Source organism: Paenibacillus sp. FSL W8-0439 (assembly GCF_038008995.1).
GTDB classification, from domain to species: domain Bacteria; phylum Bacillota; class Bacilli; order Paenibacillales; family Paenibacillaceae; genus Paenibacillus; species Paenibacillus polymyxa.
Map to the genome: position 1 here is coordinate 2,321,783 of NZ_JBBPAK010000001.1, position 57,671 is coordinate 2,379,453.

The 57,671-nt window shown below is 46.9% G+C and carries 50 protein-coding genes and 1 pseudogene (2 of these 51 running past the window's edge); 45 read left to right on the top strand and 6 right to left on the bottom strand.

All coding sequences use genetic code 11. The annotated features are described in order from the left end of the window. From MKX36_RS10325 to MKX36_RS10450, 26 genes are all read left to right on the top strand, one after another. Positions 1 to 1,301, top strand: the 3' portion of a protein-coding gene (locus MKX36_RS10325) for an LLM class flavin-dependent oxidoreductase (RefSeq protein ID WP_164965529.1). 40 nt of this gene lie to the left of the window's left edge; the window shows 1,301 of its 1,341 coding nt (coding positions 41-1,341); its start codon lies beyond the left edge, outside the window; its stop codon occupies positions 1,299 to 1,301. Between the two features lie 17 nt (positions 1,302 to 1,318). Continuing rightward, the gene (gene ssuE, locus MKX36_RS10330) at positions 1,319 to 1,849 is read left to right on the top strand and encodes an NADPH-dependent FMN reductase (protein ID WP_016821107.1); all 531 of its coding nucleotides are present in this window, start codon (positions 1,319 to 1,321) and stop codon (positions 1,847 to 1,849) included. 107 nt (positions 1,850 to 1,956) lie between these two features. Next, entirely contained in the window at positions 1,957 to 2,847 is an 891-nt protein-coding gene (locus tag MKX36_RS10335) for a LysR family transcriptional regulator (RefSeq protein WP_025364723.1), read from the top strand. Between the two features lie 160 nt (positions 2,848 to 3,007). Continuing rightward, entirely contained in the window at positions 3,008 to 3,859 is an 852-nt protein-coding gene (locus MKX36_RS10340; protein ID WP_016821109.1) for a transporter substrate-binding domain-containing protein, read from the top strand. A gap of 76 nt (positions 3,860 to 3,935) precedes the next feature. Continuing rightward, complete coding sequence (locus tag MKX36_RS10345) at positions 3,936 to 4,715, top strand: amino acid ABC transporter permease (protein ID WP_016821110.1); 780 nt, start codon at positions 3,936 to 3,938, stop codon at positions 4,713 to 4,715. Then, entirely contained in the window at positions 4,712 to 5,422 is a 711-nt protein-coding gene (locus MKX36_RS10350; RefSeq protein WP_013370901.1) for an amino acid ABC transporter permease, read from the top strand. Before MKX36_RS10345 ends, MKX36_RS10350 begins: the two co-directional genes overlap by 4 nt. Continuing rightward, on the top strand, positions 5,419 to 6,171 hold the full coding sequence (locus MKX36_RS10355) for an amino acid ABC transporter ATP-binding protein (RefSeq protein ID WP_222821745.1): 753 nt from the start codon (positions 5,419 to 5,421) through the stop codon (positions 6,169 to 6,171). Before MKX36_RS10350 ends, MKX36_RS10355 begins: the two co-directional genes overlap by 4 nt. Positions 6,172 to 6,186: 15 nt before the next feature. Next, positions 6,187 to 7,203, top strand: a complete 1,017-nt coding sequence (locus MKX36_RS10360; RefSeq protein WP_340864607.1) for an LLM class flavin-dependent oxidoreductase — start codon at positions 6,187 to 6,189, stop codon at positions 7,201 to 7,203. 54 nt (positions 7,204 to 7,257) lie between these two features. After that, entirely contained in the window at positions 7,258 to 8,415 is a 1,158-nt protein-coding gene (locus tag MKX36_RS10365; protein ID WP_340864608.1) for an amidohydrolase, read from the top strand. Positions 8,416 to 8,606: 191 nt separating this feature from the next. Then, complete coding sequence (locus MKX36_RS10370; RefSeq protein ID WP_039277202.1) at positions 8,607 to 9,542, top strand: hypothetical protein; 936 nt, start codon at positions 8,607 to 8,609, stop codon at positions 9,540 to 9,542. A gap of 218 nt (positions 9,543 to 9,760) precedes the next feature. Then, complete coding sequence (locus tag MKX36_RS10375; protein ID WP_039277204.1) at positions 9,761 to 10,699, top strand: ArsR family transcriptional regulator; 939 nt, start codon at positions 9,761 to 9,763, stop codon at positions 10,697 to 10,699. Positions 10,700 to 10,826: 127 nt separating this feature from the next. Next, positions 10,827 to 11,741, top strand: a complete 915-nt coding sequence (locus MKX36_RS10380) for a class I SAM-dependent methyltransferase (protein ID WP_017428376.1) — start codon at positions 10,827 to 10,829, stop codon at positions 11,739 to 11,741. A gap of 219 nt (positions 11,742 to 11,960) precedes the next feature. Further along, a complete protein-coding gene (locus MKX36_RS10385) occupies positions 11,961 to 13,685 on the top strand; it encodes an ABC transporter substrate-binding protein (protein WP_039277208.1) in 1,725 nt (574 codons plus the stop codon). Between the two features lie 107 nt (positions 13,686 to 13,792). Then, positions 13,793 to 14,746, top strand: a complete 954-nt coding sequence (locus MKX36_RS10390) for an ABC transporter permease (RefSeq protein ID WP_016821119.1) — start codon at positions 13,793 to 13,795, stop codon at positions 14,744 to 14,746. 15 nt (positions 14,747 to 14,761) lie between these two features. Beyond that, positions 14,762 to 15,688 (top strand): oligopeptide ABC transporter permease, encoded by a 927-nt coding sequence (opp4C, locus tag MKX36_RS10395; RefSeq protein ID WP_025364732.1) that lies wholly within the window; start codon positions 14,762 to 14,764, stop codon positions 15,686 to 15,688. A 13-nt stretch (positions 15,689 to 15,701) separates the two neighbouring features. Then, on the top strand, positions 15,702 to 16,685 hold the full coding sequence (locus MKX36_RS10400) for an ABC transporter ATP-binding protein (protein ID WP_340864609.1): 984 nt from the start codon (positions 15,702 to 15,704) through the stop codon (positions 16,683 to 16,685). Then, positions 16,678 to 17,646 (top strand): ABC transporter ATP-binding protein, encoded by a 969-nt coding sequence (locus MKX36_RS10405; RefSeq protein WP_039277212.1) that lies wholly within the window; start codon positions 16,678 to 16,680, stop codon positions 17,644 to 17,646. Before MKX36_RS10400 ends, MKX36_RS10405 begins: the two co-directional genes overlap by 8 nt. Positions 17,647 to 17,910: 264 nt before the next feature. Next, the gene (rpsN, locus tag MKX36_RS10410) at positions 17,911 to 18,180 is read left to right on the top strand and encodes a 30S ribosomal protein S14 (protein WP_017428381.1); all 270 of its coding nucleotides are present in this window, start codon (positions 17,911 to 17,913) and stop codon (positions 18,178 to 18,180) included. 230 nt (positions 18,181 to 18,410) lie between these two features. Continuing rightward, positions 18,411 to 19,403 carry a cation diffusion facilitator family transporter gene (locus MKX36_RS10415; RefSeq protein ID WP_016821124.1) on the top strand — a complete coding sequence of 331 codons (993 nt, stop codon included), beginning with the start codon at positions 18,411 to 18,413 and terminating at the stop codon, positions 19,401 to 19,403. A 201-nt stretch (positions 19,404 to 19,604) separates the two neighbouring features. After that, a complete protein-coding gene (locus MKX36_RS10420; RefSeq protein ID WP_257126998.1) occupies positions 19,605 to 21,521 on the top strand; it encodes a heparinase II/III-family protein in 1,917 nt (638 codons plus the stop codon). A 16-nt stretch (positions 21,522 to 21,537) separates the two neighbouring features. Beyond that, complete coding sequence (locus MKX36_RS10425) at positions 21,538 to 23,448, top strand: glycosyl hydrolase (RefSeq protein ID WP_340864610.1); 1,911 nt, start codon at positions 21,538 to 21,540, stop codon at positions 23,446 to 23,448. 56 nt (positions 23,449 to 23,504) lie between these two features. Then, positions 23,505 to 24,647 (top strand): glycosyl hydrolase, encoded by a 1,143-nt coding sequence (locus MKX36_RS10430; RefSeq protein WP_340864611.1) that lies wholly within the window; start codon positions 23,505 to 23,507, stop codon positions 24,645 to 24,647. A 388-nt stretch (positions 24,648 to 25,035) separates the two neighbouring features. After that, the gene (locus tag MKX36_RS10435; protein WP_340864612.1) at positions 25,036 to 25,542 is read left to right on the top strand and encodes an RDD family protein; all 507 of its coding nucleotides are present in this window, start codon (positions 25,036 to 25,038) and stop codon (positions 25,540 to 25,542) included. Positions 25,543 to 25,655: 113 nt separating this feature from the next. Then, complete coding sequence (locus MKX36_RS10440) at positions 25,656 to 26,660, top strand: ABC transporter substrate-binding protein (RefSeq protein WP_340864613.1); 1,005 nt, start codon at positions 25,656 to 25,658, stop codon at positions 26,658 to 26,660. Between the two features lie 223 nt (positions 26,661 to 26,883). Beyond that, positions 26,884 to 28,851, top strand: a complete 1,968-nt coding sequence (locus MKX36_RS10445; protein WP_025364739.1) for an ATP-dependent DNA helicase — start codon at positions 26,884 to 26,886, stop codon at positions 28,849 to 28,851. Continuing rightward, positions 28,845 to 29,144: a DUF6509 family protein gene (locus tag MKX36_RS10450; RefSeq protein WP_019687094.1), complete on the top strand. Its 300-nt coding sequence runs from the start codon at positions 28,845 to 28,847 to the stop codon at positions 29,142 to 29,144. The genes MKX36_RS10445 and MKX36_RS10450 overlap by 7 nt, the downstream gene beginning before the upstream one ends. Positions 29,145 to 29,261: 117 nt before the next feature. On the opposite strand, the gene MKX36_RS10455 is transcribed toward MKX36_RS10450, so the two are convergent. Beyond that, the gene (locus tag MKX36_RS10455; RefSeq protein ID WP_340864614.1) at positions 29,262 to 29,624 is read right to left on the bottom strand and encodes a hypothetical protein; all 363 of its coding nucleotides are present in this window, start codon (positions 29,622 to 29,624) and stop codon (positions 29,262 to 29,264) included. A gap of 253 nt (positions 29,625 to 29,877) precedes the next feature. Between MKX36_RS10455 and MKX36_RS10460 the strand changes: the two genes are divergently transcribed. The 3 genes from MKX36_RS10460 to MKX36_RS10470 all read left to right on the top strand — a co-directional run bounded on the left by MKX36_RS10460 (position 29,878) and on the right by MKX36_RS10470 (position 34,884). Then, complete coding sequence (locus MKX36_RS10460; RefSeq protein ID WP_340864615.1) at positions 29,878 to 30,801, top strand: PLP-dependent cysteine synthase family protein; 924 nt, start codon at positions 29,878 to 29,880, stop codon at positions 30,799 to 30,801. A 1-nt stretch (position 30,802) separates the two neighbouring features. Then, a complete protein-coding gene (locus MKX36_RS10465) occupies positions 30,803 to 31,933 on the top strand; it encodes a bifunctional cystathionine gamma-lyase/homocysteine desulfhydrase (RefSeq protein WP_016821133.1) in 1,131 nt (376 codons plus the stop codon). Positions 31,934 to 32,127: 194 nt separating this feature from the next. Next, complete coding sequence (locus MKX36_RS10470; protein WP_340864616.1) at positions 32,128 to 34,884, top strand: PHB depolymerase family esterase; 2,757 nt, start codon at positions 32,128 to 32,130, stop codon at positions 34,882 to 34,884. Between the two features lie 205 nt (positions 34,885 to 35,089). Here MKX36_RS10470 and MKX36_RS10475 read toward each other — a convergent pair whose 3' ends face one another. Then, a complete protein-coding gene (locus tag MKX36_RS10475; RefSeq protein ID WP_340864617.1) occupies positions 35,090 to 35,377 on the bottom strand; it encodes a hypothetical protein in 288 nt (95 codons plus the stop codon). Beyond that, the gene (locus MKX36_RS10480; RefSeq protein WP_340864618.1) at positions 35,340 to 35,603 is read right to left on the bottom strand and encodes a hypothetical protein; all 264 of its coding nucleotides are present in this window, start codon (positions 35,601 to 35,603) and stop codon (positions 35,340 to 35,342) included. Before MKX36_RS10480 ends, MKX36_RS10475 begins: the two co-directional genes overlap by 38 nt. A 483-nt stretch (positions 35,604 to 36,086) precedes the next feature. Between MKX36_RS10480 and MKX36_RS10485 the strand changes: the two genes are divergently transcribed. Continuing rightward, on the top strand, positions 36,087 to 37,313 hold the full coding sequence (locus tag MKX36_RS10485) for a serine hydrolase domain-containing protein (RefSeq protein WP_340864619.1): 1,227 nt from the start codon (positions 36,087 to 36,089) through the stop codon (positions 37,311 to 37,313). Positions 37,314 to 37,496: 183 nt separating this feature from the next. On the opposite strand, the pseudogene MKX36_RS10490 reads toward MKX36_RS10485, so the two are convergent. Continuing rightward, positions 37,497 to 38,529, bottom strand: a pseudogene (locus MKX36_RS10490) (response regulator transcription factor). A 300-nt stretch (positions 38,530 to 38,829) separates the two neighbouring features. On the opposite strand from MKX36_RS10490, the gene MKX36_RS10495 reads away from it, so the two are divergent. From MKX36_RS10495 to MKX36_RS10535, 9 genes are all read left to right on the top strand, one after another. Continuing rightward, positions 38,830 to 39,030 (top strand): hypothetical protein, encoded by a 201-nt coding sequence (locus MKX36_RS10495; RefSeq protein ID WP_031463412.1) that lies wholly within the window; start codon positions 38,830 to 38,832, stop codon positions 39,028 to 39,030. A gap of 21 nt (positions 39,031 to 39,051) precedes the next feature. Then, entirely contained in the window at positions 39,052 to 39,681 is a 630-nt protein-coding gene (locus MKX36_RS10500) for a YkoP family protein (RefSeq protein ID WP_017428391.1), read from the top strand. A 153-nt stretch (positions 39,682 to 39,834) separates the two neighbouring features. Beyond that, positions 39,835 to 40,461 carry a YqaA family protein gene (locus MKX36_RS10505; RefSeq protein ID WP_045244222.1) on the top strand — a complete coding sequence of 209 codons (627 nt, stop codon included), beginning with the start codon at positions 39,835 to 39,837 and terminating at the stop codon, positions 40,459 to 40,461. Further along, on the top strand, positions 40,439 to 40,960 hold the full coding sequence (locus MKX36_RS10510; RefSeq protein ID WP_016821141.1) for a phosphatase PAP2 family protein: 522 nt from the start codon (positions 40,439 to 40,441) through the stop codon (positions 40,958 to 40,960). Before MKX36_RS10505 ends, MKX36_RS10510 begins: the two co-directional genes overlap by 23 nt. A gap of 24 nt (positions 40,961 to 40,984) precedes the next feature. Then, a complete protein-coding gene (locus tag MKX36_RS10515; RefSeq protein ID WP_031463414.1) occupies positions 40,985 to 42,151 on the top strand; it encodes an MGDG synthase family glycosyltransferase in 1,167 nt (388 codons plus the stop codon). A 30-nt stretch (positions 42,152 to 42,181) separates the two neighbouring features. Next, positions 42,182 to 42,883: a polysaccharide deacetylase family protein gene (locus MKX36_RS10520; RefSeq protein ID WP_290409204.1), complete on the top strand. Its 702-nt coding sequence runs from the start codon at positions 42,182 to 42,184 to the stop codon at positions 42,881 to 42,883. A gap of 22 nt (positions 42,884 to 42,905) precedes the next feature. After that, positions 42,906 to 44,039 carry an MGDG synthase family glycosyltransferase gene (locus tag MKX36_RS10525; protein ID WP_340864620.1) on the top strand — a complete coding sequence of 378 codons (1,134 nt, stop codon included), beginning with the start codon at positions 42,906 to 42,908 and terminating at the stop codon, positions 44,037 to 44,039. After that, complete coding sequence (locus tag MKX36_RS10530) at positions 44,039 to 45,262, top strand: MFS transporter (protein ID WP_340864621.1); 1,224 nt, start codon at positions 44,039 to 44,041, stop codon at positions 45,260 to 45,262. Before MKX36_RS10525 ends, MKX36_RS10530 begins: the two co-directional genes overlap by 1 nt. A gap of 191 nt (positions 45,263 to 45,453) precedes the next feature. Next, complete coding sequence (locus MKX36_RS10535; RefSeq protein ID WP_340864622.1) at positions 45,454 to 45,819, top strand: DedA family protein; 366 nt, start codon at positions 45,454 to 45,456, stop codon at positions 45,817 to 45,819. 501 nt (positions 45,820 to 46,320) lie between these two features. Here MKX36_RS10535 and MKX36_RS10540 read toward each other — a convergent pair. Further along, entirely contained in the window at positions 46,321 to 47,238 is a 918-nt protein-coding gene (locus tag MKX36_RS10540) for a hypothetical protein (protein ID WP_340864623.1), read from the bottom strand. Continuing rightward, positions 47,231 to 47,383: a hypothetical protein gene (locus MKX36_RS10545; RefSeq protein WP_017428401.1), complete on the bottom strand. Its 153-nt coding sequence runs from the start codon at positions 47,381 to 47,383 to the stop codon at positions 47,231 to 47,233. Before MKX36_RS10545 ends, MKX36_RS10540 begins: the two co-directional genes overlap by 8 nt. Before the next feature lie 301 nt (positions 47,384 to 47,684). Here MKX36_RS10545 and MKX36_RS10550 point away from each other — a divergent pair, with 301 nt between their 5' ends. The 6 genes in view from MKX36_RS10550 to MKX36_RS10575 are tightly spaced (at most 44 nt apart) and all read left to right on the top strand, a layout consistent with a single transcriptional unit that may run on beyond the window. Then, positions 47,685 to 49,487, top strand: coding sequence for a vWA domain-containing protein (locus MKX36_RS10550; protein WP_340864624.1), 1,803 nt, complete (start codon positions 47,685 to 47,687; stop codon positions 49,485 to 49,487). A 24-nt stretch (positions 49,488 to 49,511) separates the two neighbouring features. After that, entirely contained in the window at positions 49,512 to 52,901 is a 3,390-nt protein-coding gene (locus MKX36_RS10555; protein WP_017428403.1) for a tubulin-like doman-containing protein, read from the top strand. 2 nt (positions 52,902 to 52,903) lie between these two features. After that, complete coding sequence (locus MKX36_RS10560; RefSeq protein ID WP_340864625.1) at positions 52,904 to 55,270, top strand: transcription initiation factor TFIID; 2,367 nt, start codon at positions 52,904 to 52,906, stop codon at positions 55,268 to 55,270. Between the two features lie 44 nt (positions 55,271 to 55,314). Beyond that, a complete protein-coding gene (locus MKX36_RS10565; protein ID WP_123797141.1) occupies positions 55,315 to 56,604 on the top strand; it encodes a vWA domain-containing protein in 1,290 nt (429 codons plus the stop codon). Positions 56,605 to 56,622: 18 nt separating this feature from the next. Next, positions 56,623 to 57,264, top strand: coding sequence for a hypothetical protein (locus MKX36_RS10570; protein WP_017428406.1), 642 nt, complete (start codon positions 56,623 to 56,625; stop codon positions 57,262 to 57,264). Between the two features lie 16 nt (positions 57,265 to 57,280). Then, on the top strand, positions 57,281 to 57,671 hold the beginning of the coding sequence (locus MKX36_RS10575) for a TRAFAC clade GTPase domain-containing protein (RefSeq protein ID WP_017428407.1). Its footprint extends 875 nt past the window's final position; only the first 391 of its 1,266 coding nucleotides appear in the window; it begins with the start codon at positions 57,281 to 57,283; its stop codon lies beyond the right edge, outside the window.

Genomic DNA, 57,671 nt, shown 5'->3' on the forward strand with positions numbered 1-57,671 from the left:
ACGGTGTTGGGGGAAGCATGACGACTTGGCGCCACCCTGATGTACCGGCGGATGCCAGTGTTAATTTTGAATTTTATAAAACGCAGGCGCAAAAGGCAGAGGAAGGGAAGTTTGATCTCGTATTTATCGCAGACGGTTTGTTTATTAACGAAAAATCCATTCCTCACTTTCTGAACCGTTTTGAGCCAATTACGATTTTGTCTGCTTTGGCTGGGGTGACGAAGCATATCGGACTGGTCGGCACATTGTCGACTTCCTATAGCGAACCGTTCACGGTAGCACGCCAGTTTTCTTCCATTGATCATATTAGTGGAGGTCGTGCAGGCTGGAATGTAGTGACTTCCCCGCTGGAAGGTTCTGCTCTTAACTTTAACAAAGGGGAGCATCCATCGCATCCACAGCGCTATAAAATTGCCGATGAATATTTGCAGGTTACCAAAGGACTATGGGACTCGTGGGAAGAGGATGCGTTCGTTCGTGATAAGGAAGCCGGCGTATTCTTTGATCCCGACAAGCTGCATACACTGAACCACAAAGGTGAGTTTTTCTCTGTGCAGGGTCCGCTTAACATTGGACGATCCAAGCAGGGACAGCCGGTCATTTTCCAGGCGGGTTCCTCAGAAGATGGCAAAAACCTGGCTGCCAAGGAAGCGGATGCTGTATTTACAGGACATGAAACCTTGGAGGAAGCACAGCAGTTTTACCGTGATGTGAAGGAACGTGCGGTACGCTATGGCAGATCAGAAGAGGATATTGTCATTTTGCCAGGCATTTCGCCGATTATCGGCAGTACGCCAGAGGAAGCGGAACGCAAGTATGAGGAGATTACCAATCTAGTAACGATCGAGGCTGCGTTAAAATATTTGGGGCGTTTCTTCGATCATCATGATTTCTCACAATATCCGCTGGATGAGCCATTCCCTGAGCTTGATGGTATTGGCAGTAATTCATTCCGCAGTGGTACAGATAAAATTAAACGAACAGCCAAAGAGCAGAATTTGACCCTGCGTGAGGTTGCATTGCGTTCAGCTACGCCGAGAACCTCTTTTATTGGGACTGCTGAGCAGGTGGCGGATCGAGTGCAAGAGTGGTTTGAAGGAAAAGGCGCAGACGGATTCATTATCGGTTCCGACGTGCCAACGGGCCTACATGATTTCGTAAATCTAGTTGTGCCTATTTTGCAGGAGCGCGGTATTTACCGTCAGGATTATGAATTTAGCACATTGCGTGAAAACCTGGGCGTACCGATTCCTGAGAATCGTTATACAGCAGCCAGATCCAAAGTGAAAGTTGACGCATAACAGAAGGAGAGAATGAGATGTCCAAGGTTGTCATCCTATCAGGCAGTCCATCTACACAATCCCGTTTGTACGGCTTGATTCACTATGCAACTGAGCAGTTACGGGAGGCTGGAGCAGAGGTTACATTACTGAATGTGGTCGACTTGCCAGCTGAGGATTTGATCAAAGCTAACTTTAATAGTCCCGACGTCACAGCATCGCTTGCGTTGCTTGCAGACGCAGATGCCGTCATTGTGGCTTCGCCAGTATATAAAGCCGCCTATTCAGGGCTATTGAAAATATTTCTGGATCTGGTTCCGCAGGAAGGTCTGAGAGAGAAGCCTGTCTTGCCTTTATTTATCGGCGGTACACTGGCCCATCTGCTGGTCATTGACTACGCCCTGAAGCCGGTGCTCAACGCGCTGGGGGGAAGACATATTCTTGGTGGGGTGTATGCGGTGGATCAGTGGGTCGAGCGCCTGCCGGGTGGAGCATATGGATTGTCCGAAGAGTTGGTTGTACGATTGGACCGTTCGGTTAAAGAACTAAATGAACTGTTAAAGTTATAGATATTTTCAATATTTCCATTGACAGGTCGTTCAGTGAGTTTTATGATACAAAAAACCAAGTTAACTCATTGGATAAATGTATATAAAACTTACTGGGGGACTTGCGTATGAATATCGAGAATATGGAAGCCTTTGTATACGTGAATCATTATGGAAGTTTTAATAAGGCGGCAGAAGCGTTGTTCTTGTCACAGCCCTCTGTCACAGCCCGGATTCAGACGCTGGAACGCGAGCTTGAGTGTAAGTTATTCGACCGTCAAAGCAAACAAACGATTCTGACCGAGGATGGACGAAAGTTTCTTCCTTATGCAGAGCAGATGCTCCAAGTGCTGCAAAAAGGGAAGCAAAAGCTTCAACAGCGCAAGAAAGCCCCTCAGCAAATTCGAATCGGCTGCACGATATCGGTGTCGAACTACATTATTCCTGAAATATTAAAGCAGCTTCGTGCTCGGTATCCGGAAATCAACTACAAAATTGTGACGGCTACGACGGATCAACTGGTACATAAGCTGTTGAACCGTGAGGTAGACATTAGTTTTGTCCGTAAAGTGATGCATCCGGCTATTCGTACGCTTGCATTTTATGAAGACCCGATTTCCCTGTATGTTTATGAAGGCCATCCGTTTACGAAGACAGGTAAGGCTAGCATACAGGATATCCAACGTGAAACACTGGTGTTTTTTGAGTGCGGATCATTAGATTGGATGAGGATTCATCGATCTTTTGAATCACTGGAGCAACCACCGGATATAGCTTTTCAGGTAGACAATGTGGTCACGGCCAAAAAGCTGGTATTGCAACAGGCGGGCATTGCCTTTTTGCCGGATGTCTGTGTGAACCGCGAAGTGAAGGATCAGAAGCTGTTCCGCATTCATGTTCCAGAGGTGGCTGGGGTATCTATGCAGATTAGCATAATCGCGACCAAAGAAGACTGCGCAGTGACCTCGGATTTTGCAGATGCACTGACAGAAGGCTTCAGGGAGGCTGTTTTGTTATAGAAAAGTTCTATAGGTTGGTGGATTGACGTATTGATTTCCAAGTGTTAAATTAATCACATCCTAAAACCAATTAAGTTTATAGGAATTATAAAATATCAAATGTTATAGCTACCATGTATGTCGCAAACTGCTGATATGCAAAGAGATGAGGGGGATTCATATGAAAAAGTGGTTTGCAATATTGTCTGTTATGGCAATCATTCTGGTGTTGGCAGGCTGCGGTTCCTCAGATGACACGTCTAGTGCGTCAGGTTCAAGCGGAGACGTGAAGAAAATTATCGTAGGCACAGGTACTCAATTTAAAAATGTATGCTTTATTGACGAAAATGGAAATTTAACAGGCTTTGATGTGGAGCTGATTAAGGAGCTGGACAAGCGCCTGCCTCAATACGAGTTTGAATTCAAAACGATGGATTTTGGAAATTTGCTGCTCAGTCTCGATGCCGGCAAGATTGATCTGGTATCGCATCAAATGGAGAAAAACCCGGAACGCGAAGCCAAGTATCTGTTCAACAAAAATCCGTATAGCATTTTTCTGAACAGAGTGGCTGTAGCGAAGGATAATAATAGCATTCATTCCATTGATGATTTAAAAGGGAAAAAGGTACTTACCAGTCCAACCAGTAATGCGGCGTATGTGCTGAAAGAATATAACAAAACCCACGGGGATGCTCTGAATATCGTATATACGTCTGGTGCAGCCAATGATACGGTGCAACAAATTACGAGCGGCCGTATAGATGCGACCATTACGACAGACTTTGCGAACCGTTTTAACACCGATGAAAAAGGAGAAGTAGCTCTGAAAACCGTCGGTGATCCTTTGACTCAATCGGATGTGCTGTATGTACTGAACAAAAATGAGCAAGGATTGGCGGATGACCTGGACAAAGCCATTCAGGAAGTGAAGGACGACGGCACGTTGTCGAAGCTGAGCATCAAATGGCTTGGAGAGGACTTCACAAAGTCCCTGGAGGATGTGAAAAAAGAAGGTTCCAGCAGTAAGAAGTAAGGACAGACTTGGACATTTCAGCGGTCAGGGTACTTTATGTATTCTGACCGCTGATGTATAGAAAGGAGGCAGGCATATGAGCAGAGAGTTCAATATTGATTATGTTTTTAGCTTTATCCCGAAAATGCTGTCCTATTTGCACATCACCTTGTTTATTGTGGCAAGCTCGCTTGTGTTGGGACTGATCATTGGTCTGTTGGTTGCGCTGCCTCGCATGTATAACATTCCATTTCTCAAACGTGTTTCTCAGGTGTATGTTTCTTTTTTCCGTGGAACCCCTATTCTAATTCAATTGTTTCTGGTGTATTACGGCCTGCCAGAGCTACTAAAGCTGGTGGATATCAATTCCTCCAGATGGGATGTGCTGTGGTTTGCTGTAGCGACCTATGCGCTCAACAGTGGAGCCTTTATTTCTGAAATTATCAGGTCTGGTGTAGGAGCTGTAGATCGGGGACAAATCGAGGCTGCACAGTCAGTCGGCATGTCAGGCTATCAGGCTTTTACACGTATCATCTTGCCACAAGCGCTGGCTGTGGTGGTTCCCGTATTTTCCAATCTGGTCATTGGTAATTTGAAGGATACTTCGCTGGCGTTTACCATCGGTGCGATGGAGATGACAGGAAAATCGCAAACATTAGGCTCGGCTACCCAGCATTTTGTTGAAACGTATATCGCGTTGTCTCTTATCTATCTGGTGATCAGTCTGATTGTACAAAAATTATTCAAGGTGCTGGAAAATACGCTTCTCCGGCATGAGCATAGAGATTCAGTACAGAAAGAGCCCGCAAAACGAAAAGGTTTTGTGGTGCGTTACCTGAGAAGTCCTCGTCTGAGTAAAGGAGGTAAAGGCATATGAGTCTGGACTTTGGATTTGTATACACCGCCTTTTTGGGATTGTTCTCGGCGTTGCCCAACACTTTAATCATTACAGTGGTTTCCGTGCTGGCAGGGTTGGTCATCGGGATTATAACGGCGTTGGCGCGAATTTATAACGTTCCTGTGCTGTCGCAAATCTCTCACGGTTACGTTACTTTTATACGAGGTACACCGATGCTGATGCATCTGCTGCTTATTTATTTCAGTTTGCCCTTGTTGATTGACGCAGGAGCGAAGCATTTCGGATGGTCACTGCAATCCAAAGACGTACCTTATATGGTATTTGCACTCATTTCGTTTTCCATTACCAGTGGCGCTTATATGTCTGAGGTCGTCCGTTCCGGAATCCAGTCGGTCAACAAGGGGCAGATTGAGGCGGCTTATGCGGTCGGTATGACGACATGGCAAGTATTGAGACGCATCGTATTTCCGCAGGCGTTCGTGGTGAGTTTGCCGAACCTGACGAATTCTGTTATTGGGATGCTGCATGGCTCTACCTTGGCCTTCACGGTTTCGGTCACAGAAATCCAGGCACAGGCTGAAATTCTGGCATCTACCAACTGGAAATATTTAGAGGTATATATTGCGGCAGCACTGCTATTTTGGGGCTTGACGGTATTGATTGAACGAATATCCGGCTTGGTGGAGAAAAAAATTAATGTGTTTAATGGAGGTCGAGCATCATGATCCGTCTGCAAAATATAACGAAGTCGTTCGGCAAACATGAAGTGCTCAAAGGCATTGATTTGACCGTGAACAAAGGCGAGGTCGTCGTTATTTTAGGCCCGAGCGGTTCAGGAAAAACAACCTTGCTACGCTGCATTAATTATCTAGAAAAGCCGAATGACGGAGAAGTCAGCATTGGAGATTTTACCGTGAATTGCAAGCGACCTGCGAAGAAGGATGTTGTGGCCTTGCGTAAAAAGACGGCTATGGTCTTCCAGCAATATAATTTGTTCAAGCATAAAACCGCGCTGGAAAATGTCATGGAGGGACTTGTTGTTGTCCGCAAGGTTAAGCAGGAGGAAGCGAAAAAAATCAGTGTTGAAGTGCTGGAAAAGGTTGGCCTCGGCGAAAAACTGAATCATTATCCGAGCCAGCTATCCGGTGGGCAGCAGCAGCGTGTCGGCATAGCGCGTGCTTTGGCGCTGAACCCGGAGGTGATTTTATTCGACGAGCCGACTTCGGCGCTGGACCCTGAGCTGGTGGGTGAGGTGCTGTCGGTAATCCGTAAGATTGCGAAGGAAGGCATAACCATGATTGTCGTGACACATGAAATGGGCTTTGCGCGCGATGTTTCAAACCATGTGGTATTTATGGATGGCGGTCATATTATCGAGGAGGGCACACCAGACGCCATTTTTAACCACCCCAGAGAGGAGCGTACCCAACAATTCCTGAAACGAATTACACCAGAATATAACTATTCCATTTAGACGGGAGAGGGAGACATGAGCATTGAAATCGGAGTATTGGATCAAAGCCCTATACACGAGGGTGAAACGGCGGCACAGGCCCTTCGTAACACGATTAAGCTGGCGCAGCGTGTAGAAGAATTGGGATTCACGCGCTTTTGGGTATCAGAGCATCATGATTCCGAGCAGGTTGCTGGCTCATCGCCAGAGGTACTCATTTCCCATTTGTTGGCACGCACCGAGCGTATTACAATCGGGTCTGGTGGGGTGATGCTTCAGCATTACAGCCCATATAAAGTGGCTGAAAACTTTAATGTGCTAGCTTCTCTTGCACCGGGGCGTGTAGATTTGGGCATCGGACGTGCGCCAGGCGGGTTGCCGAAATCTACACAGGCGTTACAACGCAACGTGCATGATGCGCCTTCTCTCGAAGAGAAAATTGATGAAGTAAGTCGCTATATTCATAATATCCCGCCTGAAGAAGGACCGCTGGCCGGATTACAGGCGAATCCGATTCCGGAAATCCCAGCAGAGATTTATGTTTTGGGTACAAGTACAGACAGTGCTGGAATTGCTGCACGTTTGGGGTTACCCTATGTTTTTTCGCAATTTATTAATAGTAGTGAGCAGGTTGCACTGGATTCATTCCGTACGTATCGGGAGTCTTTCGATTACAGTTATGGACGTGAGCCGAAGGCACTTTTTGCGCTATCGGTTATTGTGGCAGACACTTCCGAAGAAGCAGCGGAGTTGGCAGGTGAGCAGAAGCTGTACAAGATTCACCTGGCCAGTGGCAAAACGGCTACGGTGGGTGCGCTGGAAAGTGCAGAGGAATTCGGTAAGCAATCGGGTGAAAAATATACAATTGAAGTCACACAAGCACAAATTAACAAAGGAAATAAAGATGAAATTTATACTGCGCTGACGGAAATACAAGCGAAGTATCAGGCAGATGAGCTGATCGTGACGACAGGCATACGGGATATCGAAAAGCGTGTGCGCTCATTCGAGTTGTTGCATGAAGCTTTTGCCGGGTTGCCTGTGCAGTCCTAGATACTATTGACATAAAAATTGTAACCAATATGGATTCACGAAGGAGGAATAGGGATGAGTGGATCAACCGGGACGAAGGAGCAGGTTTTGGAGCAGAAATTGGTGGAGGTTCGCCGTCATCTGCACCGTTATCCCGAGCTGTCTAACGAGGAGGTTGAAACTACCGCCTATATTCGCCGCCTGCTCAAAGAACAGGATATAACGATTTTGGATGTGCCGCTGCGTACCGGATTGGTAGCGGAAATCGGCGGACAGCAGGAAGGTCCAACGGTTGCGCTTCGTGCAGACATTGATGCACTGCCCATCCAGGAGGAGACGGGAATGCCCTATGCTTCGCTACATCCTGGCAAGATGCATGCCTGTGGGCATGATTTTCATACGGCATCCCTGTTAGGTGCAGCCGCATTGCTGAAGCAGCGGGAGCAAAAGCTGAAGGGTACGGTTCGACTGGTGTTCCAGCCAGCCGAGGAGAAAGCCAAAGGCGCTGCCCAAGTGCTGGACAGCGGTGCGCTGGCAGGGGTGCAGGCCATCTTCGGCCTGCATAACAAACCAGACCTGCCCGTAGGCACGGTCGGTATCAAAGAAGGACCGCTAATGGCAGCGGCAGACGGATTTTACATTGAGGTGGAGGGTCAGAGCACACATGCGGCAGTTCCGCATGCAGGGATTGACCCCATTGTGGTATCCTCGCATATCATTACGGCGCTGCAATCGATTGTGAGCAGGAGCGTTAACCCGCTCGATAGCGCGGTCATCAGTGTCACGAAGCTGCACAGTGGCAATGCTTGGAACATCATCCCAGACCGCGCTCATTTGGACGGAACCATCCGCACATTTGACGAGAATGTTCGAGCCCAGGTGGCTGAACGCTTCGAGCAGGTCGTCAAGGGCGTAGCCGATGCTTTTGGCACGAAAGCGACCATTCGCTGGATCGAGGGTCCGCCACCTGTACTGAACGACGGTAAGTTGGCTGTAATCGCGGTGCAGGCGGCCGAAGCGGTTGGTCTGGAGGTCGTTCGTCCCATACCTTCCTCGGCAAGCGAGGACTTTGGATTTTATCAGAAGAACGTCCCAGGTGTGTTTGTCTTTGTCGGTACTGCGGGAAGCCAGGAATGGCATCATCCTGCCTTTGATCTGGACGAACGCGCGCTACCGGGAACAGCGAAGTTGCTAGCTTCACTGGCTGAATCGGCGTTGAAATCCATAGAGTAGGAACACAACGCTACTCTATGGATGCTGATCCCCTCTCTATGAAGAGGGGATCTTTTTGTTTGACGGTATATTATTCCAATGATAATATAAAATGGTTATTTAATTCAAAATTGAGAGTGGGTGTAGGTGAGAGATAAACGTTTGTTATTTTGAATGTGCTCGTAAAAATAACAGGTACGGAGGTTGAAAAAATGCCGAAGAAAAAAGGAATGATCATGGCTTCTTTTTCATTGGTAATGGCTGCTTCTTTACTGGTTGGCGGAGCTAATGTCGGTTCAGCAGCCTCAGATTATGAAAGCACCTCGAATATAGAAATAACGAGTAATAGCTTGGCTGCCGCTGACTTACCTACCAAATTTAAGCCTTCGGTAGAATGGGTTTGGAAGAATAGGATAGTCAAAGAAGGCTCGACCAACCGTAAAAATTTGATTTTTGATCAAATTTATGCGGGAAAAGGAACGATAAATTATGTAGTGCGCTGGCAATCCTCTAAAAATATCACTCTTCAGCAGCGTAAAGATATGGCTTCCATGCTAAGTCGCCAAATAAATAACTGGAATAAGCAGCTAAAAGGATATGACGGCTGGCCGTATGATTATATTACTGTAAAAATAGTAGGCTGGGCCGTTGCAAATCCGTCGCAGATTCTTAACAAACAATCGAATGAAATCGTTTACACGGATACGATTACCGATGACTTAAGTAAAACAGACCCCAATATTCCGGCAAAACTTCCGGTTGCTCCTAATGCACTGTCGAGATTTGAACATTTTATGGACCCTAACTATACGTATCCGGGGGGACTGGACAAGCGATTTGATATGTACTTATGGGGAACGTCTAATTTTCAGGGTGGAGCCGGTGGTGACTGGGGACAACGTATGCCTGATGATTATATCCTGAGCACCTTGAATTCGGATGAAGTTCAGATCACAGAGCATGAGATGGGGCATGGATTCGGCTTGCCTGATTTCTATGAAGAGCACGAGCGTCCACCTGGCGGGTTCCCTGTGCCTACGATTATGTGGGCCGGAAATTCTCCTAAAATTACAGAGTGGGATACCTGGATGTTGCGTTATACCTGGAGCCAGGTCAAGAAAGACACCTCTCGTTTTCCCACCCGTTAAAAGAAAATGTATGTATTCAAAGGTTGTCTCCTGCGATTTTTGGTGGGAGACAACCTTTTTTATTTTATAGATAAACAGTTTGACTCGGATGGGACTGACTTTGGCTTTGCATCAGTATTGTGCCTTCATTTTCGTATGAATGAATCACTAAGAATGAACGGATGTACGATAGTATGTATAATGGACATCAGATATGAAAGAAAAGAGGACAGAAAGCGATGAGTCACGACGTGAATGCTCCTTATGATGTACATGTAGCATATGGACCAGTGTTTGAACTGCTCAGCAGCTTACACACTTTTATTTGTCGTAAAGCGTATAAGAAGACAGATTTAATAGCATCCAGATGGGCGGACCAAGTGCGTGGAACGCTGTCTCCGAGGCTGTCCGCGTTACTGGAGTCCATGGAAATCAATGCAGACTGGAAAATTATTTATGGACTTGTATGTATGCTTTCTGATCAGGGGGGCGTTGAAGAGGTCGTGGATCGTTTGGAAAGCCAGTCTTTACAGGAACTAAAGCAACAGGCATCAGCCTATGGGATTCCGCTGTCTGACGACATGGAGAACCTCCGTAAACTTGCTTTGCAACTGCTATCCGGCTGGAACGAGGAGTATTTTCGTCACGTGGATACAAGTATCCTTAGCGGCCTGGAACTGGAAGCTGAATGCAGAAAACGGGAGGAGAACGCATATAGCTCTATGGAGCGGGTGGATCGTATAACTAATGGCTTCCGATTCGAGCCTTCCGCTGGACTGACGCAGGTGTTGCTGGTACCGCAATATCATTTTCAGCCGATGAATATTATTTATCGATTTGGGTCACTTTTGTTATGTCATTATTCCGCAGGAGTATATGTTCAGGAGGATGATTTTTTATCACCACAGGAATACCGAATGATTCGAAGTTTAGGGGAGAAGAGCAGGCTCAAGATTTTAAAATATTTGTACCAAAGCCAGTCCCCGCGAACCTTCATTGAGATTGTCCGTCATCTCCAGCTATCCAAGGGAATCACGCATGATCATATATTTAAGCTCCGTGCCGCTGGCTTTATTCATGCACATTTTGATGGCGAAACATTGCTTGGCTACAGTGCACGGCTTACGGCTGTGGATGAGATGCATGGGAGTATCCTTGGTTATATGGAGCGAAGGTAGGTCGCAATATTAATCATTGACAAAATTATTTATTTGTGCTATAATTTACAATTAATTATATTGATATTATAATAAGGTTCTCCTGGCCAGGGGAATCTTATTTTTGTTTTTATGGGAGGATCAATGTATGAAGCCAAATGAGTCTAGTTTAACTTCCTTAATATCAGCTTTTGGCCGAGCATATCATAGTCAACATGACACACCCAAAATTTTTGATGATTTTATGGCTAAAGATTTAATTTCCCAAAATGAGTTTTCAGATATCAGAGAGAATATGATTAAAGGAATAGCGTTTTTCAATAAAGATATTGCGCAAAGGTTCCAAGATGATCCGGATGAAATTTTAAAATGGATTACACAAGTTCAACTTTCTCCAACGACCTTAGCACGTGCTGCATATTGTGAAAAAGTATTACTTAATGAAGTTAGGTTAGGATTACAGCAGTATGTCATACTAGGGGCCGGGTTAGATACGTTTTGTTTCCGACATCCAGAATTGAAAAATAGCTTAGAAATATTTGAAATGGATCATCCAGCAACACAGGAATCTAAAAAGAAAAGGTTAGCTCATGCAAATTTAAAAATACCGAGCAATCTTCATCTGGTTTCTATGGACTTTGCCCATCCATTTTCGTATTCCAATCTATTGGATGAAGGGTTTGCTAATAAAAAAACATTCTTTAGCCTTCTGGGTGTTTCTTATTATTTAACTAAGGAGGAAATTTCAAGATTAATAAATCATTTGTTTACCAAGGTCCCATCGGGGAGTTCGATCGTTTTTGACTATGCAGATGAAAACCTTTTTAAAGAGAAAGGCATGTCTAATCGAGTTGAAAATATGGTAAAAATGGCTTCAGTAAGTGGAGAACCCATGAAATCATGCTTTGCTTATGATGAAATTGAGGGAATGTTAGAAGCTTCAGATTTACTAATTTATGAACATCTATCCCCGGATACAATAAATAGCCTTTTCTTTGGTGAGAGGGCAGATTATTTGTCCGCATTCGAAACGATTCATTATATCCATGCTATAAAAAAATAATATAACAATAAATAAGAGACAGCCTCTCAATCTACTATTAGGGATTGAGAGGTTTTATTTAATTTGTAAAAGAATTTGGATAGATATTGATGAGCAGAGTTTTTATATAAAAAAATGCAGTTCTCCCTTTACAGAACCCTAATAAATTCCTATAATGAGGTTTATCTTCTTAATCACAACTTGTTCTATCGGAATTTAATCATTTAACTCGGGGGGATTATGTTGAAAAAGGGTATTATTTTACTTAGCAGTCTACTTCTGGCGAGCTCTACCTTGCTGGCAGCTTGCTCTAACGGTGGATTGGAAAGCAACAACAATACTACTGCCCAAAATAATGGGGACACACAGACAACTGCTACAGCGCAGCCATTAACAAGTCTGGTAAAGGCTTCTGATATGTCCAAATTGCCGGAAGTGTCCAAAAAAAGAAACGACACCATTATTGTAGGCCTGACTGACCCGGCCGGAGTATTCACGCCGTATTTTAACCAAAGCGGCTATGACGGCAACGTCATTTCGCAGTTATGGACTCCGCTGGTTACGGTAGATGAGAAGGGACTTCCGCTGCCCAATCTGGCGAAGAGCTGGGATATTTCCAAGGATAATTTAACATATACGTTTCATCTGGTTCCCAATACCCAATTCAGCGATGGCTCACCTTTGACAGCAGAGGATGTCGCTTTTACCTGGACGTTAATCTATGACAAAGCCTATCCGGGCGATAGCCAAATCCGAAAGCTGAACATTAAAGGCGGCAAAGCCTATACGGAAGGCAAGGCACAACAAATTGATGGAATTAAGGTAATAGATCCACAGACTATTTCTGTGACATTGGAAAAGCCAAACGCGCTGGCTCTGACTATTCTCGGTGAATATGTATTGTCCAAAGCTTACTACGGCAAGGATTATAAGTTCGGACAGCTGGATTATTTTAAAAATTTGCATGGTAGCCCACTGGGGAATGGGGCATATAAGTTGGAAAAGTTCATTCCAGGGCAAGAAGTTCGTCTGGAGGCAAACGATCACTTTTTTAAAGGCAAACCGAAAACGAAACACTTCATATATAAAACAGCGGAAGGCGATGCTTGGCAATTCATCGAAACAGGGGATACCGATTTTGCTTCCTTTACCGCAACGCAAGAAAATATCGACAAGCTGAAAGGACTCGGCTTTTTGAATATTTTGCCTTATACACCGAGCACCTATGGATATTTGCAAGTCAATCTGGAAAATGAAAAGCTGAAGGATAAAAAGGTTCGTCAAGCGTTGACCTATGGATTGGATCGCAAAAGCATTTATGTTGACGCAGCACAGGGAGCAGGGGCGGTCGCCAACATTCCAGCTTCTCCTATATTCTGGTCATACACGACCGATGGAATCAATCCATACAACTATGACCCGGAGCAAGCGAAAAAGCTGCTGGATGAAGCGGGCTGGGTAGAAGGCAGTGATGGCATTCGTGAGAAAAACGGCCAGAAGCTGACCATTCACTTGCTGACCTCCAAACGTCCAGAAACAGACACCTTTATCGCGCTTGCGGCTGAAAACTATAAAGCGATTGGCGTTGACTTGCAACCGGAAATCTTTGCAGACTTTAATGCAATGGTCGCCAAAGTAGAAGGTAAAGATTATGATCTCGCCGCCTTCTCGACAGCCATGCTGACAGACCCATCTGATGGAATCGAGCCGTTCGTCAATGGTGAAATCAAGGGATATAACAATCCGAAGCTCAAAGAGCTCTATGAAAAAGGTTTGGCTACGACGAATATGGAAGAGCGTAAGAAAATATATAAGGAATTATATGTACTGCTAAATGATGAACTACCCGTTATTTTCACCAACTACAAGAAGACTGTATATGCTTACAATGGTCGAATGGAACATGTAAAGGTCAGCCCATTCATTGGTTTGTCTGGTAATCTGTTCGAGTGGTCCCTTAAATAAGCCACCTTTGCGGGCCCCTTGTGAAGAACTTCAGGTTCGGATCAAGGGGTCTGCCAAATGGAGGACGCGTAATGAGTAGCCCGACCATGAATTGAAAGGAGTCTGTCATGAGCTCGTTTTTAACGAAAAGACTGACGTACATGATTATTATTTTGTTGGCCGCTTCGATGATGATTTTTTTTCTGTATGCCATGACACCGGGAGATTTCATTAGCGGTAATCTGAAGCTGTCGCCGGAGAGAAAAGCGGAGCTGAGGGAAATTTACGGGTTGAATAAGCCTATTCTTGAGCGCTACGGAAACTGGCTAGGCAATGCGCTGCATGGTAATTTCGGCTATTCGCTCGCTCAACAGAAACCGGTGCTAACCTTATTTAATGAATATATCTGGAATTCATTCTTGTTGGCCATTGTATCCACCTTCCTGACCTGGCTGATTGCAGTTATTATTGGTGTGGTTGCTGCTTACAAGCAGTATTCATGGTTCGATACGCTGGTCATGGTGGTGATTTTTGCCGCGATGTCTGTTCCCTCTTTTTTTATCGGACTGTATCTGATCAAAATTGCGGCGGTCGATCTGAAATGGCTGCCACCGGGCGGGATGCTCAATACGGGCAGTAACGCTACAGGCATGGAGTATGTGAAGGAGGTTCTCCAGCATATGACCTTGCCGGTGATCGTGATGACACTACTGGGTTTGGGTTCGCTGACCCGCTACTTCCGTAGCAATATGATCGACGTGATCCAGCAGGATTATATCCGCACAGCTCGTGCAAAGGGCTTAAAGGAAAGAAAGGTGCTTTTTACACACGCATTGAGAAATGCATTATTGCCTGCCATTACGCTCGTTGGCTTTGAATTGCCTGCGTTGTTTGGCGGATCTCTGATTATCGAAAAGATTTTTAACTGGCCCGGGATCGGTCAGCTGTACATGCTATCCTTTTCGCTTAGGGATTATCCGCTGCTGATGGGCTTCACGATGCTGATTGCCATATTGAGCGTGATCGGGACGCTGTTATCCGATATTTTGTATCGCATTGCTGACCCGCGTGTAAAAGTGTAAGAAGGAGGCTATGGAATGTCATCCGTGAGCAGTAATTTGAGCAAGAGCAACGGCAGAATGCGATTAAATGCCAAATCTTCAATGTGGCAGCAAGCGCTCCGGCAGCTGTTCAGAAACAAGCTTGCTATGGCTGGGCTGCTCGTCGTGGTATTTATGTTTTTGCTCTGTTTTATCGGTCCGTTATTTTCTCCTTATTCCGATAACAAAACGAACATATTAATAATGAACAAGGCGCCGAATATCCATCACTGGCTAGGAACAGACAAGCTGGGACGGGATGTGCTGACACGTGTGATGCAGGCAGGTCAAATTTCTCTTACTGTGGGTTTGGCTTCTATGGTGTTGTCTGTCTTTTTAGGAGCAACGCTGGGGGTTATATCCGCCTATTTTCGTGGAATTGCGGATCAAATCATTATGCGCATTGCCGATTTGCTGCTGACTATACCCAGTTTGCCATTGCTATTTATTATGGGTGCGCTGTTATCTGACTGGAAGGTTCCGCCTGATCAACGGATGTATATCGTCATGTTGATGCTGAGTCTGGTCAACTGGCCGGGGATTGCACGGATGGTGAGAGGTCAGATGCTTAGTTTGCGAGAACGTGAATTTATGCAGGCAGCGACGGTACTAGGACTATCGAATCGCCGAAAGCTTTTTAAGCATCTGCTGCCGAATATTTTGCCATTGTTGATCGTTATCGCTACATTGAACATTGGCGGAGCCATCCTGAGTGAATCTGTACTCAGCTTCTTTGGTCTTGGCGTGTTGCCCACGACACCGACTTGGGGCAATATGATTGATGCCGCCAACAATGTACTGGATTTTCAGCAACGACCTTGGTTGTGGATACCACCAGGCCTGTCTATTTTTGCAACAGTCATCGCTATTAATATTTTTGGTGACGGGCTGCGGGATGTACTCGACCCGAAACATAAGAGGTAGGTGATCATGCACCATGGACAATTTACTTTCCATTGAACATTTAAGCACTCATTTTTATACAGAAGAAGGAACGGTCAAAGCGGTGGATGATATCAGCTTTCGCGTGAAGCCGGGGGAGACGGTATGCATTGTCGGTGAATCGGGCTGCGGCAAAAGTATTACCGCCATGTCGATCATGGACCTGATTCAGAGTCCCGGTGGTAAAGTGGCAGGTGGAAGTATCCGTTTTGAGGAAACCGATCTGCTAGAGCTTAGTAGAAATGAGATGCGCACGATTCGCGGACATGAAATCTCCATGATTTTTCAGGAGCCGATGTCTTCATTAAATCCGGTGATGACCATTGGTGAACAACTGTCTGAGCCACTGATTGAGCACTTAAAGATGGGCCGAAAGCAAGCTCGCAAGCGGGCGCTAGAGCTGATTGAACAGGTCGGCATATCCCGACCGGAGCAGATTTTAAAAAGCTACCCCCATGAACTGAGTGGAGGGATGCTGCAGCGCATTATGATTGCTATTGCTGTTTCTTGCGGACCCAAGCTGCTTATTGCGGATGAGCCGACCACGGCACTGGATGTAACAATTCAGGCACAGATTCTCGACATGCTGCGTGAATTTAAAGCCCAATCCAATATGTCGCTCATGCTAATCACCCATGATCTGGGTGTTGTTGCGGAGATGGCCGATTATGTAATCGTGATGTATGCGGGCAAGATCGTCGAGGAAGGAGAAGTCGTGCAGCTATTCAATCACCCCAAGCATCCCTATACACAGGGGTTGCTCAAGTCCAAACCGGTGCTTAATCAGCGCCAAAAGGAGCTGTATTCCATCCCCGGACAGGTACCTAATCCACTGGAGCTGACGACTTCCTGTCATTTTCATGACCGCTGCGGGCATTGCATGGACATTTGTCGTGTAAAGGAGCCTACATTAAAAGAAGTTTCAGCTCAGCAGAAAGCATCCTGCTGGTTGTATGAGGAGGCGGTTGTTCATGGCTGAGCCGTTGTTGGAAATAGACCGTTTAAAAACATACTTCCCGGTGAAGTCCGGTTTTATGAATCGTATTACAGGGCACGTGCGGGCAGTAGACGATATAAGCTTTACGATCCGTCAGGGTGAAACCTTCGGTCTGGTGGGGGAATCGGGGAGCGGTAAAAGCACGGTGGGCCGCACAATTGTCAGATTGACGGATAAAACAGATGGTACCGTAAAATACAAAGGGGTGGATCTCCACAGCTTGTCGGCCAAAGGGATGCAGGAACTTCGTCCTAAAATTCAGCTGATCTTTCAAGACCCGTACAGCTCGCTGAATCCGCGTGTACGGATCGGAGATGCCATTGGTGAGGCGCTGCTCGACCACGGTATAGCTACCAAAGAGGAGGTCCGGCAGATCGTGCTGGACGTACTTAAGCTGTGCGGATTGTCGGAATATCATATCGACCGTTTCCCGCATGAATTTTCGGGAGGTCAGCGTCAACGGATTGGCATTGCCCGCGCGCTGGCGCTTCAACCGGATCTGATCATCGCTGATGAGCCGGTGTCGGCGCTGGATGTGTCCATACAGGCGCAGATTATTAACCTTTTTGCCAAATTGCAGGCCGAGCGGGGTCTGACATATTTGTTCATCTCCCACGATTTGAGCGTAGTTGAACATTTATGTTCTCGTATTGGCGTGATGTACCTAGGCTCTATGGTCGAAACAGCTTCGCGTGACGAGTTATTCGGCAATCCGCTGCATCCGTATACGAAGGCGTTGCTGTCGGCTGTGCCTATACCAGTGCCGAAGCTAAAAAGAGAACGTATTTTGCTCAAAGGGGATATTCCAAGTCCGGTGAATCCGCCTTCGGGCTGCAAGTTTCATACGCGCTGCCCCTTTGCAATCGACCGCTGTTCTCAAGAGATTCCATTCTATCGTGAAGCTCGCCCAGATCACTGGGTGGCTTGCCATTTGGCTGAATGAACGAAGTTAACTCAGCAAGTTTTGTGCCGTTGTCACGGCAGACCGTTCACCGCAATGAAACGGTTCTGCTAGAGCAACGGCTTTTTGCTGTATAGTGTTTTGAAATGTTTGAGTTGACAATCTACTTGAAGCAGAGGTATATTAAACATTAATCGTAATTATTACTATTAAAACGCAAAAGCATGTCCACATTTGTGTCCTTCCGTCCCGCGATCGCGATGGGGAACCTTTATGATTGGCATATATAACAAGGAGGAGCTTTACATGGCCAAGAAGTCGAAAATCGTAAAAGAGAAGAAACGTCAGGAAATTGTAGCGAAATATGCGGATTTGAGACGTGAATTAAAAGCAAAAGGGGACTATGAAGCTTTGCAAAAGCTTCCTCGGGACTCATCCCCAACCCGCTTGAAAAACCGTTGCGAGCTGACAGGCAGACCGAGAGGATACCTGCGCAAATTCAAGCTGTCCCGAATTGCGTTCCGCGAGCTGGCCCATAAAGGCCAAATTCCAGGTATTACGAAATCTAGCTGGTAATTTAGAAACCGATTAATTGTTTGTATGTTTATCTGATAGCAGGTTGTAACGAGAATGCTTCATGCCAGTAGGGTGGCGTGGAGCATTCTTTTTCGAAGGAATATATTATCATTTGTATTGATTCTCCTCAGTTGGTTAGGTAGAATATGGACGGGTTAAAAATAATACATAACAAGCGATTACATAATGTGGATATGTAAGATTATGTATACCTCAGGAGGAGCTACAAGATGGAAGTGAAACAGAGAGAGGACTCCTTTTGGAGTATGGTCAAAAAAGGAAATAAATCTTCAGGCTCGGCAGCGTTGGGTAATACCGGCATTGCCCTGATTAAGGGGATTGCTTTTGCCTTGACAGGCAGTGGCTCTATGTTTGCTACGATGATGCATTCCATTGCGGATGCAGTGAACCAAATGTTTGTATTTGCGGGCAGTGTATTGGCAGAGAAAAAACCTACGAAACGGTTTCCTACTGGCTTTGGACGGGTAATTAATCTTTTTTGTATGGTTGCTGTTATTGTCGTAACGATTATGGCCTACGAAACTGCATTGGAAGGAATTCATTTGCTACAGCATCCGGCTGAATCTGCACAAGGATTTTGGATTAATGTAGTGGTGCTGGTTTTGTCATTGGCGGTTGACGGATTTGTATGGAGCAAAGCGATGAAAGAAGTGCTGCATGAATCCAGAGTGGAAGCGAAGGGGCTAAGTATTTTTACTTCTGCCTTTCGTCATGTGGGACGTGCTGCGCCACCAACCCGTTTGGTATTCTATGAGGATTTGGTTGCAACGACAGGTGGGGTACTCGCCCTGCTAGCTGTAGTGGTCACATCGCTGACAGATTTTAAGTTGCTGGACGGAATTTCGAGTATTCTCATCGGCTGTCTGATGGTCGGTGTAGCGTTCCGGGTCGGTTATGACAACATGGTGGGCTTGATTGGTGTATCAGCACCTCCCGATATCGAAGAACGTGTGGCTTCCATTATCCTGGCAGATACACATGTGACCGATATTTCTCAAATGCGTATTTTGCAGGAGGGGCGTTACTATCACGTCGAAGGGGTAATTGAGCTTACTTCGGGCATGACGCTGGCCGATGCTGATGATATCAAATTTAGAGTCGAGGATGCTCTGCTGCGTGATCCTAATATTTCAGATGCCGCATTGGGGATTCTAGAGGATGACGGGATTAGAAACTGGAAACAAGAGAAGCCTAAAGCTTAGAAAAACGGACCAAAGCGAAACTGGACGGAGCTTAAGAATGTAAATAAGAACCTTCATGACCACGACAACGTGGCGTGGAGGTTCTTTTATATTTTTCCAATTGTATTCCTACCCCTTTGAATTTAGGCTGATTGTTAGATACAATGAAAGCGTTAACAAAAAGAGGGTGAAACGAATGCTTCTCATGGGGAGGAAATGCGAATGAGTCTTCTGAAGGAGGCTTGGCCTGCTTCGCGGCTCGTCAACGCGCTGGCTGGCGGAGTGCAGGGTTCAGCAAGACAACGGTTAAGGAGCAATTGGACCCAAAGGCTACGGGCAACTGTCGATAAACCGGCATTCGCCGAGATTTGGAAGGACATCGAACGCATCTGCAATGATGTTCGGGAAGCGCCTTGGCCTGAACTACCATTGTCTCTGTTCCGGCAATTTGCTAATACAGGGGAGCGCAAGCCGTATGAGGATGTATACTTCGAACGGCGCGGACGACTAGTTGCTATCGTGCTGGCAGCTGTTGCCGATCCGGTGCCTCGGAAGATGAAAGAGGTGGAAAGCGGACTGCTGGACATATGCAGCGAGTACACTTGGGCGCTTCCTGCACATGTCAACGAAGAGGACACTGTAACACCGCCTTGGCAGCAGGTGGATTTATTCGCGTCCGAAACAGCGCAAATGCTGGTTGAAATTTTATTGCTGCTTGGAGAAAAGCTGGCTGATCACGTAGTCGTTCAGGTGCACAAAGAGGTTGAGCGCCGTGTACTGGAACCTGTTTTTTGGCAGCCTCATCATTATGATTGGGAAACGGCAGAGCATAACTGGTCGGCAGTATGCGCTTCGGGTTGCGGAATTGCTGCATTGCTGCTGGCAAAAGACGACTTTTCCAAAGCGGTAGCCATCGAGCGTATGCTGGGCGCACTGGATTGTTTTTTGGCAGGCTACAGAGAGGACGGGGGATGTCCCGAAGGCGTAGGTTATTGGGTGTATGGCTTTGGGTACTTTATATATTTTGCCGATATGCTGCGTGAGTTTACCGAGGGAGCTGTGGATATTTTGAACTCGGAAAAGGTAAGGCAAATCGCAGCCTTCGCAGAACGGGTCCATTTGTCGGACGGTATTTTCGCTAATTATTCAGATAGTAGTGAAACTGAACGGTTACCTTCCGGACTCATCTCCTATGTGAATTTTTTGCAAGGACGTCCATCTACACTCCCTTTTCGCGTACCTGGTTTGTTAGAAGATCCGTGTCGCCGCTGGGCTCATGTATTGCGTAACCTAGTCTGGACGAACCCCTTGGTGTATGGATGCGGAGAAGCCGTAATCGATTATTTGCCGCAACTCGGCTGGTTGATGTGCCGTAGCCTCAGATCTAGTCATCATGGATCTGGGGGGCAGCAGGATCATTCAGATGCCGTACTTGCTTTTTCAGCCAAGGGTGGGCATAACAATGAGCCGCACAATCATAATGATCTTGGACATTTCATTCTTCATGGCGGCGGCGAAAATCTACTCTGTGATCTGGGAGCAGGCTTGTACACGAAAGCCTATTTTTCGCCCGGACGGGAGTCGATTATCAATATTTCCTCCAGCGGCCATTCCGTGCCTATCATCAATGGGACCACACAGAAATCCGGAGCAAAGGCAAGGGCGGTTGTGCTGGATGTTGCTATGGATGAGCAGGAGGGAGCACAGACAGTCACAAGCTTTAAGCTCGACTTGACATCTGCTTATGCTGTTGATGAAATGGCTGTTTTCACCCGTTCCTTTACCTGGAGTGTACTGGAGGGAAACGAGGGAGCAAGGCTTACTGTCACAGATCATTTTGAGTTTGAAACGTCTAGTATGAACGTGAAGCCGTGGGATGTGGAGGAGCTTTTGATCAGCTGTATCCAGCCTAATACAGGAGCAGGCTTCGTGGAATGGAAAGGAACGAATGCAGTGGTTAGGCTAAATTATGATGCTGGCGCGCTGAGGCAGAGGCTGGAGGCTGTGAAGCATATAGATCATGACGGAGTGCCCTTTGTATTTTATAAGACATCACTGCAACTGGATTCCAATCGCTGGAACGGCTCAGCAAGTGTCGATTGCAATCTATTTTTTACCATACATCAATCTTCATGTTGAATGGGAGGCATACAGAATGAATAAGCTTCAAACAGGCAGCGTATACCCTTGGCAGACGGAACTGGAGAGATTTATACAACAGGTGGAAAGCGCACCAAATCGAGAAAATGATGGATGGACACACGAACGTAAGCTGGCTGTGCTGGAAAAGCTGGTTCGTGCATATGCCTTGTATCAAGATGAAAACGGAGCTATCATTGACCCTCATTCTGAAAGTGAACGGTATTACTCCACCCCATCCTATGCGTTGAGTGCGGCTGTGCTGGTCAAAGAAGGCCGGCATGAATTACTCGAATCTGCTGCTGCGGCCTTGACGCATAGCATAGCCTGTGTAGTGGACGAAAAAGCGCCAGATCATCACCCGGACTTTTTTCCAATTATGATGATGGGGGCGTATCGTATCCTTAAAAATCTGCTGCCAGAGCAAGCCACGGCTTGGAAGCAGCAGTTGAACAGGATTCAACCTGAGCAGACTTACATTTTTACGATGAGCAAAATGAAAAATCCAAACCGGATGATCAACTGGAACGCGATCATGATTTCCGGCGAGTTTTTGCGTGCCACTGAAGGGATTGCAGCCGACTCTGAGTGGATGGAGACGTATATCCGCAACTACCATTTACCTCGCTTTACCAGTTTGGGGCTGTATCAAGATGGTCCGCTGGATAGGCCCAATAGCCCATTCGCCTACGATATTGTCACACGGTTTCATCTGGGCGTGATGCTGGAGAGCGGATATAATGGCGGCTGTGCTCTCGAAGTGCGTGACTACCTTCGCAGAGGTGCACTTAGCTCATTGCTGACTTTATCCCCACATGGGGAAATTCCTCCGCGTGGAAGAAGCGCGCAGCACCAATGGAACGAAGCGGCTGCGGCTTTTGTTTTTACAACACATGCTCAGCAGGCGTATACAGCAGGCGAGCATGGGCTTGCAGGTGCATTTCGACGGGCAGCAGATCTATGCTGGCAATCCATTAGCCGATGGCAGACCGATGATGGCAAGCTGCATATCGTTCGCAACCATTATTCGTCTGAGGCACGCCATGGCTTTGAGGTGTACTCGAATCATACCTGCTACAGTCTGTGGACGGCAGCGGTGCTGGCCCATACCCTCCTACATGGGAAGGAGATTGATCGTATTCCTCCGACCTCTATCCCGGCGGAGATCGGCAGTCGGGTGTTGGCAACGGACGGCTGGTTTCAGACCGTCATTGCAGCTGTAGACGGGCAGCAAATGCTTGTGCAGACCTCAATCAACGATCCGTACAATATTCCGGGCATCGTACGTATTCAACGTTCTGCGCTGCCGTCTCTGATCGGCCCATCCTCAGCAGGACACGCAGATCGCGGCTTTACGGGTTTCGCGGAGGGAGATATTTTCCCGCTGAGCTATACACCAGCCTGGCAAACCGAAGACGGAAAATGGCACAGCTTGTCAGAAGGAATCCCCGGTACATTGGAATTCGATCGTGATGGAGGGATTGATCCGCAGGATGGCGGAGGAAACGTACAGATGGAGCGCAGCTCAGCGTCTGATGGAGAGACAGATTTCACTCTGCTGTGGGAAGGTCCATTCCCGGGGGTGAGGGAAATCCGAACGCATTATCGTCAGGTGCCCGGCAAAATTGAAGTGTCGTATGAGCTTCAAGGCAATATTCAAAATGTGGGGGCACTTATTCCATTAATGGCGTATGACGGTCGGGAACGAAGTGTGATTCATCATGTGATGGCAGCCGGGGAGGAAACTGAAAGCATTCGAGTAGAATATGCGGGCGCAAGCCTTGAAGTTATCCCCACGACGGAAGGAACAAACGTCGTATGGCCGGATGAATTGACTGCCGTAGCCTGCCGAAATGGTTTACTTAAGGGAGCGCGTCTAGAGTGTGGCGGCAGTCGCATTTCCTTTATCATTCGGTTACCTGAATAGATAGTTCGGGAGCCATAGTTATCTTCAATCATGTGGAAAGGGAGAGGGAAAAAAGAATGATAAAATCAGAAGCGTGGCTGGAGCAATCGTGGGAGCTGGCATTGGATAAAACGCTTGCCTTGGCGGCAAGACTGGGGGACGCCTTTCCACATGTTGCAGAGGGTGGACGTTATGATAATCGTGAGGAAGCGTGGTGGACAGCAGGCTTTTATCCGGGACTGCTATGGCTGGCCCATCGGGCACGTCCTGATTGGGAGTCTGCCAAAATTGCACAACGGTGTGAGGCCCGGTTGGAAAAAATACTCTATAATAGCGAAGCTGTAGACCATGATCTCGGTTTTATTTGGCTGCTCAGCGGTGTGGCCGCCCATCGGTTGACTGGAGATTCAGAGTCCAGAAGACGGGGGTTATTGGCTGCTAATTTGCTGGCTGCCCGTTTTAACGTAAATGGCCGCTTTATTCGCGCGTGGAACTTCCACTCGAAGGATATGGATACACGGGGTGTTGCGATTATAGACAGTATGATGAATTTACCCTTGCTCTATTGGGCCTCGGAGGAAAGTGGAGATCCACGCTTTGCGGCCCTCGCTGTCCAGCATGCAGATACCGTGGCACGTGAGTTCGTTCGTTCGGACGGCTCCATTGCGCATGTGGTTGAGTTCGATCCGGAGATTGGAAAAAAGGTCGCTGAGCATGGCGGACAGGGATTTGCTCCCGGTTCCGCCTGGGCACGTGGCACGTCTTGGGCTTTGTACGGTTTTACGCTTTCGTATGGATACACACGCGATCCGCGTTATTTAAAGGTGGCCGAGAACACGGCTGACTTTTTCCTGTCCCAGTTGGGCGATGCTTGCCTGCCTGTATGGGACTTTAGAGCAGAAGAAGGACACCGCGAAGCATGGGATTCGTCAGCTGCGGCCATTGCAGCTAGCGGTTTGCTGGAACTAGCAAAATATTCGGCACGTGCTGAGCAATTTACAAAAGCTGCAGAATCCATCCTTCAGGGTTTGCATCATACGTGTACGGCATGGGGCGAAGAACATGAGGGATTGCTGATGAACGGAACCGTACATTATCCTGAGCAAAAACACATCAATGTGCCCATCATCTACGGCGATTATTTCTTTGTCGAAGCATTGGCAAAGCTGCGTGGTGAGGAAGGTTTGTTTAGTGTGGAGGGCAAAAAATATAGTAAGTAAGATGGTCAGGAACAAGCTCATTCGAGCTGAGTTGTTGCTTGTCAAATCGATATAATAAATAGTGAGGCAGCGTATGTGTAAACTCATTTACACATACGCTGTTTTTTTATGCGTGAAAAGGCTGATTTTAATTCGATGCCAAAGTACTACGTGTAGGTAGATAAGAGACTGTAGCAGCGCTTATTTCGTGCCTAATCAGAGTAAAATCACGGTATATAAGCTCTTAAATCCTATAAAAATGTCCATTTTAATGCATGGAAATAGGTCTTTTCACTTGTTTATGAGTGTTTATTCGTAAATTGACAATTCAGGGAGGTGGCCGTATGATATCTCCTTGGGTAAAGGAATAAAATGGATTTTAACGAATGCAAAGGAGTTATACATCATTATGACAGTAACAAGTGATAGTGTAAGAAAGATTTACGGAGGATTTTGGGTGAGAACGGCAGCGTTTGTGATTGATCTGATCATCCTTACTGCCATAATCCTTTCAATAGGGGGAGCAATTTACATCATCCCAGATATTTTGGGTATAAAGGAGACGGTGTTCATACAAGTACTGCTTATGTGGTGGCCGCTAATCTTTTGGCTCATGGTGCCATGGCTGTACTGTGTATTATGGGAGTCGTCGAAGGTAAGAGCAACACCAGGTAAGCTTGTGTTCTCTCTAGTTGTTGTAGATAAGGAAGGAAAGCGTCTTGGATTCTTACATGCCTCAGGGCGTTACTGGATTAAAGCCATTTCTTTTGTGATTTTACGTCTTATTTACATTGTGGTCGCTTTTACTGCGAAAAAACAGGGAGTCCACGATCTTTGTGCCAGCACTTTAGTTGTAAATAAAAAAGAGTTGCAGCGACATGAACAGCAATCGTCCTTGCCTCCAGTTAGCTTCTAATATGATGAATTAAGGAAATCGCCGTTGCAGAAGATGGGACTATTATGTAATATAAAGTGAATGATAATGATTATCATTTTCTATGAAAATACATAACTTGGAGGATACATCATATGCAACATATAAAAATATTGCCTCGATGCCCCGTGCTGACGAGTGTACTGCTCATTATAGCCATTGTACTTTCAGCTTGTAGCTCACAAGAAAATGATGCCCCAACTTCCCGTACAGCAGGACAGGCTGCAAACAGCACGGAGCAAAAGGAAACGGCATCTACAACGCCGACCACCCGGGAATATACAGACTTTCAAAAACGTAAAGTCACGATTCCGGTAAATCCGCAGAAAATTGTTTATGTAGGCAGTGATCCAGGGGATTTGCTTGCCTTGGGTGTACGTCCAGCAGGTGCGAGTCTGAGTGTCATTCAGTCACAAATAGTGTACGCAGACCTTACCAAGGATATTATCGATATAGGCTACCCGGTGAATCTGGAAAAGCTGACGATGCTGAAACCAGACCTTATTCTTTTCGATAATTGGGATGTAAAGACGATTGACACGTTAGCTAAAATTGCACCTACCGTGGTTCTTAATTCCGAATTGGCAACTTTTGAACGTATGCAGGAGCTAGGTAAACTTCTTGGGAAAACTAAAGAGGCAGATCGGTTTAAAACCTTATATGACGAGAAGGCCAAACAAATGAAGGCCAAGCTGGATGTTGACATTAAGCCGGGAGAGACAGCAACAGTGCTGTTAGTTATGGGGGATAACCTGTATGTTATGGGACATCAGGGTATATCCGTGTCGTTGTATGATATGCTCGGTTTTATACCAGCTTCCAAGGTACAGACAGACTTGATTGATAAAAAAGAGCGCTTTGCTACCATTTCTAACGAGGTACTTCCTTCATTTATCGGGGATGAACTCTTTATTCTGTCGGATCAGAGTGAAGAAACAATTGCAACGACCAGAAACCTGATGAATAGTGAAGTGTGGAAAACGATTCCTGCCGTTCAGAATAAACGGATTTATACGCTTGACAGCTCGTGGAATTTTGATGATGCCATTACGAGAGAACGATTGCTGGAACAAATTCCAGATTTGATGAAGCAAAAGTAAACAAGGAACCAGCCAGTGCCTGAAAGCATTTGCTGGTTTCTTTGTTTTTTTATTATGGCAGTGTAACGTCCTCACAAACAAACCCCTCGACGTCCTATCTTTTATAGAATTTCATGAAAAATAAAAAATGTAAGTTATTCTTACAGTTTACATGTTCTTTTTAGCTTGTTTTGCGTTATAATGAAAGGATGCACATTATGAACGAATTGGAGGCACAGCCCGATTGACTACTTACCCTTTTGCCTTTGATCCGTCCAAGCCGTTTATTGAGCAGGCAAGTGACTGGATTGCAGATGTATTTTACGAAGTTTTGCCTGAAGTCGGCTTTGAGGTTCGGGATGAACAAATTTATATGGCATTCCAGCTGGAACGTGCCTATAAGGAAAAAAAGACCATTTTTGCAGAAGCAGGTGTAGGCACTGGCAAAACGCTGGTATACCTGCTGTACGCTATTGCATATGCCAGATACATGAGAAAACCGGCGATTATCGCCTGTGCGGATGAATCATTGATTGAACAACTGGTGAAGCCAGAAGGAGATATCGCCAAGCTGGCACGGCACTTAAGCTTGACGATTGATGCTCGATTGGGGAAGTCACCGGATCAATATATTTGCCTGAACAAGCTGGATGAGGGGCGAAGCGGACTGGATGAGGACGCAGATGTTTTCCGCGATATTTATCAGGGTCTGCCTGATTTTGTTCATTTTCCAGATACGTTACAGTCCTTCACTCCATACGGGAATCGGAAAGAGTATCCCGAGCTAACAGATGGACAGTGGAGCAGACTGGGATGGGATGTATTTCAAGACTGTCTCGTTTGTCATCAGCGCCATCGTTGCGGACAGACGTTGTCTCGTGATCATTACCGCAAAGCGGCAGATTTGGTCATCTGCTCTCACGACTTTTACATGGAGCATGTATGGACCTACGAAGCGAGAAAGCGCGAGGGTCAACTGCCGTTGTTGCCAGAGCACAGCTCTGTTGTTTTTGATGAAGGGCATTTGCTGGAGACAGCAGCACAAAATGCGCTTACTTACAAGCTTAAGCACACTCAATTTGAGTCTATTATTACCCGACTGCTAGAGGGGGAAGTGCGGGAATCTCTGGCTATGACGATCGAGGATGCAATCTCCCAAAGCGAGGCATTGTTCGCCGCGCTCAATAAGAACAGTCAGCCAGTACAGGGGTCTAATCGCAAGGAGTTTATCCTGAATGAATCGTTGATTCGGGAGGTGAACCGTTTTGGTGAACTGATCGGCACGATCGAGGAAGAGCTTGTGTTTGAAAGCGGGTTATTCTCTCTGGATGAGTATCAAGTCAAAATTGTAGAAGAACATTTGGAAATGATTCAAACTGCTTTGGCTTTGTTTAAGCGTCCTGAACTTCTCATCTCGTGGGTGACGGAGGACCAGGATGGATTAACGCTTGTGGTTATGCCGAAGATGGTAAAAGAGATTCTCAAAGAACGAGTATTTGCGCAGCATATTCCAATCGTATTCTCTTCGGCTACACTTTCCGTGGAGGGTTCATTTGACTATATGGCGCAGAGTCTGGGTATTGAAAACCCGTTAACGTTTTCCGTCGCTTCACCTTATGACTACAGTGATCAGATGCAAGCGGCATTGTACCCGTTGCAAGCGGGACATAATCCAATCCAGAGAGCGCTGACGCTACTGAAGAAATCGCAGGGAAGAGCGCTTATCCTGTTTCCTTCTCAGGAGGAACTGACTGCCTTCCAAAGGGGACTCGCTGCTTACCCAGAGGCATCTGCCTATCGTTTTCTGTATGAAGGTTCGGCTGAAATCAGCCATCTGATCTCCGCTTTTCAGAATGATGTGGAGAGTGTGTTGTGCGCTGTTACATTATGGGAAGGATTGGACATCCCTGGACCATCCCTGTCACATGTTATCATCTGGTCGCTGCCATTTCCTCCGAACGATCCGGTTTTTACGGCTTTGCGCAAGGATGCAGCAGATCCGTTCAATGAGATAGATATGCCTCACATGGCACTTAGGCTCCGACAGGGCATAGGGCGTTTAATCCGCTCGCGTAATGATCAGGGCTGGATCTCGATCATGGGTCACGATTTGAATCGTCCAGAAGTACGCACACAAGTTGAACAACTACTGCCTGCGGGCGTAGAATGCACCGTAATTGAAGGAAAACCGGAGGGAATAAAAACATGTTGAATTTTACAGCATATACAGTAGATCAAATTAAAGATGCTTTTGGTATTTTGAGTGGACAGCGTTATGAATTTATCATTGAGATAGAGGTAGAGGAAGACGACGAGCTATACACTGAAAACGGAATATATATCCGTGCTCTTTATTTAGTAGACGAAGGAAAGACAGGACTGCTGAAGTATGAATTATTTGAAAAAGCAACGGATCGTTACATCGAGCTTGAACTTGAAGAGGATGAGCTGCAAGCAGTTGAAAACTTCTGTAAAGAACATGTACAGGATGGAGCAGTAAATTAACAGTAAGGGCACATAGCTAGCACAGCTATATATTGCAACCTATAATGAGGACATCAAGGAGCCTTGGCAATGACCAGGCTCCTTTTTTCTATGACCAGTGAAGTGAACCTATGTGCTCTAACGCAGTCTGTCCCACATATTCACCATAAACAGCATAATACCCGCCGCGAGTAACACCCATCCTATGACGACCCACACTCCAGCCTCTGCAATCGCGTAATTTTTACCTATAATCGCCAATATCAACATTGGCAGACTGATGTTATGTATCCAAAAATGGATACGTGCCAAAATCGTAACTGAAAGTGCAGGAAAGGCCACATAGATTAGACCTATGATCCCAAGAGTCGTCCAACCCAGGAAATGGATATGAGACTGAATAGGGGACAGGCTATAATCACCCGACACGCCAATGATTGCACTGAGCAGCGCACCGAGGGCAAAATATATGGCAGCTATCTTTAAGCATTGCTTACCCATAGCTAGCATCCTCCTATGTTAGAAAAGGGAATTTTGAGAGATTATTCTCCATCATATCGAGGCAGGATATCAAGGGTGTGGGTGTTGTGACTGGTCCATTTGACAAAAGCTTCAAATACACATAAAATCTTATTGCATCAATACTTACCGCATTACTATGTTTTTGGAGAAGACAGCGAATTTCTCCGACAATGGGCGCTAATTTTTGACCGTTGGTTTATTTTGGATTCGCCATTAAAAGGAGCTTGAAATTATGAATGTATATCGCAATACCCTTGAACTCATCGGGCGCACGCCATTAGTGGAGCTGAATAGCTATTCTCTACCCAGAGGAATTCGCCTGTTCGCCAAGCTGGAGTTTATGAATCCCGGCGGCAGCGTGAAGGACCGGGTGGGAAAGGCTCTAATTGAAAAAGCATTAAAGACAGGCCAGTTGAAGCCGGGCGGGACTTTAATAGAAGCAACAGCAGGCAATGCAGGTATTGGTCTTGCGATGGCCGCGCTTCATTATGATATCTCGGTTATTTTTGCTGTGCCAGAGAAGTTCAGCCAGGAGAAGCAGGACCTGATGAAGGCATTGGGAGCACGCATCGTTCATACCCCGACAAGTGAGGGGATGAAGGGAGCCATTGAAAAGACAAAGCAATTGGCTGCTGAAATCAAAGACGCATACTTGCCACAGCAATTTAGCAATCCTGATAATCCAGAGGCTTATTATACGACAATGGGACCTGAAATTTGGAACGATCTGGACGGTAAAGTGGACGTATTTGTGGCAGGAGCAGGCTCGGGGGGCACATTTATGGGAACCTCGCGTTATCTTAAGGAGCAGAATGCAGCCATTAAAACGGTCATCGTAGAGCCTGAAGGGTCCATTCTGAATGGTGGCGAGTCAGGCCCTCATAAAACAGAAGGGATCGGCATGGAATTAATCCCTGAGTTTGTGGACAAAGGCTTTTTTAATACCATTCATACCATTAGCGATGTGGACGCATTCAACCGCGTCAAGGAACTGGCGGAACGTGAGGGTATTCTCGTCGGCAGTTCCTCCGGTTCAGCCCTGCACGCTGCTTTACTGGAAGCAGAGAGCGCACCGGATGGTGCACATATTGTCACCATTTTCCCAGATAGCAGTGAACGTTATCTGAGCAAAAAAATATATGAAGGCGGGATTTAAAATGAGACGCAAAACAAAACTGATTCACGGTGGACTCCCTACCGATCCTCATACTGGTGCGGTTAACGTTCCTATTTATCAGGTAAGTACTTATGAGCAAGAGGAAATCGGCGTTCATAAGGGATACGAATATTCGCGTACAGGCAACCCGACCCGGTTTGCACTGGAAGAGCTGATCAAGGAACTGGAGGAAGGCAAACGTGGTTTTGCTTTCGGTTCCGGTATGGCAGCGATTCATGCAGTATTTTCCTTGTTTAAAGCAGGGGATCATATTTTGTTGACCGATGATGTATACGGGGGCACTTATCGTATTGTAAGCAAGGTGCTTAGTCGGATCGGGATTGAGTCCACATTTGTGGATACAACTGATCTGGAGGCTATTTCCCAAGCAATCCGTCCCAATACGAAGGCATTGTATGTCGAAACACCAACCAACCCGCTGTTGAAAGTTACTGATATCCGCGCGGTTTCAGAGCTGGTGAAAAAGCATGAGCTTTTATTGATTGTGGACAATACATTTGCTACCCCTTACTGGCAGACGCCAATTACACTCGGGGCTGATATCGTCGTTCACTCGGCAACCAAATATTTGGGTGGACACAGCGATGTTGTAGCCGGTTTGGCTGTAGTCAACAGTGAAGAGCTGGGCGAGCAGCTTCATTTTCTACAAAACGCCATTGGCGGTATTCTCGGCCCGCAGGATTCCTGGTTATTGATCCGCGGTATCAAAACCTTGGGTCTGCGTATGGAAGCAATCGAGAAAAATGCAAAGGAAATTGCAGCCTTTTTGGAAAAGCATCCGAAGGTTAGTAAGGTGTACTACCCTGGGTTGGAAAGCCATGCACAGCACGAGCTGTCCAAAACTCAAGCTGAAGGCTTTGGCGGCATCATTTCGTTTGATGTAGGTAGCGATGCCAACGCGGTTGCCCTCCTGAAAAAAGTGCAGTATTTTACACTGGCTGAGAGCCTGGGAGCGGTTGAAAGTCTGATTAGCGTTCCGGCACGTATGACGCATGCCTCCATTCCCGCAGAACGTCGCGCAGAGCTAGGTATTACCGAGGGCTTGGTACGGATTTCGGTTGGGATTGAAGATCTGGAGGATTTGATCGAAGACTTGCAATCAGCATTGTAAGAAAATAAGCATAATGATCCAGAGAGGTGGCAGAAGCTGCCTCTTTTTTTGTTGTGAGAATAGCTTCTTTTTTGGAAAGCACAAAGGAGTACATAGAGGTGACAACGAATAGTTTTATATAGTTCATTTGAAGGTTAAACCGAATATAACGCGGCTACGTCTCTGAGGAAACAAAAACCTGGAGGGGGAATGTTATGAGGTTCACACATCTGGAAAAGGCAACTACTGTGCTGTTGGATCATCCGGTACGTCTGGCGTCTGCTTATGCAGTCGGTCCAGTCGAGCTTCCGGAAAATTGTGGTGTGGGTAGGGAATGGTCTAGTCATTTTACGCATGAGGAATGGAATTTGGAAAAGGCTTGTAGTGAAGATGGAATTGAGCTTTCAGCAGGGGGAAGGGCAGCATGCCGATTATTGACCGAGCTTGATCCCCGGACCTCTGAACTGAATCTAGGTGTTTTTCCGCCTTTGGCTGAACAAGAAAGACTTTTGCTGGTTTCAAATCTACGTTGTATGACAGCACAGGAAGTGATTTTCAGACCGTTTGAAGGAACTGGACAAATTTGGATAGATGGAACATTGGTATATGCAGAATCTGGTCCCTTTCGCTTATATCTGGAGGAAGGTGACCACACGGTCGTTATCATTGCTGCGTTTATTCCTGATGAGGCTCGTTCTATTCGTATCAGTGGAAATCAGGTATGCGATGAACCAGATGTGATAGAACTGCATCGTGAATTCGTAGAGCGTAATATACGTAATCATATGGCTTGGCTAGAAGTTGAGCAAAGTGCTGGTAGGGAAGGAGAAAACAGCCCGATCCTATTTTATTTGCTGCGTAAGGATCGGATACTTCTTCCCTCAGATCAAACGTTATGGGTCGAGGTAACGAATGATGAGGGTATGAAGCTGGATCGGTTTACAGCCCATTGGGAGCAGGAGCAAAGCTACGCTTGGGATGAGGAGAAGGCCAGGAAGACGGGAATGCTGCACTTCACCGTTACATATCGGGATCATGAGGCCGTAGAACATCATTTTGTGTATTCGGTACTTGTGCGGCCTTTGTCAGTCGTCGTGGAGTGCTTACAGGAAGAGTATGATCATTTCATTCAAGCCTGCGCTAAAGATGTTCTTCATTCTGCGCAGAAAATACAAATAGAGGGCCTGCTTGAGGAATTAAAAAGATTAACGGATTTGCCGGAAGATCCTTTTGAAATCTGGGATTCACGGGTGGTGCGTGAATATATCAAGCTATTAAAACAAATTTTTATGCATGGACATACCGAACAGTCACAGCACCCATCGGTGCTCCAGAAAGAACATATTTTTTTGACGGCTGACGGCATTGGCGAAGGTTTTTTTGTCTCCCGTTTGGACAATAGTTTACAACGGTATACAATCCAGCTTCCCAGCAACTACACGGCTGAGCGACGGTATCCTCTGATCGTTCTAATGCCTGGCAAGCGATATGAGCTGGGGCTACCAGATTTTCAGAATAGAGGTTTTGGGCAGGGCTGGGAAGACGAAGCTATATTTGTTACTTTTTCGTGTCGTGGCGTTACGCTGGGCAGTTATATTGGAGAAGCAGCTTTTTTGGAGGGACTAGATGTCATACTGCAAGCGTACCGAGTGGACGAAGAACGTATCTATCTGACGGGTTACTCGAATGGCGCATATGCTGCCTGGGCGATGGCACAGGCTTATCCTTCTCGGTTTGCAGCTATTGCAGTAATCTCAGGGGCGCCACATCCCAAGCATCTGAAAAATTTGATCAATATGCCAATATTAGATGTATGTGGTGACCAGGATTATTTATTTGCCCAAGCATACACAGCTCCTGTAACAGAGCTTTCATCGAACCATTTTAAAGGTGTGATAGAGCGACAGTCTAATCATTGGGATACGCATGAGTTAAGACTTTTGGACGGCATACTGGGTTGGCTTATGCAATGGAAAAGAGATGTCGTCCCTCAGCGTATTGCCTATCGGACGGAACGGGGCAGACATAATCGGGCTTACTGGCTGGAACTGACGCGCATGGATGAAAACGAGGAATATGCGGAGTTGTATGGCGAAATGAGCTCCACTGGTGAATTGGATATTGAGGCTGTTCACGCAGAAGAATTTGTGATTCATCTCTCGCAAGAGGACATGTCCTTGGAACTCGCTCAGGTTCGTATTGGAGCCCGCATTTTCATGTTGGATTTACGAGAATACAGCCGCTTTCGCTTTGTTAAAACACACTCGCACAAACGCCCCTCACCCGAATACCGTTTGATTGCTGAACGGGAGGGAGAGAGCAGTGAAGACTCCACCCAAAATGCGGATGCAGCTAAGAGTATTGCGGGTTTGCAAAGCGTGGGGAGAAATGGTGCTAGTCACGGTATGGGTGTACTTGACGTTTATATGGATCGACTTCACATCGTTCTTCCATCCAGCTATACTACATCAGAGGAAGAGCAGGCAGTGAAACGAACGGCAAACGCCTTGGCTAGCCCGCGGACAGCGACCTGGAATCCGTACATTGGTGTTCATTATCCCGTGGTGTCTTCTAATGATATTTCAGAGAAAGAGCTAGCTGAAAGCAACGTGATTTGTATCACTTCGGACTTGTCCAGACATGAGTTGCTTCAGAAGTATCAAGCGCATCTTCAAATTGCATGTACCGAGGACGGGTATACATGGGGTGACGATTTTACGACAGGCGAGTACTGTTTGTCATATATTCAGCCTAGCCCATGGTCAGCAACCCAGCAGATGCTTGTTGTAGCGACCAATTCACCCCGTCTGCTGGGTAAAAACCTTTTTATGCGCAGACTGATTATGCCCGGATATTTTAATGGTCTACACCCGTATTTGAATAAAGAGATTATTGTGTATGATAGCAAGGGAGTACGAGCATTTAACTTTACTTCCATTAGGCATGCGCAGCATAAGCTACAAGGCCAATGAAAGATTCAAGTGTGTTATCATAATCCATATTAAAAAAACGTCTTGATGCACCTTGGGACTGACCCCTGTTTGTGAGACGGGGATCAAAACACCTTTCAAGTTTAGGCAGCCAGTCGTTGTATAGATGAGATCTTCAAGGTAGAACGTTTCAGACTTTAAGGTGGAATGAAACGATTCGGTGGGGGCATGATCAGCGGGCGTTCCTTTACGGAACATGCTCATGGTCATGCCTTTTCTCATTACTGCTGCTTGATAAGCGGTGTGACGGACATACGCTTCCCTGGTCGTTATGAAGCAGCATTTTTGTCAGTTTTGGAAGTTGATTCAGCGTATTCAAATAGGTGATGTCTGTGACGAGCTTTTGCAGGGGCGCTTCGGCATGTAATTGCCGCTTTAGTAGATTTTCTTGCCCAGTGACCTTTCGTTTCTTCATCCTCACGCGGCACTGTAGTCCATCACGCTGCATCATCCGCTGAACCCGTTTGTGGCTCATTTTTTGCTCTGCCCGAAGGAGTGCGGTTTCCGGTACCATACCGAAATTTATGACGGATGCAAAGCTCACTGATTTTCTCCGCCACAGCTTCTGTGTGCTCTGTCTCCACGGCTGCTTCCAGCGGTAGTAGGTCGCTCCTTGCGATCCCGAGCCATGAACAAGCCTCAGACACTGACACTTCGTCTCGAATGGATTCAATCCAGGCAACGACGACTTCTGGTTCCACCTTCCACTTCCTTGTACTTTTTTAGCAGGTCCAATTACTGCTTCAGACGATGCACTTCCCCTTTTCGATACCGCCTCATCCATGTTTTTTTCTGTGTCTTATTCCGTATTCCAACTGCTTCATAACCTCTCTTACTGGAACTCCTGCCAATCTCATTTCTTTTTTTCATTATCGAGAACACGAATTACGCACACCTTCTTATATTTTTTTTGCAAATGAATTTCCGAATGATTCAGACCTATCATGCAATATAACTTCTCGATCCGCCAAGCGAAAGAGGGTGGGCTAACAGCGGTTAGAACGTAGCTTAGCAAGCACGTCATATAAGACAGTTTACAGTTTGTCATGCGGTATATGTGACAGGTCCAAGTACGATGTCATCAAAAGCTTGGCGGTTTTATCACTGTTCGATTTAACAATATTGGAGATAAGGTGAGGGGGTAAAGCAGAACAACATTCTAAAATAATAGGGGCGATTGCGTTATGAAATCATTCACCATTCGAAAAGGAGTGGCACTTACTTTGGTAGCTATATTGGCGGGTACACTGGCTAATGGAACTGTCCACGCAGAGGGTCAGACGGCAACTTATCAAGCTATCGATAAAGCTGCCAACACCAACAATATTTTATCGTCGGAGTTCGCAAAAGAACCCAAAAAAGAACTCAACGAGAAAGAAAAGAAAAGAAAGCATCGGGAAGAAGTCAAACGCGTCATGGATCAAGTAGTTACTAACAAAAGAGTTCCAAGTGTCGTGGCAGGCGGGCTACAGGATGGGGAACGCTGGTCCTACGCTACGGGTACAGCCAGTTTCGAAGTACCACGCCCGGTGGAGCCGGATTTTTCATTCCGTATTGGAAGCATCACGAAGACATTCACTGCTACCGTTGTATTGCAGTTGGCTCAGGAGAAAAAGTTGAACCTGGATGATTCGGTCGAAAAATGGCTGCCAGGGGTCATAAAGGGTAATGGGTATGACGGCAACAAAATTACGATTCGTCAGCTATTGAACCATACAAGCGGGCTCGCGAGCTATACTGATCTTGATTTTCGAGATATTACCTTGCCTCAAAATCCATTCCGTTACTATTCGTCCGACGAGCTTATCAGCATGGGACTAGCGAAGCCGCCTGTATATGCGCCAGGGAAGGGCTGGAACTATTCGAACATGAATACTATACTAGCCGGTCAAATTATTCAGAAGGTAACAGGAGATACGTATGCGGAGCAGATCAGGAAACGGTTGATCGAACCGCTCGGTATGACAGGGACATTTGTAATGGAAAATAGTCACAATATTCCAGGTAAGCATGCCACAGGATATAATATGGACAGATCGGGTCATTTGTATGATCTAACCGAAATGAGTCAATCATGGGCAAATGCAGCCGGAGATATAGTCTCAACAACCAAAGATTTGACCACCTTCTTTAGTTCGCTGTTGGGCGGAAAGCTTCTAAATCAAGAGATAATGGACCAGATGTTCACGACAGTAGATTCACCTATAGGTAAAGTCGGACTAGGGATTTATGAAATAAAAACAGCTGACGGGCAATCATACTGGGGGCATGCCGGCGGTACTTTCGGATTTGAATCGAGAGCCTTCGGATCTTTAGGCGGGCAGCATATTTTGGTAACGTGCATCAACTCGGTAGCCCAGGAAGTGGAGCTGGCTCACAATAAAATAATCGATAAGGAGTTTGGCCGTTAAGTTTAAAGCCGACATCGCGCCCTTTATTTGAGGGCGGATGTCGGTTTCTGCTATAGTTAACTCCCGCCAACAGATTCTTTACCGCCGAGTCAGAGAAGTCGAAGAGCAAGGGAGTCAGGAAGCACAAGAAGCAAAAACTGAATGTGACTTCTATATCGTGAGTAGCATCGGGAAATTCATCAGCTACACGATATTCTTCATTCGCACCATTTCTATTGCTTCTTCGCGGTTGTTGACGCCGAGTTTCGAGTAGAGAATCGAGCAGTAATTGGGGATCGTTCCCTCCGATAAAAATATCTTGATGGCGATCGATTTGTAGCGTAGTCCGCTCGACAGATGCTCCAGAATCTCCATCTCGCGTTTTGTAAGCCCGTACAGGTAGTTTCCCTGACTTGAACCGATTTTCTCCAACTGCTCACATTGACACTTCCTCTCTTCGAAAACTCGCGTAGCGACTGATTGGTCGATCCAGGTTCCTCCATTTTAAATAAGTTTCAAGGCTTCCTTCATATCCCGCGAATGAATCGACTTCAGCATGTAGCCTTCTTCCCCGCGTTCCAATGTAGTTGCTGCCTGCAAGGAATCCTTAAATGTTGTCATGAATAAACCTTCATATTAGGCCATCGTTGTTTCATCTCTAGTAAAGCTTCAATCCCGTCCATTCCCTGCATACGAATATCCATTAGCACGATATCTGGTTGGGAGGGATCACAATGTTCTAATGCTTCGCGCCCGTCCCGGCTGTACCAACGACGTTAAAATCAGCATGTTGATCCAAAATTTGCTTCAAGCTGTCGGTATAGATCAGCTAGCGATAAACTCATACGGGAGACGATTAGCAATCCAACCGTTCAATACCGGAATACGATTCCGCTAAGGATACCTGTCCACACATAGGTTCTTCGACTGCTCGTCAAGCCGATAGCTATCGTGAGTAAAACAAAAGACCAAAGCAATCCCGGGGCTGCGTAGGCTAAATAAAGATAAAAAAGCCCATTACTGTGACTTCGATTGTGAGATACCAGTCTTCTTTCCTATAGAGGATGATTAATGGAACGAGATAAACGACGAAAGCAAAAGAAAGTACAGCCCAAAGCGACACAACGGTCAATGACGGATCGACAAAACCAGCGCTCGCGATAATGACTAGCCAAAGCGTGCGTATGGCTACAAGTATCCAATCATACCAGAACCTTTTTTTCATTATCGAGAACACGAATTACGCACACCTTTTTATATTTTTTTGCAAATCAATTTTCGAATGATTCAGACCTATCATGCAATATAACTTCCCAATCCGCCAAGCGAAAGAGGGTGGGCTAACAGCGGTTAAAACGTAGCCTAGCAAGCACGTCATATAAGACAGTTTACAGTTTGTCATGCGGTATATGTGACAGGTCCAAGTACGATGTCATCAAAAGCTTGGCGGTTTTATCACTGTTCGATTTAACAATATTGGAGATAAGGTGAAGGGGTAAAGCAGAACAACATTCTAAAATATTGGAGCGATTGCGTTATGAAATCATTCACCATTCGAAAAGGAGTGGCACTTACTTTGATAGCTATATTGGCGGGTACACTGGCTGATGGAACTGTCCACGCAGAGGGTCAGACGGCAACTTATCAAGCTATCGATAAAGCTGCCAATATCGACAAGATTCACATAGAAATACCATTTCAGTTTGACAATTTCAATAAAATTTGTCGATTAAAATAAGAATGAGGGATGGTTGGATCAATGTTGCTTCGTTTACGCAAATCTTCAATGCAGGCGGCCTGGATGGTGTGGGAAAGAGGGTTCGAGTGGATTTCACGCTTTCGCGGCTCGCATACATCGCACTTTGGAATTTGCAAAGTCATGATTAAGAAACACCGAGGGGAGAGCATCGTCTGTGCGGACTCCACCATCATCGATAAAGGCGATCTGGTCGGGGAACTCCATCTCAATAATGAAACGATTCTGACGCTGATCAAATCCGAAGACTCAGACCGCGCGGCGCTCGTGGCGGCCCGGCTTACACGGAAATCCATGCAGCAGATCAGCGAGGCATTCGCAAGTCAGCCGGAGTTCAGAGAGGTGAAGGCGTTAGTCGGCATTACGCTGCTTCATCGTGGTTTGATACATGGTCTTGGTTTCGAACAACAACCGATGAAGTCCGATCTGCTCCAACGCATTACAACGGCTTATCTACGATTATTGTTATCCGTCATGCACCCTGAAGGCAAGAAGCGGATTGGCCGCAAGACCGAAAAATTGATACCGATGATGCTGATTCACTCCCGCAGCTCGTTGAGGAAGCGATTTATGACGGTGAAGAGGCAGTCCGTTTCAAAGGAGTTATGTCTACCCAAACCATGCTCCAATTAATTAAAACAAAAGAAACTAAGAGCGTGGTGAGTAAGTTCTTGGAGGGCGGTATGGAGTTGGAACACAGCGAGTGGAAACCCATACCGCCCGGAGGCAACCTATTTTTCATCATGCTCTGTAACAAAGGCGGGATAGGCATTCATGGATAAAATTATGGAATTTTTACAGAACTTCGGAGCGACGGGACTTTTCATTCACGCTATGCTTGATGCGATTATTTTCCCCATCCCGGCGTTCTTCCTGCAGCTTTCTTTAAGCGCGGTGCAACCGGAGTCGGCTTTATGGCTCGCTACGGTTGGCTTTGCAGGAAGTCTGCTTGGGACACCGATCGGTTATGGGATCGGCAAGGTGTCGGGAAAGCATGTTATGGGCGGTGTAATGAAGAAAAAATGGCTGGATTCGGCAAGCGACTTATTTGCCCGCCGCGGCGAAGCCGCAATCCTGATCGGATCGTTCACTCCGATCCCGTTTAAAATATTTACGATTTTATCCGGATGCATGAATTATCCGTTATGGAAGTTGCTCAGCTATGCGGCCATTGGCCGAGCGGTGAAGTTTTATGTAGTCGGTTTTCTCTTCTATATATATGGCCGCGCGGCAGAGAATATGGTGAACCAAGTTCTCACGATTACGCTGGTGGGCGTTGGTGTAGCGATTGCTGCAATATGGTTCTTGATACGGAAGCTGTCTGAGTGGAGGAAGATAAGGAATGAACATCAGTCAATCGAAAAAACAGGGAACGGAGGTGAAAAGCAGGATGCAGTGGATAAGGCGAATTGATCAAACGATGTTCTTCTGGTGCAACCATCGGCTGAGCAGTCGGACCCTGGACCGATTGTTCGGATGGATTACCCATTTGGGCGGAGCTTTATTTACCATCATTTGCGCAGTGTCCTTGGCATGGTTCGCCGAGGGGGAGTTCAGCAGAATCGGGCTACAAAGCTTGATCGCACTGGCCGTTAGCCATATCGTTGCTGTCCTGATCAAGAAAAAGGTGCGCAGAGACCGGCCTTTCCGCAAGCTGGAGCAGGTAAAGGTAGGCAAATTCCCGTTGAAGGATTATTCCTTCCCGTCCGGCCATACAACCGCTATTTTCGCCTTGGTTACACCTTTTATGTTGGCCTCATCGCCGGCAATTATGCTTGTCTTGATTGGTCTGGCCTTGTTGGTGGCCATATCCCGGGTTTATTGGGGCTATCACTATCCGATCGATTGTGTGGCTGGTGGGATGGTCGGATTCCTAACGGCGGTGCTGGTTGTTTTGTTCATGCATAGTTAAATTTCACGAGGGAGGCGATTGTTGATGAATAGCATGAAACGGGAAAAGCTACTGATTCTGTCCGGCGCGCTCGGGGATGGACATATGCAGGCGGCCAAGGCGATTTTGGAGGCATCGGTGCTGTACAAACAGGGAGTAGAGGTGGTCGACTTCATGCAATGGATCCATCCCCGCATGCATGTGGTTGAACGGTATTGCTTCCTGCAATGGGTGAAGCATTTTCCTTCCTCATACGGATATATGTATCAGAAGACCCGGACGGACAGTACACTTACTTTCTTCCTGAAGCATTTTCTCACGACCAGCCTGCAGCGGCTGCTCAAACTTCTGAATGAGGAACAGCCGACGTTGATTGTCAGCACGTTCCCGCTGGCATCAGCCGCCATTTCCTTGCTTAAGGAAAAAGGAATGACGGATCTGCCTGCGGCAACGGTCATTACCGACCATTCCGATCACAGCTATTGGATACATCCGTCTACGGATCTGTATCTGGTTGGTTCTGAAGGCGTGCGTGCAGCTCTGCAGAGAAAAGGCGTTGCTGACCACAAAATCGCTGTAACGGGCATCCCTGTTCGCCCATCCTACAGTCAGCATGACAATAAAGACCGGCTGCGCGAGAAGCTGGCCTTGGATCTTGACGCCTTTGTCGTGCTGGTGATGGGCGGCGGCTGCGGGATTATCGATAAATCCTTCATCGAGCAAATGCAATCTGACTCTTTTCCCCCTAACGTGCAATTTGTCATTGTATGCGGACGCAATGTGAAGCTGCTGTACCGCCTGCATGAAGCGTTGGGAGACAGGGATAACGTCATGCTGACAGGCTTCCTGGAGGGAATCCATGAATGGATGGCGTCCGCAGACGTATTGATTACCAAGCCGGGCGGACTGACGACCTCCGAAGCGCTGGCGCTTCAGCTTCCCATGCTGCTGCTGGAGCCACGGCTGGGGCAGGAAAAGGATAATGCCGATTATTTGATTCAAACGGGAGTAGCTTATCTATGTCAGATTGACAATTTGCAGGATCAGCTTCAGCGGCTGGTTCAACAGCCTTCCCTATTGGAAGAAATGAGGGAGAAAGCAGGGCTGTGCAGACAGCAGGATTCCGCCAGACATGCGGTCATGCAAATTCTGAGCATGCAGAACGATACACAGGAAGAAAAATGGGTTTGCTCCTTGCAGCAGTATGCTTAAGCTTAACTTTCACTAAGGGGGATAAAGACGTTGCTTGTTAAATATTTGTTGATTGGGCTCATAGGCTTCATCAGTCTGTATATGTTAATTCCAAGTTTTCTGCCACGAATCATCAGATTTGGAGCTTTTCGTAAGGGAACCACCAAGAACCAGGTAGCGTTCACGTTCGACGATGGGCCGCATCCGAGGTATACACCGGAATTATTGGATTTATTGCAGGATTATCAAGTGAAGGCCACATTCTTCGTGCTTGGCTCGCAGGCGGAACTGCACCCGGATCTGATCAGAAGAATGGACCGTGAAGGTCATCAGATTGGAATCCACAATTACAATCACATCTCCAATTGGCTGATGCTTCCCTGGACGGTGCGGCGTGATCATATGAAACGGACCGCAGATATTATTGAATCTATAATTGGAAAAAGGCCGGATCACTATCGCCCGCCGTGGGGGCTCATGAACGCTTTCGACTTCTTTCATCCCAAATCGTACCGCATCGTACTCTGGTCCTTGAAGGCGGGGGACTGGCGTAGCAGAAGCTGCCGCAAAAAGCTGAAGGCAACGCTGCTGAACGGAATTACGGACGGATCTGTTATTTTGCTGCATGACAGCGGAGATTCGCCGGGAGCGGACCGTCACGCGCCATATTTTATGCTTCGGGCTCTGGAGGAAGTACTGCATCAATTAAAGGGACGCAACTTGCAATTCGTTCGTCTAGATGAAATGGCTTGATAAGTGAAATGAGGTGACACTAGTGGGAAAGGAACCACAAATTTTAATTTTAACGGCCGATTACGGAGAAGGTCATCATCAGGTGTCCAAGGTGTTGCAGCAAAGCTTGATTCGCAATGGTTATAGCCAGGTGGCGGTTGTTGACTTGTTCCGGGAAGCTTATCCTGTACTGAACAAAATAATCCGCTATCTGTACCGGCAAAGCCTGTATGCAGCCAGCCTGGGCATTCCCTATTACGGATGGACCTACCATCTGACCAACCAGCTTCCCATGAAGGGAAAGATCGCAGCCTGGATGAACAGTCTTGGCGGCGACAGGCTCAAGAAAATCATCCTCCAGTACCAGCCGGAAATCATCATTTATACATTCCCGTTCGGCAGCTTGCCAAGCAGCGAGGCATTATCTGCGATTCGTCCCCGGACTGCGGTTGTCATAACGGACTTTGACGTTCACCGAAGATGGCTGTTCGCCAGGCCGGATCATTATTTTGTCCCTACCAGTGACGTGAAAGAGGCTATGGTCAGGCAGGGCGTCCCCGAGAGTCGTATTACCGTGACCGGGATTCCGGTCAGGGAGTCATTTTATGATGCAGCAATGATCGGTTCCGGCTCCGCTAAAGAAACAGATGAGCATGTGATTCTGCTTATGGCTAACGTCTGCGGCACATTGCATTCGCTATCGAAGCTCATCGGGAAGCTGCTGCTCTTGTCAGGCGTCCGCATTCAAGTGATTTGCGGCCGGCAGGAAGGATGGAGACGGAGGCTTGCGGAGAGCTGGGAGGATGATGCAAGAGTGGATGTATTCGGCTTCACCGATCAATTGCATGTTCTAATGAGCAGCGCCTGCTGCGTCATCACGAAAGCGGGAGGCGTTACACTATCCGAGACGATTCAGGCCGGGGTTCCGATTTTCATCCTAAATCCGTTTCTGGGGCAGGAGAAGGAAAATGCCCTGTACTTGCAGCGCAAAGGAGCGGCAGTCGTGGCCTTTACGATTCATGATCTGGTGTTGCAGATACAAGCGATGATCTCCTCTGAGCCGATCAAGCAGTCGATGATGAACGGGCTGCTCGCAGTAAGGCAGAAAACGTCTGCGGACCATATTGTCCGGCATTTGTTTCCTGAGGCAAGTCCCTTAAGAAGGGGTGGAATATGATGAGCGGGAGGAGCGCGTTCAAGCTTTCTACTCTGACGCTGTTCACGGTGCTTTTTTGCACAGAGTTTGTCCGAAGCGCTTTCTTGTTCTCGTTTCTGCCGAACTTTGCTGTCAACGAGTCGGGGCAAACCGTTGCTTTGGTCGGTCTTGCCGGCTCACTTCATTATACAGCCGATACGCTGATTAAATGTGTGGCTGGATATTTGCTGGACAGGTTTTCGCTGCGCTGGCTGCTGCCCACCACTTTCGTCCTGATGCTGTCCGGACTAGCCGTCGTGTTCTTTAGCCCGTATGCCTGGGGGCTCGTTGTCGGTTCCGTGATGCTTGGGATGGGGGCGTCGCCTATATGGCTGATTTGTCTGGAGAAAATCCGGCTGACAGAGCGGGCGGCCCAGATTGGGGCGATATACACTGTGTGGCTGGCCTGCATCGGTCTGGGGCCGGTCACAATCAATCTCACCTTCGATTATGGCTTCGAACCTGCCTTCCGGCTGATGGTTGCGCTGCTCGCCGTCGGCTGCATCGCATCGTTCGGGATTAACAGAACAACCTCCTTGCATCTCCAAAACGTCAGCTTTGCCGAACAAGCGGCAGGACTGCGAAGAAGACTCGTTCAGCTGAAATGGCTGCTGCCAGGCATGGTTCTGCAGATGACCGCCGCGGGACTGCTGCTGCCGATACTGCCCGGTTTTGCCGCTGACCATCTCGGTCTGAGCCAGCCACAATATTCGCTAATGCTCATATTAGGCGGGGCCGGCGCGATGCTGTTTCTTGTCCCGATGGGGAAGCTGGCCGATCAATGGGGGCACAAGCAAATGCTGTTCGCCGGTTTCGTATCGCTTACGGTCGTATTGGCTCTGTTAATCGTATCCATGCCGCCGCCTGCATTAACGATGCTGTTTGCCTTTATGCTGGGATTGTCTTACTCAGCCGTGCTTCCGGCCTGGAATGCGGTGCTGTCATACCTTGTTCCGGAGGATCAGAAGGGGACCGGGTGGGGAGTACTCTCCGGGATTGAAGGGCTCGGTATTATGATTGGCCCGGTCATCGGGGGATGGATAGCCAGCCAGTATACGAATGCTGCTGCCATTAGCCTCAGCGCTGCTTTACTGGCGGTTCTTGCACTTTTTTATTTGATTTTGCCGCAAAACAAGCTTGTCTCGGCTGGCGGGACTTTGCAGCACAAGAGGGAGAAGGCTCATGGACCTGATCGGGGTAGTTGAACAATTATTTCACGAATATGGATACCTGGTCTTGCTCATCGGCTTGCCGCTGGACTTCATGGCGCTCCCGTTCCGCCGGGCAACAGCACCTTGACCCATACCGGTTTCTTAGCCTCTAAAGATGTGCTTCATGGGCTGTCGGCTATTGTGATGGCCCTGACGGGATCGATTATAGGGTCAGCATCACGTATGTGATTGGCTACAAGGCAGGTATGCATGTGATCGAGCGTTACGGCCACTGGCTCTTCCTCAAGCAGGAGTTGGTCGAGAAGACGCACCGCTACTATGACAAATACGGGGGCCCATTGCTGCTGGTTAGCTTCTTCATTCCTGGAGTCCGGCAGTTTATCGGCTATTTTATCGGGGAGCAGTGGCCAAATATGTTCAGCATCATTGAGCAATATTTGAAGTTCTTTTTTATCGGAGTGGCTTTTCTCGCGGGGGTGTGGGTTGCTGGTTCAAGTTCGAAGCGCGGGGAGGAACGGATGCAAAGCTTACTGATTTTCTCCGTCACAGCTTCTGTGCGCTCTGTCTCCACGGCTACTTTCCAGCGGTAGTAGGTCGCTCTTGCGATCCCGAGCCATGTACAAGCCTCAGACACCGTCACTTCGTCTCGAATGGACTCAATCCAAGCAACGGGAACTTCTGGTTCCACCTCCTTTCCAGTTCCTTGTACTTTTTTACTAGGTCCATTTTGCTGCTCCAGACGATGCACTTCGCCTGTTCGATACCGCCTCATACATGTTTTTTTCTGTGTCTTATTCCGTATTCCCAACTGCTCCATAACCTCTCTTACCGAAACTCCTGCCAATCTCATTTCAATAGCCTTTATCTTTATTTCTAAGGGGCAACTCACTCTCGTTGCCAACGTAAAAACACCTCCAAGGTTATCTCCATATCTTACGACACATGGCTTGAGTCTCTTGAAGGTGTTTTGATTTGTCTCATGTTATGGGGTCAGTCCCGTTCCCCTTGGCGATCCTGACGTTTTTTTTTGCTGATTCATTGCAGTGATTCATTGATTGGGATACGTCATATATAAAAGGGCATTATGGCAGTCAGCTTTTATACTGCTCCATCAGGTACATGATCTTCACTTCATCGGCCAAATCTCCAAAGGGTTCTAACGGATTCTCCTGAATGATATGATATAAACGTTGGATTCGTTCCTTTGGTAGCTTCCGAACATATCTGGAGATGAAAGCGGCATGGGTGACTACGTAGCGTTTTTTACGGACTGCTGCGCTGGCTACGCGAACGAGAATATCTTCGCCCCCGGCCATTTCCAAAATACGACGCTCATAAAAAACCACATATCGGAATGTCCGATCCTTAATCAGCTCACGATTGAGTCTGGCAACCTCTCCAATGTATCTGACCATAAGGGGTTCAAAGCTTTTGATCAGAAGAGGATCGAGCGTTAATTCCATATCTTTGCGGAGAACAAAAGATTGCAGCAAAGCGACCTGCTGGAGCCTTATCCGATCATTGTGAATGAGTACGGCAATCTCGCGTAGCATTTCATAGCAGACACGCTCACTAAGCTGCCGCAGGGCAACTGCGTTCTTATGATTCACGCCCAATCCTTCCTGGATCTGTCCTATACGGCCTCTGAATAGGCGTATAAGCTGCCTACGCTGTTCATAAAGAACAATGCGGTGCTGTAGAAGGACCAAGGGCAGGAGGAGAAACGCACCGACGATACCGCACAGTACCATTTGCTGTGACGAGTGAGCGAAAAAGATAGAAGCAGCCAGCAACGCAATGCCGACAGCAAGGTCTTTATGAAAATAACGTTTGGCTCTGAGTTTAGCATATTGCTCTACAGGAACCAGCGTATCCCGACCACATGCTGTACATTTCTCTTCCCAAAGGGCGGTGAATTGTCCGCAACGCTTGCAGACTCTCAGCTTTTGGAAGGCATGCTCTGTGCGGGTAAAGGGGCGAAATTGCACAGCCTGCTTGGAACTATTCATTGTGCTCACTTCTCCGATTCAGCAGCGCAAGAAGCTCGGTGTCGATTTGTGCAATCGACGGGGCGCGTTTTTTATGTATATAGTAAATTAGTGATTTAATGGCGACAAAAAGAAACATAATCGCCAAACATCCGTATGAGATCATAGTGTACTTCCTCTTTCTGCTTAGATTTTTATTTTTACTGTTTTACATGAGTGGGTTTCGCTAGGGTTATTTTTGTCGTATAAAGGAGAAGACTGGTGCCCGATTGCCCTTGTTGGGGTATAATTATATCATTACTGCAGGATATTGGTAAAATCTCGCGATATAATAGGCTTTTTGGTCGCATTCAGGCCGCTCGGGCAGGATTTTCAGCTAGCGTTCATGTAAAACTCATTATAATTTAATAGTAGTGGAGTACAACTGTAATTTAGAATGAGAATTAATCGGCAAAGGGGTATAAGCGATGTTTAGTAGAGACAGAAAATGGTTTTTGGTCATCGGAATCATATGTACAATGATCATGACTTCGATTTCGGCCTGGCAGCCACAGACGGCGAATGCCGCTTCACCCTCAGCTTCTAAAGTGGATGCGGTGTTGGTAGTCGATGTAAGTAATTCGATGAACACCAGTGATCCTGGGAAGATTGGCAATGAAGCCATGAAAATGTTTATTGATATGTTGTCAACGCAAAATGACAAGGTTGGGATTGTAGCGTATACGGATGTCGTACAACGCGAGAAAGCCTTGCTTAATATTTCATCCGAAGCGGATAAGCAGGAACTGAAGACATTTATTGACGGGCTGAACCGGGGAGCGTATACTGACACCTCCGTAGGTGTCAAGGAAGCGATCCGTATTTTGCAGGATGGCAAAACAGCCGGACATGCGCCTATGATCGTTATGTTAGCTGATGGTAACAACGATTTTAATAAGACGACAGGTCGAACTGAAAGCCAATCCACTCAGGATATGGCGCAGGCTGTAGCCGAGGCTAAAAAAAGCGGTGTGCCGATCTATACCATCGGTTTGAATGCAGATGGAAAGCTAAATAAGAATAAACTCGCCGACATCGCGCAGCAAACGGGCGGCAAGTCCTTTATTACAAGCTCGGCGGACGATCTGCCGAACATTTTGAGTGAAATTTTCGCCAGCAATCTGAAATTGAAAGTGGTGCCTTTGCAGTCCATTACGGCCAACGGCGACTATCAGGACGTTACGGTAACCGTACCAAACGATAGCGTGCTGGAAGCCAATATTTCAATTATGTCCTCGAAACCAGTGGACGCGAGATTAATAGACCCGTCGGGCAATACGAAGCCGATTCCTTCGAGTGATGTACTGCTGTCCAAGTCCAAAAGCTACTCGCTGATTAAATTGCTCAAGCCTGTGGCTGGCGACTGGAAGCTTCAAGTCAAGGGAGTGCAGCAGGATAAGATTGATATTAATCTGGTATTTAACTATGATTTGGAGTTGAAGCTGGACGCGCCGCCTGCCAAATCATACAAAAAAGGTGACACGGTAGAGATTCGTTCCTATCTGACGAGCAATAACCAGCAGTATCAGGATCAGGAATTGTATGCGAATATGAATGCTGTCCTGAAGGTCAAAGACCTTGATACGGGTACAACGAATGAAGTGCCCCTAACTAACGCAGGGGATGCTTTTACCGGCTCTTATACGATTCCAGATGAGCATGACTATGAACTAACCGTCAGAGCAGAGGAGAAGAGCTTTTACCGTGAAACGCAGCCTGTAACCATCAGCGCCAAAGCTGGGGCGGCGAGTGGTACGAATACTGGCACAACCCAGCCTACTACACCTGCTGAGAAGTCTAAGCTGCTGCCACTCATTCTTTTAGGGGTGGGACTGCTCGTTCTGCTGGTAGCGGCATATTTCATCTGGAAGGCTGTCAAAAAAGCTAATCGTGGCTTTGTCGGCCAGATCGTACTGGAAATCCGGGATGAAAATACCGGCGAAAAGACATACCCGCAGTATAAGAAGCTGAACACCTTCCGGGGCAAATTCAATTTACACCAGTTGCTGCAACTGGCGCCGGAATTTGCCGGAACCGATAAGGTCGTGTTCACGCCAGCGAATCAGGATCGGATTGTGGTGCGTAGCACTCCGGAGATTACGATTGAAAAATCCGGGCGTGCTGTAGACACAGGCAACGGTCTTGAACTGAAAAACGGTGATCGTCTGACGATCCCGCTGGCTAGTGTGGACAAAACCATTTTACTGGAGTTTATTTCAGTAAACAGCTAAACGAACCCTTAGGAGGTCATATCTATGAAACCAGTAGTTAGAGAGCATATCCAACAATTAGACGTATCACTCGGCGGAGGGATCGTAAGCGATAAGATCAGAGTAGATACCATTGATAATCCTATTTTAATTATCGGACTTGGGGGAACGGGGATTGACGCCCTTCTCCGCTTGAAATATCAAATAAACCGCAGATTCAAGCTGCCTGCAGACCCGATTTCCAAGAAAAAGAGCGAGAAGCCGGATAATGTAGAATTTCTCGCTTTTGAAACGAATGAACAAGACCGTAACAAAAAATACAAAGGGATTGGTTTGGACCCCATCAATGAGTTTGTACTGCTATCCAATGCGGAAATCGGTGGATTGCTGCAAAACCGCAGTATTCTAGAGCCATATATCACTGACTGGCTGTCTCCTGAGCTGAGCATTACCGACGGTATGAACGGGGCGGCAGGGGTGCGTCAGGCTGGACGGTTGTTATTGTTCACCAAAATCAATCAGGTCGTACAAAGCATTGACAAAAAAATCAAAACCCTGTCTGAAGGCACCAACAAGAAGCTTATGGTATTCCTGCTGTCTGGATTGTCAGGCGGTACAGGGAGCGGTACTTTCCTCGATATCTCATATATCGTCCGAGGCATCATTGAGCGCGATTATGGTTCCGCTGGTGTAGACCGTGTTAACACACTGGGTTATCTGTTCACGCCGGATATTAATCTGGCGAATAAAAGCCTGAGCGAGCATACGCGTGAATATATTAAAAAGAACGGCTATGCTGCATTGAAAGAACTGGACTACTGGATGAATGTGGATAGTCGTGGCGAACGCTTTAAGCAACAGTACGGTAACATTTTGACTGTAAACTCGCCGCTGCCGCCATTTAATCTGTGTCACCTTATTTCGGCTACGAATACGGAAGGCAAGCTGCTGGAAAATGCTTATGATTACTGCATGAATGTCACCGCTGAGAACATCACCAACTTTATGGCGAGTGAGGAAAAACAGTCGGGCGAAGAATTCGCCATTCATGACTATATCAGCAACATTCGTACCAACATCGCGCAAATGAATAAGGCGTATCCAGCAAACTACGATTACAATATTATCGGAGCTTCTTCGGCAGTGCTGCCCATGGAGGAAATGACGACATATCTGGCTTACCGGATGTTTGGTAAAATGTCCAAAATGTTTGAGCAAGCGCCGAATCAGGAGGATGTAGAGAAGTTTGCCCGCAAGCTGGGTGTCGATCTGGATAGCATGATCAAAAACTTTGAATCTCGTGTACCTGAGCCGCTTCCGGGTTTTGAGAACAGTGAACGGTTAAGTTATAACAATGTTGTTAAAATGCAAGTAGTCAATATGGACACTGAGCTGGAGCAAACGTTCCTGACGCGTGCCCGCGAAGAGTATATCAAAGCGAAGAAACAACTTCCCGGTGAAATTACAGGACAGTTTACAGACCAAATCCGCCGAATGTTCCTGCATCCCGAGCAAGGACCGTTTTATGTATCTCGCATGATTTATACTGAAAAAGGATTTAGCTTGCTGAAAATGCTGCTTTCCTATGTAGAAACGCTGCGTGAATCGCTGCACCGTATTCCAACGGACATTGAATGGGCGCGTGAGCAAGCGAATGAGAAGCTGGGTGATGCCAAGAGTGCGTTTGTATCCAAGGATAAGAAGAAAAATGCATATATTGAAGCAAAAATTAATGAATATTGGCTGCGGGCTGATGTGGAACGTACAGAGCAGCTCATTGAATTTTATGAAGATCTGTATGACCTACTAAATAAAGAAAATAATCGCATTTATAATGTATTTACTGAAATTTTGAATGCACTGAGTGCCATTTTCGAGAAGAATGGCGATCTGCTGATTAACGGCGAGGAACAATCCGATCACAAAGGAAACAAAACGTACTATTGGAATTTGGTAAGTGTACCGGATATCTCAGAAGTTGTGACCAAGCTGCTGGATAATCGCAATGGTGACGATTTGATCCGTGATTTTGCCCAAGAATTGCTGGAAAATTCAGATCAATGGGTGAAAGATCAGGATATGGATATCATCAGCTCGATTTCTAATTTCTTGACTGACAAATTCGGTGATCTCATTACCCGTTCCATGGAAGATTTCCTGGTCATGAAATACGGACAGGACGAAGCAATTGAAAAATTTGTGGAGCGTTACATTGCAAGCAAGCTGGATGAGGAGGCTGTACCTGTTTTCCATTTGAGCAATAGTTCTGGCAATTTGTACTTCCCGTCATGGGGATTCGTTTCGGTACCTGTACAGTCGCCTAATATCCTGAAGGGCGTTCGCAATTATCAAAATAATGCAATTGGCAAATCGCACTTTACTATTAAAGAAAGTGAAGTCCGTAACCGGATTTTCTGGCTCAATACGCGTAATGGTGTTCCTCTGTTTGTATATACGCCGCTCAAAGTGTATGAAGAGAGCTATGAGAAAACCATTCTTGACCGCGAAGGTATTGGCCGACATCTGGTGCAGACAGGTCAGAACAACTGGACGAATTTGCCGTCGCCGATTCCTGAAAAGTCATGGGGAGAAACTTACGTCAACTCCCGTGTGCAAGCCCACAACGCCCGCATTCGCAATGACTTCGACCGTGCCAAGTCACTCGGCGTGATTCGTGAGAAGGATGTTGATCAAAATACAAGCAGCCGCTTTACTGTAATTCGCTCAAAAGCGCTAGATCTGAATGCGCTACTGGCAGCCTACGATATGCGATTGCAGGAATCCAAGCCGAATTTGGGTGAGGTGAAAAGAGCATGGTCTGAGCTGAAGCGTCTACTAGCTGAAGGGCTTGATCAGGCCGGAAGCAAGGATATTTTTGGCAGCATCAATGAAGAGATGGCGAAGGAAAACCTGATCCGTTCACCAGAGCTAACGCAGGTGGTTCGTGATGAGCTGGCGAAATATATACAAATCGAAGCAAAAGCCGCTGAACTGGAAGCTTTGCTGGGCAAATATCAGGATGAAGAAAAATGGTTGGATCAGTTCATTCAGGCACTCTACACGGACACAATTACGAAAAAAGGCGCTTTGTACGTCTATGATCGTGATGAAGAGGAAGAAGCGTGGGAGCCGTTTGCCAACGTCATGAAAAGCCGCAATTATGTGGAGTTTGAAGTCTTCACAAACTTCCGTGGTTTGGAAGAGAAGAAATTTGCAGCTCTAATGCGCAAGGCGGATCGCCGTGATGCTGTATTGACTTCATCTGAGGATATTACACCACTGCTGGCGAAGTTGGATGAATTGGCTGCAACTTACACAGAGGCTCGCAATCAATTGGAATATGAAAAGGTAGAGCTGGCTAATGGAGCGGAACTTTATGCATTCTATGCTCAAATGGCTGGAAAATTAAACGACATCCGCAGAAAGTTGAAGTAAGTATGAGAGAGCAGCTGTTACGTTATGCGGCTGACTATGCAGCCGCAGAGGACCAATTAATCGGAAGCGGGGATGGACGCAGCAGCATCCATTTCCCGTCCGTGTTTCTTTTTATCGGCGATCGCATGAGCCCAGTGATGAACACAATTGCAGATATCAACCGGACCAAGTGGGATAACAGCACAGGGGTAACCTATATTCAGATTCGCTCACAGGAAGAACATGCGGCTGTAGACCGCTCGGTGGATGCCATCGTTCATACGATAGCAGTACCGGAAGAAAGTAGCCACCAAACGCTACGCCGTGACTTGCACCAGGCTTTTTATACCCATGAATCGAAGTTAATTGAACTTAACACCGCGTTGCGCCGTGCTAGTGGACATCTGGCTGATTACGGACGGTTGTATTCCTCGTTCGAGCGTGTACATTTGTCGATCTTGACAACAGCGGATGATCCCATGAACGTATTAATTCCTGAAATTACGCTGTTGGCAGAGTATATTTTTGCGCAATCTTTTAAATCGGTACAAATGGATTTGTATGTGTTGGTGAGCGAAAGCGATCAGGCTGCCCAATTCGGCTACAGGAGTGCAACATCCGTTGCTTTTATGCGGGAGTTGGATTATATCCAGAGCCCAGCATATACGTTTACAGCACCGCTGCATATGACCGAGGACAAATTGACCATCCCGGTATCCCATGCTCCATCTCCGTTGTTTGATCTTGTCTATGTGCTGTCCGACAAAAATGAGCGCGGCGTAACGGTGGCGAATAGTCTGCGCGAGAGCTGTGATATTATTTGTCACATTCAGCTTCTAAAAAACCGTTATCAGGCAGGAGATTCCTATCGGTCACAGGATGGGGGCTACAATAATACATCGTTTAAGAACAACATCATGACGGAATCCGGGCGGCAGGGTTATGTGTCGGCCGGATTTTCCCGGGTTAACCGCCCTAATCAGTCGATTGCGCTTACAGTGCTGTATCACTTTTATGTGAAGTTGTTAGAGCGTATGAGAACCGAGCAAGAGTGGGACATACGTGATAAGCTAAATTATTTTGGTTTAGATGCTGCCGAGCGTGGCCGCACGCGAAATGATCTAGTTCCTGACAATGAGGCGATCATGGACATGAGCGCACTAATGACCAGCGGAGCCAGTTACGGCTCGTTGAAACGAATGACATTACGTGAAGCAGAGGAAGCCTTGTTTGGTCAGGGCTGTGAAGCCTTTTTCCGTGACAACTGCGAACGGATCGTACATAAACGCTTGGGAGATTTTCAGGCGGATTTGCGTTTGCAGATGGCTGTGAGTACAGCTGCTAAAGAACATCCTCATATCGGCTTTTTCGAGTTGACAGATTGGACAGATGAAAATCAAACAGGAAATGTGCTTACGGCTATTCGGGGACTGATTCGTGATACGTCCAATGATTTGCAGATTAGTGCAGCCGAACTGGATGCGCTGTATAGCGGACGAGTGGAGGATCAGCCCTTTCAACGACTGCCACTTATGGATAAACATAATGTGCGCAGCTTGATCCGTTATCTAACCGAGACAGTCTACGGGCATAAACTGCACATGCTGCGGATTCAAGTGGATTTGGAGCTACTCCGCCGCTATGAGCTGGCATTGGAAAAATGGCATGCACAGGCCAAGCATATTACAGTACAGCTTGCCAACCTGGAGCGTGAATTACATCAAACTGCAACGGACAGTATTCGACAGGCTGACAGTTACACAGGCCAAAACCTGTTCGAGTATTATGAGCGTGTGACGGAGGATGTCATGGGTGAGCTGGAAAGCAAGCGGGGAAAATCTATATTCTTTGACACCCGGCATATGGGACCTGTATCTGGGTTGCTGGATGGAGGTTTATCCGCGCTGGTGGATAGACTTACACAGACCTGCCGTACCTTGATTCTCAGCTCACAGCCATTTAATCAGACATTCGAAGAAGAATTATTACGTCGTGCCAATGTAGCTGCTGCATATGAAAATCGGCTGGTCGTTCCAAAGGATGAACTGTTTAAAAAACTGTATCAAACGTTAGAAGAGCATGGCGGAATTAATGTACGTTTGCTCGACTATACCCATGAGCATCGGTATGAAGAAAAGTACTTCTTTGGTGATTACGAAGGCGAGTTTCTTCCTTATGCGATGGAAGTGGACATTACTTCGCGAATTTACAAGCTGGGTTTTGTGCATGAGCGTCGCAGCAGCGGGGTGGAAAAACTGCATTTGATGGGCGGCTTCCATCTGGAGGATCTGATGGTTTACCGCAACGGCAAAACGTATTATGAGACATATACTGCGAATGGTTTCGTGTTTCATGGAATCGACGTGGACCGGTTGCCGGAATTGCGGTAGCCATAATTATCCTACTTTAATGATGGAAGGAAGCAACGAATCTTATGAAGCAACGTAAATTTAACGTTCTCCTATTGGTGTTTGGCTTGCTGGGCGCTGTAGTAGGCTTCATCTTGGGAGAGCTTATTCTTCACAAATTAATAGGCCACTGGCCGCATATCATTGTGATCGGGCTATATTTTGGCATCATGGCGCTGTGCATTGGTCTAGGCTGCCTTATCGGCGAACTGATTTCGCCACAGTTAAATGGACATTCATGGCGACAACGATACTCCGGATTGTCCTGGAAATTACTAGTACCTGCTACACTCGTCATGTTGTTCGTGGCAGGTCTGCTATTAGAACTGGGGTATCAGGTTAACCCTGAAGGGCGCAAGAGTGTACAGGACCTCGTGCTTGTGATTGATAATTCCGGGAGTATGCAGCAAACAGATCCCGATAATGAGCGCCTAACGGCTGCCAAGAGTCTAATTGGGCAAATGGATGGTGATAAGCGCGTAGCCATTGTTTCATTTGAATCCACTGCGCAGTTGGTGCAGCCATTTACTCCCGTTGGCACAGACGCAGAGAAGCAAGCGGTTTATTCCAAAATCGATAGTATGCAGACTATAATGTCAGCCGGTACAGACATTGGGCTTGCTTTGGACGAGACGATCAAGGAGATTGAAACCCAAGGCAATGCGGAAAAAGGTTCACTCGTTATTATGCTCTCTGATGGCTTTAGCGAACTGGATACTCAGACCGCATTGGCTCCTTACATTGCCCGCCAGATTCCGATTAATACGGTCGGCCTGAAACTGGCAGAATCGGAAGGTATAGCTTTGTTGCAAAATATTGCCAGCTTAACGGGCGGAACTTATTCTAATGTAGCTAATGCCCAAGGACTTACTCAGGCGTTCGGTAAAATATATAACAAAATTGGTGATCGCACGCTGGTAACGGAGCGGACAGGTGAGTATGCCCACAGTCTGTATTTTGCCATTTATCGCGTAACGGCTCTGGTTATCATTGGGGTTCTATTAGGGTTGGCTCTTGGATTGATGTTTGATAACCGTTTTCTCGCGCGGAATTTCGCAATTGGTGGAGTTCCAGCCGGCTTGCTCGCTGGCTTGATTTTGGAAAGAGGGTTATCTGGCTCGCCTATAGGTGACTTGATGATTCGTTTGCTGGCAGCGCTCGTACTGGCGGCCCTTATTGCTGTCTTTTCGCTCGTTCTGCCGATTGCGGAAAATACTCGCCGATCTTCTGGTGGTGGGAGCCAGGGGGGGCCGTCAGGCCACCGGAGAGGGACACCAGAAGGCCCGACGCGCAATCGACGTAACAGTGGGTTTTAGAACGGGAGGCGGGAACTTATGCAGTATAGGGATGCACAGCCCGATGATCCTGTGATTTCGGAGCTGAGCCACAAAATTGACGACAACCGGGTTGTGTTACGCTGGCAGTGGCCTGAAGGCGCAGCCGTGGTCTATATTGCCAAACAATCAGCTGATACAGGTGCGAATGGACAGAATGAAGCACCGACTTCTGAACTGAAGCTTTTTACACGCGAGGAATATAAGGCCGCTGGCAGCTATCGTGACCGAATTGAAGGCATTGGACGTGTGCGGTATACCGTGTATCCAGCTGTTCGGGAGGCTGGTGAAACCTTTGTAATCCGCCAGCAAGACGGAGCCAACCAACTGGAGTTGAGCACAGGCAGGGCTAAAATCAAATATGCGGTTCACCATAAAAAAAGCTGGTTTCGCAGCCGCAAAACAGTCCAGATTCAGGTGACAGCCGAAGTTCCTGTTCCGCAGGAGGCGCTTTGCTACGTGAAGAAGCGCGGTGGCTATCCGGCAGACCGGGACGATGGAACCTTGTATGCGTTCACGGCACCCTTTGCCGCAGGACGGAATGTTTTACCCGCTATTGAAGTGGGGGGAGATGAGTATGTGCGGCTGTTTTTTACGGACGGTCAGAAGTATGGCACGATATATGAATTAGTCCCTGAATGAAAGGAGGCCACAACCGATGAGTTTTCTTAGCAATTTATTCAGAAGAAAGCCACAGGCCGAGCCACGGCCGTTATTCTATGATATTGTGTGCCCTTATTGCTTTAGTAAATTTTCACCAGAGGAAGTGGTATTCCGTGCTTCTCATCACCGCGAAGATGATGAGGATTACGCTTTGGGTGAAGATGAGCTGTTGAACAAATATCGGGAGCGTTTTGGCTTGGATAGTGTGCATGATATGGAGGCAATTCTTCATCCCTATGATGTACCTGAGGAGCATCGCTTGTATTCAGATCATGTGCTGACAGGTCTGACGGACCGTTACGGTGAGCTGACGCGTCACCGACTGTGCCCACACTGCCATAACGAACTGCCTGTAACCGCAGGCAAGGTGCCGAGTAATATCATTT

Excerpts from the sequence above, each read along its gene's own strand:
- ssuE (WP_016821107.1), top strand. The coding sequence starts at position 1,319 with ATGTCCAAGGTTGTCATCCTATCAGGCAGTCCATCTACACAATCCCGT.
- MKX36_RS10335 (WP_025364723.1), top strand. The coding sequence starts at position 1,957 with ATGAATATCGAGAATATGGAAGCCTTTGTATACGTGAATCATTATGGA.
- MKX36_RS10340 (WP_016821109.1), top strand. The coding sequence starts at position 3,008 with ATGAAAAAGTGGTTTGCAATATTGTCTGTTATGGCAATCATTCTGGTG.
- MKX36_RS10345 (WP_016821110.1), top strand. The coding sequence starts at position 3,936 with ATGAGCAGAGAGTTCAATATTGATTATGTTTTTAGCTTTATCCCGAAA.
- MKX36_RS10350 (WP_013370901.1), top strand. The coding sequence starts at position 4,712 with ATGAGTCTGGACTTTGGATTTGTATACACCGCCTTTTTGGGATTGTTC.
- MKX36_RS10355 (WP_222821745.1), top strand. The coding sequence starts at position 5,419 with ATGATCCGTCTGCAAAATATAACGAAGTCGTTCGGCAAACATGAAGTG.
- MKX36_RS10360 (WP_340864607.1), top strand. The coding sequence starts at position 6,187 with ATGAGCATTGAAATCGGAGTATTGGATCAAAGCCCTATACACGAGGGT.
- MKX36_RS10365 (WP_340864608.1), top strand. The coding sequence starts at position 7,258 with ATGAGTGGATCAACCGGGACGAAGGAGCAGGTTTTGGAGCAGAAATTG.
- MKX36_RS10370 (WP_039277202.1), top strand. The coding sequence starts at position 8,607 with ATGCCGAAGAAAAAAGGAATGATCATGGCTTCTTTTTCATTGGTAATG.
- MKX36_RS10375 (WP_039277204.1), top strand. The coding sequence starts at position 9,761 with ATGAGTCACGACGTGAATGCTCCTTATGATGTACATGTAGCATATGGA.
- MKX36_RS10380 (WP_017428376.1), top strand. The coding sequence starts at position 10,827 with ATGAAGCCAAATGAGTCTAGTTTAACTTCCTTAATATCAGCTTTTGGC.
- MKX36_RS10385 (WP_039277208.1), top strand. The coding sequence starts at position 11,961 with ATGTTGAAAAAGGGTATTATTTTACTTAGCAGTCTACTTCTGGCGAGC.
- MKX36_RS10390 (WP_016821119.1), top strand. The coding sequence starts at position 13,793 with ATGAGCTCGTTTTTAACGAAAAGACTGACGTACATGATTATTATTTTG.
- opp4C (WP_025364732.1), top strand. The coding sequence starts at position 14,762 with ATGTCATCCGTGAGCAGTAATTTGAGCAAGAGCAACGGCAGAATGCGA.
- MKX36_RS10400 (WP_340864609.1), top strand. The coding sequence starts at position 15,702 with ATGGACAATTTACTTTCCATTGAACATTTAAGCACTCATTTTTATACA.
- MKX36_RS10405 (WP_039277212.1), top strand. The coding sequence starts at position 16,678 with ATGGCTGAGCCGTTGTTGGAAATAGACCGTTTAAAAACATACTTCCCG.
- rpsN (WP_017428381.1), top strand. The coding sequence starts at position 17,911 with ATGGCCAAGAAGTCGAAAATCGTAAAAGAGAAGAAACGTCAGGAAATT.
- MKX36_RS10415 (WP_016821124.1), top strand. The coding sequence starts at position 18,411 with ATGGAAGTGAAACAGAGAGAGGACTCCTTTTGGAGTATGGTCAAAAAA.
- MKX36_RS10420 (WP_257126998.1), top strand. The coding sequence starts at position 19,605 with ATGAGTCTTCTGAAGGAGGCTTGGCCTGCTTCGCGGCTCGTCAACGCG.
- MKX36_RS10425 (WP_340864610.1), top strand. The coding sequence starts at position 21,538 with ATGAATAAGCTTCAAACAGGCAGCGTATACCCTTGGCAGACGGAACTG.
- MKX36_RS10430 (WP_340864611.1), top strand. The coding sequence starts at position 23,505 with ATGATAAAATCAGAAGCGTGGCTGGAGCAATCGTGGGAGCTGGCATTG.
- MKX36_RS10435 (WP_340864612.1), top strand. The coding sequence starts at position 25,036 with ATGACAGTAACAAGTGATAGTGTAAGAAAGATTTACGGAGGATTTTGG.
- MKX36_RS10440 (WP_340864613.1), top strand. The coding sequence starts at position 25,656 with ATGCAACATATAAAAATATTGCCTCGATGCCCCGTGCTGACGAGTGTA.
- MKX36_RS10450 (WP_019687094.1), top strand. The coding sequence starts at position 28,845 with ATGTTGAATTTTACAGCATATACAGTAGATCAAATTAAAGATGCTTTT.
- MKX36_RS10455 (WP_340864614.1), bottom strand. The coding sequence starts at position 29,624 with ATGGGTAAGCAATGCTTAAAGATAGCTGCCATATATTTTGCCCTCGGT.
- MKX36_RS10460 (WP_340864615.1), top strand. The coding sequence starts at position 29,878 with ATGAATGTATATCGCAATACCCTTGAACTCATCGGGCGCACGCCATTA.
- MKX36_RS10465 (WP_016821133.1), top strand. The coding sequence starts at position 30,803 with ATGAGACGCAAAACAAAACTGATTCACGGTGGACTCCCTACCGATCCT.
- MKX36_RS10470 (WP_340864616.1), top strand. The coding sequence starts at position 32,128 with ATGAGGTTCACACATCTGGAAAAGGCAACTACTGTGCTGTTGGATCAT.
- MKX36_RS10475 (WP_340864617.1), bottom strand. The coding sequence starts at position 35,377 with ATGAGCCACAAACGGGTTCAGCGGATGATGCAGCGTGATGGACTACAG.
- MKX36_RS10485 (WP_340864619.1), top strand. The coding sequence starts at position 36,087 with ATGAAATCATTCACCATTCGAAAAGGAGTGGCACTTACTTTGGTAGCT.
- MKX36_RS10495 (WP_031463412.1), top strand. The coding sequence starts at position 38,830 with ATGAAATCATTCACCATTCGAAAAGGAGTGGCACTTACTTTGATAGCT.
- MKX36_RS10500 (WP_017428391.1), top strand. The coding sequence starts at position 39,052 with ATGTTGCTTCGTTTACGCAAATCTTCAATGCAGGCGGCCTGGATGGTG.
- MKX36_RS10505 (WP_045244222.1), top strand. The coding sequence starts at position 39,835 with ATGGAATTTTTACAGAACTTCGGAGCGACGGGACTTTTCATTCACGCT.
- MKX36_RS10510 (WP_016821141.1), top strand. The coding sequence starts at position 40,439 with ATGCAGTGGATAAGGCGAATTGATCAAACGATGTTCTTCTGGTGCAAC.
- MKX36_RS10515 (WP_031463414.1), top strand. The coding sequence starts at position 40,985 with ATGAATAGCATGAAACGGGAAAAGCTACTGATTCTGTCCGGCGCGCTC.
- MKX36_RS10530 (WP_340864621.1), top strand. The coding sequence starts at position 44,039 with ATGAGCGGGAGGAGCGCGTTCAAGCTTTCTACTCTGACGCTGTTCACG.
- MKX36_RS10540 (WP_340864623.1), bottom strand. The coding sequence starts at position 47,238 with ATGAATAGTTCCAAGCAGGCTGTGCAATTTCGCCCCTTTACCCGCACA.
- MKX36_RS10545 (WP_017428401.1), bottom strand. The coding sequence starts at position 47,383 with ATGATCTCATACGGATGTTTGGCGATTATGTTTCTTTTTGTCGCCATT.
- MKX36_RS10550 (WP_340864624.1), top strand. The coding sequence starts at position 47,685 with ATGTTTAGTAGAGACAGAAAATGGTTTTTGGTCATCGGAATCATATGT.
- MKX36_RS10555 (WP_017428403.1), top strand. The coding sequence starts at position 49,512 with ATGAAACCAGTAGTTAGAGAGCATATCCAACAATTAGACGTATCACTC.
- MKX36_RS10560 (WP_340864625.1), top strand. The coding sequence starts at position 52,904 with ATGAGAGAGCAGCTGTTACGTTATGCGGCTGACTATGCAGCCGCAGAG.
- MKX36_RS10565 (WP_123797141.1), top strand. The coding sequence starts at position 55,315 with ATGAAGCAACGTAAATTTAACGTTCTCCTATTGGTGTTTGGCTTGCTG.
- MKX36_RS10570 (WP_017428406.1), top strand. The coding sequence starts at position 56,623 with ATGCAGTATAGGGATGCACAGCCCGATGATCCTGTGATTTCGGAGCTG.